The following is a 57,671-nucleotide window of genomic DNA, read 5'->3' as shown; positions in this document are numbered from 1 at the left end:
GCCAGAGTGAACGCGCATCAGGTTCCAGCCGGTGCATTGTTGCTGACCAATTGCGTCATTCAGGCCTTCCTTCTCGTCACCTGGTTTGCAGAATATGCATTCACGCTCGCGCTGAAGATGACGAGTTCGATGACTCTGATTCCGTATTTTTTCGTTGCAGCATACGGCCTGAAGTTGGCGCACCTCGGCGAGACCTATCATGCCGACGAGCGCGTCCGGAGGGTCGACTGGATCCGATCCGCCGTCGCAACAGTGTATGCCGCCGCCATGATCTACGCTGGCGGCCCGAAATTTCTCCTGCTGTCGGCGATCCTCTACGCGCCCGGCACCCTGTTGTTCTTCCTCGCGAAGCGCGAGCGCAAGGAGACGATCTTCAGGCCCCTCGAGGCCGTCGCATTCGGATCAATCCTGATCGCGGCCTTTGCTGGTATCTATGCACTCGCAGTCGGAGCCATCTCGATCTGATCGTCGCATCAGTCAATTGGAGGCGAACATGATGATACGGACTATCTGCCTTGTTCTTGTCCTTGGCGGAATGACGATGACGCAGCCTTCAACTCCGTCTATCGCCCAGCCGAGCGACAAGGCCGCGGCCGAGCCAAAACAAACGGGCGCCGCCGTGTCGGACAGCGCGAGGCCCAACACGAATACCAATCCGACCAAGCACCGCTACTGGCGACATCGCGGCGGCGCCCATCCGCACTATGGCAGCCGACGCGTTCGCACCTGACGCCACATCGCAGCTTTTTCGCCCACGGGACCAGGCTCGATCGATGAATGACGCGCGGACAGCAAACGCCGGACGACCGCGAAGTTCCCTGGCGGTCGGCCTCGCCTTGCTCGCTGCCTGCGTTGGCCTCTTTCTGGTGTGGCAAACCATCTCGAGCCTTCTGATCGTCTTCGCCGCCGTGCTGTTCGCGGCGTTTCTCGATGCCGTCGCGAGAACTCTGGCGCGCGTTCTCCCACTTGGCCGCGCCTGGCTGCTGACGCTGGTGCTTCTGGTGCTCGTCGCCCTGACCGGACTCGGACTCGCTTGGGGCACAGGCAAGTTGCCGGAACAGACACGCCTGCTGCTGAAAGTCATGGATTCGCAACTCGACGTCCTCCAGGAACATCTCATGGCGTACGGCGTGGACCTGCTCGGTCCGGAATGGGGGCGAGATTTCGCGCAATGGCTGTTCTCCGATCAGGGCCGATTTCTCAGTCATGCCCGCCTTGTCCTTGGCGGCGCATCGACCGTACTGACCGGCGCGCTGGTAATCGTGTTCCTCGGAATTCTTTTCGCCTTTGATCCGACCAGCCACCGCGAAAGCATTGTGATGCTGGTGAGGCTGTCATATCGCAACAGAACGCGCGCGGTCATGGACGAGATGGGCAAGGTCTTGCGGTTCTGGTTCGTCGGATTGCTCGTCCGTATCACGCTGATGACGCTGTGCGTGTGGCTCGCGCTCTACCTCATCGGGCTGCCGGGCCCTTTCGTGCTTGGGCTTCAGGCCGGCTTGTCGAATTTCGTTCCCTATCTCGGGCCTATCGTCGCCGCAATTCCGATCGCGCTCGTGGCGATGCCGATCGGCGGTTCATTGATGATCTGGGCCGTCGTCATCTACACCATCATCCAATCGATCGAGGGGTATGTGATCGGGCCCCTGATCCAACGTCAGGCGGTCGAGATCCCGCCCGCCTGGACATTGGTCGCAATCGTCCTCCTCGGCGCGCTGTTCGGCGTCATGGGCATCGCACTCGCGATGCCATTGGTCGCCGTCGGCCGCGTCGCGATCGTCAGGTTCTATATCGAGGACTATTTGGGCGGCAGCCACGTGCAACGCCCGCGAGAGACTGTGTCGCCTGTCGCGACCAACCAATTGGAGGCATGACATCAAATGAAGCAATTTCTAGCGACCCTTGGCGCTTCCATCCTGATCTTGGCCATCGCCTTGCCAGCGCGCGCCGAGACCTTCAGGGCCGGCAGGCTGCTGTGCGCGACCGCACCGCGTGTCGGACTTGTCCTCGGATCGGCGCAGACGCTGCGCTGCGTGTTTCACGCGCGTGGGCAGCCGCCGCGGCAGTACGTGTACGAAGGCAGGATCAGGCGCGTTGGTCTTGACATCGGCGTCACCAGTGCCGGTGTTCTGTCCTGGGCCGTCCTCGCCAGGAACTCGCGCGTCGGCCCTGGCAGCTTGCGAGGAAATTACGTCGGCGCAAGCGGCAACGTCGCATTGGGTCCGGGCCTGGGCGCCAATGTCCTCATCGGTGGCTCGCGTCGGTCCATCATGCTTCAGCCGCTCTCCGTCGAACGGTCCATCGGCCTGAACCTGGCCGCCGGGATCACCAACCTGACGCTTGGCGCGCGCGGAGCGAGATGAGCGTCCGTACCTGACCAGACGAACCTTCGAACATTTCCGCCGGCTCGCTCAGGGTTTCATCCGATACCGACACCGCGGGTTGGCGGCTACCGTTGGAGGCAATCGCGAACCGATCGCTGACCCTCTGTGGGGAGAGCCGTGTAACAAGAGGAGTTCTCATATGAACGCTCCCAGCCGTCGTGCCTTCCTTGGCTTTGGGTCGAAAGCGATTGCTGCCGTCGCGATCGGCGGCCTTGCCGTTCGCTTGATTGATACCGCAGAGGCGCTGCCCGTTGATTCCGGGCTTGGCACAGCCGGACATGACTCCGACCTTGTGACGCAAGCGCAGTGGTGGGGACCACCGCCCGCTCCCGGTTGGGGTCGGCCGCCGCCGCGCCGGCGCCGCCGCTGGGTTTGCTGGTGGCGTCGTGGTCGCCGCCATTGCGGCTGGCGATGGTAATCGGCCGGCGGTTGCAATCGTCCGCGGCCAGGCCTGGGACGCCTTTGCTCGAGTTCTGGAGCATACCATCCGTAACAAAGGTCAATGGCTCCTGCTAGCTGCCTTGGCAGCGCTTCTCATCGTGGTGTTCTGGTATGCCGTAGCGATCTGGCAAGCCACGCCGTCGATGCCGCGCTACGGCAACATTATCCTGGGCGTGGCGATGAGCTTGGCGGTGGTTGTCGGTTGCGGCCTGACGGCGCTGATGTACCACAGCCGGCGCAAGGGATACGACGAACCTGCGCGCACCAAAACGAAGGCGAAAAACGAAGGCAACTCGTTGTGATAAGCCCCACCTCGACACGGCGCGCTTGAGATCAGCAACCGGCACATACGCCAGTCAGTTCTGACAGCGCCGTTGGGGCGAAGCGCCCGGTCGACCGCTTCGCTTTGAAAGCGAATAGCAGTGATGCTCATCTGCCCTTGTTCAGAGGCATTTGTTGCCCGTCTCAAACGAAATTTGGAATGGCCAAGCCGCTCCATTTCGCTTCTCCTGCACATCTTCCCAGATCCGCATGGTGAAGCAGGAGCCATCCGTGACCGAACGCTTTTCTTCGCTCTCCCTTTCCCGACGCCACCTGCTGATCACCACCTCTGCGCTGGCAGCCGCTGCGCTGGTGGCAATGGCGGATATCACTCCGGCTCAAAGCGCCGGTGGTCCACCGAATGGCGGTGACATCACCTTCCTCATTGACTCGCTCGGCAGCACCTGGATCCCGAACAACAGCTCCATCTCCAGCTTTCAGGGCCACGTCTGGGGCCACGTGGCCGACAAGCTCGTCTATGTCGATGCCGACGGCAAGGTCAGTCCGTGGATCGCCGAGAGTTGGGAGCAGAGCAGCGACGCCACACAGTTCACCCTGCACCTCAAGAAGGGTGTGACATTTTCCGATGGCACCGCACTCGACGCATCGGCCGTCGTCGCCAACCTCGACATCTGGTACGCCGGGCGCAAGAATGAAGGCATCAACCCGGTTGGCCTCTTCCCGAAGACTTATGAGCGCGCTGAGGCGGTTGACGCGACCACCGTGAAGGTCTTCTTCAAGGCGCCGACGCTCGGCTTCATCCCGACGCTCGGTTATCACGGTTCGATTCTCATCTCCCCGAAGACTATCGCGCAGCCCGCAACTCAGCAGGCCGACCTCAGCAAGACTGCCGGCAGCGGGCCGTACGTAGTCGTCTCCTGGAAAGAGGGCGACTTCGTCAAGCTGGTCAAGCGCAAGGACTACAATTGGGGCCCGGCGGCCGTCGGTCATACCGGCCCGGCCTATCTCGATTCGATCACCTACAAGATCGTGTCCGAGCCATCGCTGCGGGTCGCCGCCGTCCAGTCCGGTCAAGCCGATGTCGCCTACAGCCCCTCGCCGCAGGAACTGAAATCGCTCAAGGACGCGGGCTTCACCACCGCAACCCCACGCTATCTTGGCTTCGTCAACGGCCTTGCGATCAACACCAAGCTGGAGCCGTACAACGATTTGAAGGTACGCCAGGCGCTCCAGGCCGGGATCGATCGGAAGGAAATCATCGACACGGTCTATACGCCCGACTGGAAGCTGGCGACGTCCTTCATCCAGAGCAATGTGCCCGGTGCGACCGACCACAGCGACCTCCTGGCCTACAATCCCGGCAAGGCCGAGAAGTTGCTCGATGAAGCAGGCTGGACCAAGGGCGCCGGCGGCATCCGCGCCAAGGATGGCAAGCAGCTGACGCTGACACTCTACTCCAACCCTTACCTTGCCACGGCCAAGTCGATCGACGAGCTCATCGCGCAGCAGCTTGGCAAGATCGGCTGGAAGGTGACCATCCGCGCCTACGACGTCGTGACGTTCGGCGAGAAGGTCAGGTTCGGCGGCCCGACCGTGCCAGCCTACGAGGTGACGCGCAGCTTCATTGACGCCGGCACGGTGGCCAGCATCCTCACCGATGCCAACAATGGCGAGAACTGGTTCAACCTCGGCGACAGCGACAAGAGGCTCAACGAACTGCGCGACAGAATCGCCGGCGCCGCCTCGACCGAAATTCGTGATCCGCTGCTCGACCAGTTGCAGACCTACGTCCTGGAGCAGGGCTACTTCATCCCGCGCACGCAGATCGTCCAGCGGATCTACGTGCAGTCCCCGAGGCTCAAGGGCGAGGTCTACAACGGCATCGCCTACGCCAGCTATTACACGGCCACGAAGGGCGAGTGAGGCGCAATGCGAGCGAAGAACGCGACGAGGGAGCCGGTATGAGCCATGCTTACCTTGCCTATGCCGCAAAGCGCCTCGCGCAGGCCTTCGTCGTGATCCTGCTCGCTTACGTCCTTACGTTCGTCGTCGTCAGCATCTTGCCGGGCGATCCCATCACAAACGTCCTGCGTGATCCCCAAAACGGCTTCACCGAGGACGAGATCAAAGCGATCATCGCCGCCCAGGGTCTGGACCAGCCCATTCCGGTTCAGCTCTGGACATCGCTGTCTCATTTCGTCATCGGCGACCTCGGCCTGTCGATGCGGTCCAACCGACCCGTCGCAACCCTGATCGCCGAGGTTCTTCCATCAACGCTGATCCTCGCGTCCGCTGCGTTCGCGATCGCGCTGCTGCTGGCGGTGACGATCGCCTATGGTACGCAATTCGTTCCGAAACGATTGGGACAGGGCTTGCTGCGCGGCTTCCCGTCGTTGTTCCTGTCGGTGCCCAATTTCGTCATCGGCTTGGTGCTGATCCACGTGTTCGGCTTCCAGCTCGGCCTGTTCCGCGTGATCGCACCCAACAGCTTTTGGGCGACCTTCTTCGCCGCGGTCGCGCTGGGCATCCCCGTTTCCGCGCGGATCGCCGAGGTGCTGATCGCGAACCTCGACAAGGAATCTGAGCAGGAATACGCTGCGGTCGCGCGCGGCCGTGGTCTGACGGAGATGCGCCTCTTCGCAAAACATCTGCTCAAACCGTCTTCGCTCCCGGTCGTCACCGTTATCGCACTCGCCATCGGTGAGCTGCTCGGCGGCTCGCTGATCACCGAGACAGTGTTCGGACGCACCGGCATCGGCAGCCTGGTGCAGCGCTCGGTGAGCACGCAGGATTTGCCTGTCCTACAGGCGGTCGTCTCGCTCGCGGCAGTCGTGTTCGTGCTCGTCAATTTGATTGCCGACCTTGTCTATCCGCTGCTCGACCCGCGCATAAGTCTGATCGGCGGTCGTAGGGTCCGCCCAACCGCCGCCGACGATAGTGCCGCGGCAACACCCGCGGCAGTGACATCATGACCCTCGCTTCCTTCTCCTCTGCCTCGCGCGTCACGACGATCAGCCGGCTGACCGCTCTTCGCGTGCCACCGACCGTCGCACTTTCCTTCGCGGTCATCGCGTTTGTGATTGCCTGGTCGCTGGCGCCAGACTTGTTCACGAGTCAGAGCCCGATCGTCGGTGTTCCCGCTGAGAAGCTGCTGAGCCCGAATACGGCGCACTGGTTTGGCACCGATCACCTCGGTCGCGACCTCTATACCCGCGTCGTCTACGGCACGGCGTCTTCGGTGACGAGCGCACTTATCGCGGTCGCCATCGCCGCCGTCATCGGCGGCCTCATCGGCCTGCTCGCAGGCTTCCTCGGCGGCTGGGTGGACATCGTACTCGCCCGCCTGGTCGACGTGCTGCTGGCGATCCCGAACTTCCTGCTGGCCGTGATCGTCGTCACTGCGATCGGTTTCGACACCACGAATGCTGCGATTGCAACCGGCATCTCGGCAGTGGCGGTGTTCGCGCGAGTGATGCGCTCGGAGGTCATCAAAACCCGGCAGGCGGTTTTCGTCGAGGCGGCGTTCCTGATGGGCGGCTCGCGCTGGCACATTCTGCTGCGACACGTGCTGCCGAACGCATCGCGCTCGGTGCTCCCGCTCGCAGTCTTGCAATTCGGCCTTTCGATCCTGGTGATCGCGAGCCTCGCCTTCCTCGGCTACGGCGATCCGCCTCCCGCCTCCGATTGGGGCCTGCTGATCTCGATCGGCAAGGACTACCTCAAATGGCCGTGGTTGGTGTACGCGCCCGCCTTCGTCACGATCGCGACCGTCCTCTCTGTGAACAGGATCAGCCGATGGCTGCGCAAGACAGACTGATCTCCAACAAACCCACGGGTGCCGAGCCAACTACGCCAGTGCCGCTACGCCCAATTCCACTGCTGCGGGTCGACGGCCTGTCGGTCTCCTACGGGCCGCACGAGGTCGTGACCAATGTCGGGTTTGAACTGGGCCGCGGCGAGAGCCTCGCTCTCATCGGGGAGTCCGGCTCGGGCAAGTCGACAATTGCCTGCGCATTGTTGCGGCTGCTCCCGAGCGGCGGGCGCGCCACCGGCCGGGTCGCATTCGAGGGCCAGGAGGTGCTTGGGATATCCGAGCGCGGCTTCCGGCCGCTGCGGGGACGAGCCATCGGATTCGTGCCGCAGGATCCCGCCAACTCACTCAACCCGGTACGGACGGTCGGCGCCCAGGCCCAGGAGGCCGCCGCGCTGCTCGACGAGCCTGACAAGGCGATCCGCAAGCAGCTCATTCTTGAGACGTTCGCCGAGGTCGGCCTCGACAACCCGCAACGCATCTACGACTCCTATCCGCATCAGCTGTCCGGCGGCATGCTTCAGCGCGTGCTGATCGGTCTTGCGATCCTTCCACGGCCGGCATTGCTGATCGCGGACGAGCCAACCTCCGCGCTCGACGTCACGATCCAGAAGCGGATCCTCGATCTGCTGACACGGCTGCAACACGATCTCAAGATCAGCCTGCTGCTCATTACGCATGATCTTGCGATCGCCGCCGAGCGGGCGGACGCGCTCGTCGTGCTCAAGGACGGCGTCATCCAGGAGGCTGGCCGAACCGCGTCTGTCTTCTCCTCGCCGGCGTCGGCCTACGCCAGGAAGCTGCGCGCGGACGTCCCGTCCCTCAACCCCGACCGTTACGCCGCGCTGCGCGACACGCGTTTTGGTACCCTCAAAACCGGCGACGGGACGGCACCGAAGATTGAGGTCAGCGCCGTCACGAAGACCTTCACCGTCGACGGCAAGACGCTGACGGCCGTCGACAATTTGACGTTCGCCGTTCCAGCGGGCACCACGCACGCGCTGGTCGGCGAATCCGGTTCGGGCAAGACGACGGCCGTCCGACTGTTGCTGGGCCTCGAGCAACCCGACAGCGGGACGATCTCGGTCGCCAGCGAGCAAATCACCGGTCGCTCGCCGGAGGCACTGCGCTCGGTGTGGCGCCACCTTCAGCTAGTGTACCAGAACCCGTTCACCTCGCTCGACCCGACCTGGACGATCGAGCGGCTGGTGCGCGAACCGCTCGACCGCTTCAGGATCGGAACGCGCAAGGAGCGCGACGAGCAGGTTCACGAGGCGCTGGCGGATGTCGGACTCGGCGAGTACCTGCTGTCCCGCAAGCCGGCCGCCTTGTCAGGCGGCCAGCGTCAGCGCGTCGCCATCGCCCGGTCGCTGGTGCTCAAGCCTGATGTGATCGTGCTCGACGAACCCACCTCCGCGCTCGACGTCAGCGTCCAGGCCGACATCGTCGAAGTCCTGCTCTCGCTACAGGCCAACCTTGGCCTGACCTATGTGTTCGTCTCTCACGACCTCGCGTTGGTGCGCCAGCTCGCCCACACCGTCTCGGTGATGCACCGGGGACGCATCGTCGAGCATGGGACCGTCACCGAGATATTCGACAATCCCCGGCAGCCCTATACGAGGTCGCTGCTGGCCTCGATCCCGTCAGGTGTCGCCAATGCCGCACAAGCACCGCGCCCTCTGCTGATGGCCGCCGCAGAATGACCGCGGACGGCCCCCGTCCGCTCAGTTCGCGTCATCGAGGGCGAGTACGGCAAAGCTCGCCAGCCAGTGTTCGCCCATGTAGTGACTGGCGAGATGGGGAAGACCCGCGGCCAGATGCTCTTGAGCTACCTCATGGGCAATCACACGCCGCGCGTCGTTTGCCGGCAAGGCATCGCCGAGAGAGCGCCAGCACCAGGCTCGGCTGAGATTGAGCCCGTCGAGATGGGCGATCTTGCCGTCAGTGCGATCGGTGACCGTCGCAGGGCGGAACAGCGTTGCCGGCTGCTTCTCGACGAGGCGCGGCAGAAACCCGTCGAACCACGGCAAGAACTCGTTCGGCGACAACAGCCGTCGCATGCACTCGGCCTCGATCAGGGCTGAGGATTGGAAATCGTCGCCGCTGGGCTCACCCCAGGCCGGGCAGTCGCGATCCTCGCCATACCAACGCAGCCCTGTTTCACGCAGCAGCTTGGCGAGCGCTTCATCCTTCCTGAGACCGGCGTAGTCTGCCGCCATGCGCAAACCGAACGCTGTGTTGAAGTGCGTACCGACGCGTACGGGATAAGTCGCGCGCGGCAGGAAATCACGAAAGCGCTGCGCGACGACCTCTGCCAGCGGTGCAAGGCTGCGCGCCCAGCGATCGTCGGACTGGAGCTCGAGCTCGGTCGCCAATCTCAGCAGCCAGGCCCAGCCATAGGGCCGCTTGAAGCCGCGGGCAGTCGGACGGGCAAAATAGGCGCACTCGGCGGCGACCTTCTCGGGAACGAATTGCGCGTCGAACAATGCGCGAATGTCGGGTGCCGATGCGAGGTCGGGAAAGCGGCGCAGCAGTCGCGCCAGCATCCAGTAGCTGTGGACGCAGGAGTGCCAGTCATAACTACCGTAGAAGATCGGATGCAGCTGACTCGGCGTGCGCGCATCCGCAGGCTCAGCCAGCGCATGATCGACATTGTTGGGATATTCGCGCCCGACATGGCCGAGGGCGATGCCGGCGAACTGGGCTGCGTGTTCGCGGGTGAGACGGGATGTGGTCATGCCCTGGCCTTTCGTTTGTCACGGCCGATCAGGGTCTCGATCAGGCGCGGCAGGATGTAGATCGGAAACTGGGTCGCGGCGAAGTATAGCGCCATGCGTGGCGAGGCGGCAGTGCCAAGCGCCGACCAGACCAGCCCGACATTGCGATTGCCAAGAATGAGCCCGACCGTCAGGCGCTCAGGCAGCATTCCCGGCAGCAACACGGCCCCCGCAATTTGAAGGGCCACATTGCAGGCGAACGCAAGGGCAACGCAGAGCATTGCCGCCGGCACATCCGCGGCGATCTGCGCGCGAATGCCGGCCATGGTCGCCACCGCAAAGACCAGAAGCGCGGCGATGATGATCCCGTCGACCACATCGCCATGAGCGGCCAGAACCGGCGCCGCATGCCGGCGGAGCAGGAAGGCAAGGCCCTCGGCGCTGCCGATCAACAGCGCCAGGCGCATCGCGAGCTCAAACGCGCTGATCTCGAGCCCGCCGAACCAACCGGCGAGAAGTGGGATCGTGACCGGCGCCAGCACCATGGACAACACCGTCACCACGAGCGGCACCGCGCCGTCGAGCTCGAGCATGCGTGCCACCGCGGCGGTCCCGCTCGACGGCGGAGCCGAGACGGCGAGCACGATCGCGAGCGCGAGTTCCGGAGCAAGGCCGACGCCACGACCGGTCGCGCCGATCATCAGCGGGCAGCCGACCATGACAATTGCCGGCAAGAGCACGGACAGCGACGGCCGGCGCAACGCCGCGATGACGGCCCCGCCATCGATCCGCAGCAGTGTCCCGAGCACGATCAGGAAGATTGTGGCGGGCATCAGCGGGCGTGCCAGATCCGCGAGCGCCGGACACACCAGCCCTAGCAGGACGCCGAGGGCCAATAATGTCGGTCCGCGCGGGATAACGAGCAGGAGGGAGGATCGCATACGCCTCGCCCAATCAGGTCTTCCACGCCAATAGACCACTCTCCGCGGCATTCTTGAAATCGATTTTAGATATGCTTACCATTGCTCAAATGAATTTAGCTTCCGTCGATCTCAATCTCCTGGTTGCCTTCGAGGCGCTGATGGAGGAGCGCAATGTGACCCGCGCCGGCGCCCGCGTTGGCCTCGCCCAGCCGTCCATGAGCAGCGTGCTGACCCGCCTGCGGGCGCTGTTCGGCGACGATCTGTTCGTGCGCTCGGCCTCGGGCATGCGGCCGACGGCCAAGGCGCTGTCGCTGGGCCGGCCGATCAGCGAAGCACTCGGACAAATCAGAGGCGTGCTGGCGCCTGAATCAGCCTTCGACCCCGCGGCCGCCCGCCGTCGCATGTCCATTGCGGTGACCGACTATGGCGACCTCATCGTTGTGCCGCCGCTGGTCGCGGCACTGCGACGGGAAGCGCCTGGAATCGATCTCGTGGTGCGTCCCATCATCGACACGGCTTTGAGCGTCGCAAGCCTCGAGCATGGCGATATCGACGCGCTGATCGGCGGCCATCTTCCCGCTTCCACGCGCATCACCCGGACGACGCTGTTCGAGGAGCATTTCGTCTGCATTCGCGATGCGAAGCGCGCCAGGCAGAAGGCCCGGCTCACCAAAGACGACTACACCCGCCTTCCGCATGTCCTGTTCTCATCGGCCGGCGGCGACGGGCTTCCGGGCGCGATCGACACCATGCTGGCCCGGCACGGACACAAACGGCGCACGGCGGTCACGCTCGCCCATGTCGTGGTCGTGCCGTTTGCGGTTGCCGGCACCGATCTCGTGGCAACCATGGCCGAGCGCATCGCCCGACGCTTCGCCTCATCGGCAGGCGTGTCCGTCGTTCCGCTCCCCTACGATGTCGACGCCTTCACCATCGACCTCGTCCACACCCGCCGCGCCATGACTGACCCGGCACTGCGCTGGTTCATCGAACTGGTCAATCGTGTTTGCAGGAAGCTCTGACGAACCAACGGGCCGGCAACGGGCCGCTATTTCGGCGCAATCACCTGAGCGATCTCCCAGACATGACCTGAAGGGTCGGCAAAGGACGCAGTTCGCCGTCCCCAGGGGCGATCGATCGGGCCATTAAGCAGATCGACGCCGATCGCCCGCAGCGCTGAGCAGACCTGATCGACGTCGACGACCCTGATCGTCAGGAGTGCGCGCGCCCCTGCGGAGGACTGCGCGACACGCAGCGGCTCGACAAGCGGAGGCGCCCGAGACACGTCGAGCAGATTGATCAGGAGCCCACCAAATCTCAGCACGGATGAGACCGCATCTTCCCAGACCGTCTCGGACGCGAACACTTTCGCGTAGAAGGCTTTCGCCGAAGCAATGTCATCGACGAACAACGTAATGACTTCGACTTCGCTTGGCAGACCAATGGTCATGTCGCACTGCTCCTCACCGTTGCAGGATCGGCCTGCGTGAACGAGACAAGCCGCGCACCGTGATATCTCACGATGTCGCGGCCTGACGCAATTCCGGCGAACCGGGCAACTGCCCGGCCTGGAAGCCGTGGTCCTAGTTGAACAGGTCGGGTTCCGCCTCGGTGATCCAGTCCCAGAGCGGCTGGAAGCTGAAATAGCCGCCCTTGTGGGTGCCGACCTGCCGCGAGGTCAGGCTGGCGATCTCGTGCGGGATCGTCTTTGGCGTGCCGGCGGCCTCGGCAAGCAACTGGGCGCGCGCGGCATTGTCCATCGCGATGTACCACCACGCCGCAGCCTCGATGGTTGGTCCGACCGTGAGCAGGCCGTGGTTCTGCAAGATGGCGGCCTTCTTCGATCCCAACGCTTGCGCAATCTTGCGGCCCTCTTCCGCCTCCAGCACGACGCCGGAGAAGGGATCGAACAGCACGTGATCCTCGTAGAAGGCGCAAGAATCCTGCGTCAGCGGATCGAGTAGACGGCCGAGCGCCGACCAGGCCTTGCCGTAGGTCGAATGGGTGTGGGCCGCCGCGATCACCTCCGGATGCGCTGCATGGATCGCCGAATGAATCACGAAGCCGGCCTGGTTGATCGGCTTGTCGCCGATCAGGATGTTACCGTCGTGATCAACGAGCTGAAGATCGGACACCTTGATCTGGCTGAAATGCTTCGACAGCGGGTTGATCCAGAACCGCTCGGGAAACTCCGGATCGCGCACGGTGACATGGCCCGCGAGCCCCTGATCGAAACCGTAGCGCGAGAACAGGCGGAACGTGGCGGCAAGCCGCTGCTTGCGGTGCAGCCGCTCTTCCTCGAACGACGCCGCCGGCGTGCGCTCGACCAGGGAATATTTCTTCGGCTTGTCGACGACCTTGTTCATGGTTGCGGCTCCTTCTCTAGTATTCGAGATTCCTGTCGAAGACATCGGCCAGCGGGACGCCATGCGCATAGGCATCGAGGTTGACCAGCGTCTTGTCGGCCAGTCGTTTGGTGTCCTCTCCACCCGTCCACGACACGTGAGGGGTCAGGACGACCTTGGGGTGGGTATAGATCGGATCGCCCTCTGGTGGCGGCTCGGGGTCGGTGACATCGAGCGTCGCGCCGGCGATCCGCCCCTCGTCGAGCGCTTGCAACAGCGCGCCCTGATCGACGATCCGCCCACGCGCGACATTGATCAGGTGCAGAGATGTTTTGGCCCGCGCCAATACGTCAGCGTTGATCAGACGATTCGTCTTGGTCGTCGCCGGCAGGGCAAGGACGAGATGATCGGAGACCTCGACCAGTTGCTCGATGCTTTCGACGGGCTCTATGCCCGGAACACCATATGGCCAGGCCGAGCGTCGCAAAACCCTGATGTTGACGCCGAACGGCTTGACGCGCTCGACGACGGCGCGGCCGATGGCGCCGAAGCCCGCGATTCCGACCGTCTTGCCGCTGAGCGAGCCCAGCGGGGTGATCTTCCATTCGGCGCGGCTGCGTGGCCGGATGTCGTGGATACGCTTTTCGAAGCCGAGGATCGCCGCAAGGACATATTCCGCGATTGGATCGGCCGAGATGCCGCGGCCGACCGTGACGACGGGACCGTCGAGCAGCCACGCCGGAAAGAAATCGACTCCTGTCGATGCGGTCTGGATCCAGCGCAGGCCGAACGGCCAGCCCGCTGGCTTGTCCGCAGGCGCCTTGTGCCAGCCCGCCAGTGGCCGCGTCAGCAACACGTCCGCCTCCGGCGCAACCTCCCATGGTGCGAGATCGGCAGGGTGATCGATGATCAGCGGGCGCGACCAGTGATCGGCCAGCGCGGCTCGAATGTCCGCGCCGAGCTGATTGACGATGATCGGTGATCGCACGCTGGTGGATGCGGATCTACTTTCGACGCGGGGAGTGTTCATGTCAGCTCACGATGGTAACGATCAGGACATGCTAGGCGCTCGACGCAAGATAGTCATTTCAAAAATGGTGGGTGTCTTGTAACAGGAGGACAACACGCCTCGGCAAGGCAAACGAATTCGTCTCTGTGTAGCCGACTGAGGCTATTTCCTCTCGATGACGTCAAGCGGCGCCCCTTTCGGCTGCGCCGCAGCCTCACCAGCGCGACGAAATACGGTTTCCATCAGCCACTGCTCGTTCGGAAAGCGATCGGCCCATTCGTCCCAGCCGGAATGCTTCCGGTATTGGCCGAGACGACCGGAGGCCACCACCTCCTCCACATTCACATCGACGCGGCGATCGCAATCCGGCGCGACATAGATCGCATCCGCCTGGCAATAGAGCTCGCACAAGAAACAGGTCTGGCAGTCTTCAACGCGCGCGAGAACCGGCAGGCCGGCTTGCCCGGGATCGATCACGTTGGCCGGACAGACTTCGATGCATGTCCCGCAATCCGTACAGCGGTCCGCGAGGATGAGTTCGATCATGATGCCGCCTCGAGTTGACCCGTTCCGGTCGTCGCGGACGGACCATCGGCGGCCACCCAGACCTGATCCAAGCCGCCGCTCAGCAATCGGTTTGCAGATCGGGGATCCAGTGAAGGAAAATCCTCGCGGCGGTGCAGGCCCCTGCTCTCGTTGCGTGTTGCCGCCGTGGCGACCGACCAGCGCGCGGTTGCCAGCAGCGCCGCGGTCTCGCGCGAAGCGATCGTGCCCGTGTGGTCGTGATCCGCCAATTCGGTCCACAAGCCTTCAAGCGCACGCGCGGATGCTGCAAGTCCCTTTCCGGTGCGAAACAGATTCTTGTCGAACGGATGCATTTCGGCACGCACGCTGGCTCGAATCGCAGTGAGATCGACGGTCTGCACGCGCCTGCGCGGCTCGCGCCCGAGACCAAGTAGCCGAAAACGGCTCGTGCCCGTCTTCACGCCGCGTGCCACGCGCGCGGCGGCCCGTCCGGCGAACACACCCGATGAAAGCGCCCAGGCCGAATTGACATTGCCGCCGCCGGAGATCGCGCCCGCAACCTTCTCGCGTGAAGCATTGTCACCGGCCACGAACAGGCCTGGAACCGATGTCGTGCCATCCACATCGTGCACCCGCACTCCTCCGATGCCCCGAATGGTGCCGTCATTGTGCAAAGTGATCTCGAACCGGTCGCGGTATGGATCGATGCCCCAGCGATCGAACACCAGCGGCACGTTCGGCGAGATCGTATGCAGCCGCGCCTTGATGTTATCAGGCAGACGATGCAGCGAGCAGTAGACCGGGCCGCGCTGGAGCGCGCGCGCAAGACGGATAGTCTGGTCGGGGCCGAACGGAAGATCGAGCTCGTGCCCGTCGGCGTCGTAATAGGTCGCAAACGCATAGGCCATGGTTCGCGTCATCGTCGAATGCGCCGGCGCAATGGTGTAGGCCGCAGTGAACTCCATGCCGGACATCTCTGCACCTGCCTCGGCCGCCATGAGATAGCCATCCCCCGTGTTGGTCCACGATCCCAGAAGATGGGACAGGAAGCTGGTCCCGCCGGCTGCGAGCACCACCGCTCCCGCCTCGATCTGGTACGCCCGCCCGCCATCCTGCCGGCGCTGGCCACGGACACCGCCAATCGAGCCATCGGATCGCGCCAAAAGTTCGAGGACCGGCGAATGATCGAGGATGGTGACGCCGTGGCTCAGCACCTGCTGGCGCAAGGCGCGCATGTATTCGGGCCCCCGCACAGCGCGGTAATTCACCCGTCCCTCGTCATCGACCCCGAATTTGTAGTAGCGGGCCAGCGTCGGCAACGTGCGCCAGGTCTGGTCGAGGATGCGATACATCCACTCCGCTTCGCCAAGACCAAGGCCGCTCGCAACACGATTGGCCACGGCCGCATCGCGCGCCGCCGGAGGATCGGGCGGGACCCACCAATGACCCGGCCCAGCCGCGGCCGTAACGCCACTGGTGCCGCAATAGCCCTTGTCGGCCAGAACGACTTTCGCCCCGGCCTGTGCAGCGGATGTCGCCGCCCAGGCGCCCGCCATCCCGCCGCCGACGATCAGCACGTCGGCATTTATCGACAACTCTTCGGGTGGCGATGACGCCATGCTCTCACGCTGCTTTGCGCGCACCGGCGCCGGCGTCGGCGGCTGTCAGCGCCTGGCTGAGATCCGCCAGGATATCGTCGGGGTGCTCGATCCCGACCGACAGGCGCACATAGCCAGGCGTGACACCGGCGGCGAGTTGCTCGGCCGCGGTGAGTTGTTGATGCGTCGTCGACGCCGGATGAATGGCCAGCGACCGCGCGTCACCAATATTGGCGACGTGATAGAACAGTTTTAGCGCATCGATGAAGCGCCGGCCGACCTCGACGCCGCCTTTCAGCTCGAAGCCGACGAGGCCGCCATAGCCGCCTTTCAGATAGGCGTCCGCCCTGCGCCGGTTCTCGCCGCTTTGCAGGCCGGGAAAGATCACGTTCGAGATCAAGACGTGCCTGGCAAGGAAGTTCGCGACCTTGATGCCATTCTCGTTGTGCTGACGGATGCGCAGCGGCAAGGTTTCGAGCCCCTGGATGAACTGGAACGCGTTTTGCGGCGCGATCGATGCACCGAGATCGCGCAGCAGCCTGACGCGCGCCCGCAGGATGTAGGCGATCGGGCCGAGCGGCTTCGCGGCCTCGGTCCAGATCGCGCCGTGGTAGGCGTCGTCGGGCTTGTTCAGAAGCGGAAAGCGATCGGCGTGCGCCGCCCAGTCGAAATTGCCGCCATCAACGATGGCGCCGCCGATCGCAGTGCCGTGGCCGCCGATATACTTGGTCGTGGAGTAGACCACCACCGCAGCGCCGTGCTCGAATGGACGTGCAATCAGGGGCGACGCCGTATTGTCGAGAATGAGGGGAACGCCGAGCGATCGGCCGATGTCGGCGACCTCCTTGATCGGAAAGACGTTGAGCTTGGGATTGGGAAGCGTCTCGCCGAAATAGGCCCGCGTCCCGGCGTCCGTTGCGCGGCGGAAGTTCTCGGGATCCGCTGGATCGACGAACCGGACCTCGATGCCGAACTGTTTCAACGTTTGCGAAAGCAACGTCCAGGTCCCGCCGTAAAGATCGGTCGAGGAGACGACATTGTCGCCAGCCTGCGCGATGTTGAGAATCGAAAATGCGGTGGCGGTCTGCCCCGACGCTACGGCAAGCGCAGCCGCTCCGCCCTCCAACGCAGCAAGCCGCGTTTCAAACGCGTCCTGCGTCGGGTTGCCGATGCGGGTGTAGATCGGGCCGAGCTGCTCGAGCGCGAACAGGCGCGAGGCGTGATCGGTGTTCTCGAACTGGAACGACGTGGTCTGGTAGATCGGAACCGCCACGGCGCCGGTGGCCGGATCGGCGCGATACGATCCGCCGTGCAATGCCAGCGTCTCGAAGTTCCGGGTCTCCAAAGCCATCTGCAACTCCTTCGCTCTCAAGGGCTCGCGCGGCGCTCGGTCCGCCTCGCCTGTCGATCGAAGGATGCGTTTGGATTTCTGCGCTGTCGAGCGGGTAGGGAAAATAGCGATGCGCGTGCTGCCTGATCGCGGTTTCGGAATTCGTTTGTTCCTGATCGTTCGCCGAATTGGAAACAAACTCACTCGCACAAAAGAGTCCCAGAGTGGGCAAAGGGCGCTTGCTCAAAAACAAAAATCTGAAAAACAACCCCATGCACAGTAGAACCGCCACCGGCCGGTTGCCGGGGGTGGGGCGGCTTAAGCCCAGGTCAGGCTTGGTTGAATCGACACGCGGGCGCAGAATGCGACGCAGCTCTCCGTGGCGAGGGCAAACCACCAAGCAAGCCTGATTTCATCAAGCTCAGGCCCTTTGACTCGTCGGGCAAAACAGCGGCAAGATCGGATCGTGGAAATCAGGCTCGCGAATGATATTCTCGCCCAGCCACACTCCAGCGCAGCCTTTCCCTACCGAGAGCGACCACCGCACAGCGAACGTTGCGAATTCGCGCATACGACAGTTTTGCGCTTCATTCGACGGTCGCGGCACGATATCTGCGTCTATCGCAAAGCCACCGACGGAACGTGCTATGCTGCCACGCCAATTGCACCTGAACGTCAACCTGCTTCACTCCGGCGTCTATCCGTCGGCATGGCGGCTGCCGGACAGCGATCCGCGCGCCTTCTTCGATCTCGGCCATTACGTGCGTGTGGCGCAGATTGCAGAGCGCGGTAAATTCGATGCGATCTTTCTGGCGGACTCGCCGGCCGTGAACGACCGCATCGACTATCGGTCGTTCACGTCGCTGGAACCGACGATCGTGCTGGCGACTGTCGCGGCCGCGACCAGACATGTTGGGCTGATTGGAACGGTGTCCACAACTTATAACGAGCCCTACAACATCGCCCGCCGCTTCGTGACGCTCGACCATGCCAGCGGCGGACGCTCGGGATGGAACGCGGTCACGACGGCCGACGCTGCTTCGGGCCGGAATTTCGGCCTCTCGTCCGTGACCGAGCACAAAGCGCGCTACAAACGCGCCAAGGAATTCACCGAAGTCATCCACGCGCTGTTCGATAGCTGGGAGGACGACGCTTTCGTCGGCGACAAGGCCAGCGCTCGCTTCGTTGATACCTCGAAAGTGCACCCGATCGCCCATCGCGGCCCGCATTATTCGGTGGCGGGTCCCTTGAACGTCCCACGATCGCCGCAGGGACGCCCGGTCACCGTGCAAGCGGGCGGGTCGAACGACGGCCGCGATTTCGCGGCCGCCTACGCCGAAGCCGTGTTCACGTTGGCACAGAGCATTGAGGAAGGCGTCAGCTATGCCCGCGATCTGCGCGCACGGGCCGCCACCTACGGCCGTTCCGGAGATTCCATCGTCATCCTGCCGGGACTTGCCACCGTCATCGGCAGCACCGAAGCGGAGGCCAGGCGGCGGCAGGACGAACTCTGGGAATTGGTACCGATCGAATACAGCCTGGCGCGGCTTGCCGGCACGCTCCAGATCGACCCTGCACTGCTCGAGCTCGACAAGCCCCTGCCCGATCCGTTGCCGTTGCCGGTCAACGCCAATCACACCATGTTCCAGGGCACCGTGAATCTCGCCCGGCGCGGCAATCTGACGGTACGGCAGCTTATCCGCGCGCTCGGCGGCGGCGTCGGGCATCGCATCATCGTCGGCACGCCGGAGCAGATCGCCGATGATATCGAGGCCTGGTTCAAGGCCGGCGCCGCGGACGGCTTCAACCTGATGCCGGATGTGCTGCCGTCCGGGCTGGAGACCTTTGTCGATACCGTCGTGCCGATCCTTCAGAAGCGCGGGCTGTTCCGGACCGAATACACGGGATCGACGCTCCGCGATCATTTTGGCCTGCCGCGACCGGAGAGCCGCTTCGCGAAGCAGACGCCGGAGGTGGCATCGGCCTAGCCGCTTCCACGATCTATCCCCGCGACTGGACCAGCCCCTCGGCAAGTCCCGCCGACTGCCTCGCCCGCACGCGCGGGATCACCTCGTGTGCAAACCGACGCATCTCGGCCTCGAACGGCTGGAATTGCAGCATGAAGAGTTCGATACCGGCTGCATGGAACGCCTCGATGCGCGCCGCAACCTCGTCATAGCTCCCGACCAGTCCCGCTGCGGTGCCGCCATTGCTGCCGACGCGCGGCGTCTTCTGCATGGTCTGCATCATCACGACCTTGGGGTCGGTATTCTGCTTCTGGATCGCCTTCATCGGCGCGTCCTTTGCGGCCAGGCTAAGCAGCCGCGCGTGGGCGGCCTGCGCCTGCTCCCGGGTTTCGCGGGCGACGACAAAGGCAGAAAGGCCGAAACGCAATGGCGGCGTTGCACCGCGCGGACGCGCCGCGACATCGGCGATCAGGCCGGCCACATCTTCCAGAGGCTGACCGTTGATGAACCAGACGTCGCCGTGGCCGGCAACCAGATCGCGCGCCGGCTCGGATTCACCGCCGACATAGATGGCCGGGCGCTTGCGGTACAGGCTGGTCGGGCGCAGCGCGTAATCGGTGACGTTGAAATGCTCCCCGCTGAAGTTGAGACGCTCACCCTCCATCAGGCGGGTGACGACAGATATCCACTCCCTGCCGTAAGCATAACGGGCATCGTGCTCCGGAAAACCGATCCCCGCCTTCTCCAGTTCCGGGCGGTTCCAGGCATTGACGAGATTGAGCGCAAACCGGCCACGGCTGATGTTCTCGATCCCGAGCGCGAGCTTTGCCAGCACAACGGGGTGATAGAGATACGGCTTGATCGCAGCGATGATCTCGATGCGCTTCGTCAGCGCCGCAATCGCCGCCGCCGCACTCCAGGCCTCGAGTTGATCGAGGTCTTCCTGATGCGGATTGATGGTGTGTTGCGCGATCAACGTTGAATCATAACCGAGCTCTTCAGCCGCGAGCACGAGATCCCGATTGCGTTCCCAGGACGCATCATAAGGCTCTTCCGGATCCTGATGCGCGGCCCGCGGGCCATGCACCAGCGCCCAGATCCCGAAGCGAAGAGGTGAGCTCGCCATCGTACTCTCCCGTGACTTTCCCGGCTCATGTTAGCAATCGTTACTCGTTCTCGCCAATGGCCGGCGCGAGATCAAGCATATCCGCCATCAAAAGATGTTCTTTGTCGCAGACCTGCGCCGTGACGACAGCAGATCACTCCGGAGCGGACGACAATTGAAATAGCGCTCTATTTCTGCCGGCGTGATTTCGTGGGACATTTTGCGCTGAACGAGGTCTCAAATCTTGAGCAATATCGAACTGAGCCAAATCGAACGCACGGTGATCGGTGCGGATGGCGGCCTGCCGTCGCAAAGCAGCGACACATCGCTCGCATCGGCAAGCAGGCTTGGCGCTCGCGGCCTTCTGCTTCTGTCCTGGCTTGCACCCGTGTTGCTGGTCATCGTCTGGGAAGCGCTTGCGCAAGCGGGATGGCTCTCGCCGCAGGTGCTGCCCGCACCCAGCAAGGTCATCCGCACCGCGTTCAAGCTGGTGACCACCGGAACCTTGCTGAACGATCTCGGTGTGAGCTTGCTGCGCGCCGCGGCGGGCTTCGCGCTGGGTGCGGCGGTCGGCGCCGCATTCGGAATTCTGGTCGGCTTCTCGCGGATTGCGGAGGCTACGATCGATCGCAGCGTGCAGATGATCAGGGCCATCCCCTTCCTCGCCTCGCTGCCTTTGGTCATTGTCTGGCTCGGCGTCGGTGAAGCGGAGAAGATCTTCCTTGTGGCGCTTGGCGTCACGTTTCCGATCTACATCAACACCGTGCTTGGCATCCGGCAGGTCGACCCCAAGCTGCTCGAGCTCGGCCGGGTCCAGGGCCTGAGCTCGATCCAACTGATCAGCCGCATCATCCTTCCCGGCGCGTTGCCGTCGATCCTGACCGGGGTTCGCTATGCTCTGGCCACGGCATGGCTTGCACTGGTCGTGGCCGAAACCATCGGCGCGCAGTCGGGTATCGGCTTTCTCGCGATGGACGCACGCGAATTTCTGCGCACCGACGTGATCATCCTGACCATCGTGATCTATGCGCTGATCGGCATCGCGGCCGACGCCATCGCCCGATTGCTCGAAAGGCGCCTGCTCGCCTGGCATCCGAATTACGGAGCGGCGCGATGAACGTTCATGTCGCTCCGCGTTACGCAGCGCCTTCCGAGTCAGGACCGGCCGTCATTGTCAGCAATCTCGTCCGCCGCTACGGCAGCCGCGTCGTCATCGAGAAGCTGAACCTGCGCATCGAGCGCGGCGAGTTCGTCGCCCTGCTGGGCGAGAGCGGTTGCGGCAAGACCACGCTGTTGCGGGCCCTTGCCGGCCTCGATCCCGTCCAGGGCGGACGCATCGTGGCGCCCCGCCGGCCGGCAGTGGTGTTTCAGGAACATCGGCTGCTGCCCTGGGACAACCTCTGGCGCAACGTCGCGCTCGGCTTGCAGGCCCAAGACGCGCGCGAACGCGCCGCCGAAGCGCTCACCGAGGTCGGCCTCGGTGACAGGCTCGACGACTGGCCGCGCAACCTCTCCGGCGGACAGGCGCAGCGCGTGGCGCTCGCTCGGGCGCTGGTGCAGCAGCCCGAGCTCCTGCTGCTCGACGAGCCGTTTGCCGCACTCGATGCGCTGACCCGAATTCGCATGCATGAGCTCGTCCGCGAACTGGTCACCAATCATCAGCCAGGCGTCCTGCTGGTCACCCACGACGTCGACGAGGCGATCGCCCTCGCCGACCGCATCCTGGTGATGCGTGATGGCGCAATCGCCTTTGAGCATCGCGCGGCGCGCGACGGTTCGGCATCCATCTCGCGCGCGGAGCTGCTCGGCGAGCTTGGCGTGATCTCTCATTCTCCCAACTAGGTTCTCCGGAAGGCCAACATGTCCGATTCCTCCATCGCCAAACCCTCCCGGCGCAGCTTCCTCGGCTCCGCAGCCTTCGGCATTGGCGCGCTCGCCGGCATGAACATCTCTGAGCTCGCGCAGGCCGCGCCCGGCCGCACCACGGACACGGTCCGCCTGACCTGGGGTCTGGGCGGCCTCAACCTGATCGCCAGGGAGCGCGGCGAGTTCGAGAAGCAGCTCGCCAGGGACGGGATCAAGGTCGAATGGCTTGGGCCCTTCCCGAACCACGCGCCGACCTTGCAGGCTGTCACCGGCGGCAGCGCCGACTTCAGCTTCGGTGGCAGCACCACGCCTGCGCTGGCCGCCATCATTGCCGGTTCACCGCTGGTGTTCACGCAGTTCGTGGTCTACGAGCCCCGCACCACGGCAATCATCGCCAAGGACGGCTCCGGCATCGACAGGATCGAGGATCTCGTCGGCAAGTCGGTCGCGGTCAATCGCTCGGGCCTCGGCGAATTCCTGCTGGTTGCAGCACTCGAGAAGCACAAGGTCGACCGCTCCGCGGTGAAATTCGTCTATCTCAATCCGCCGGATGCCGCGCCGGCACTTGCCGCCGGCAAGGTCGACGCCTGGTCGATGTGGAGCCCCGGCGTCGACATCGCCCGACTCGAATACAAGGCGCACGACATCTTCCTGGAAGGCCGCGACCTCGAATTCCAGATCGACTACACGTCCTACCTGACCACCCGCAAATTCGCGACCGACAACCCTGCACTGGTCCGCGCGGTGACCGACGCGTTCCGCGCCGAAGGCAAGTGGGTCTCGGAGAACAGCAAGGACGCCGAGTACATCGCGCAGAAAGCCGGGAAATACAGCGACGAGGTTCGCGACCGGTTCATCGCAATGAAGCGGCAGTATCGCTACTTCGCGGTCAACGACGAGCAATTCATAGGCGAGCTGCAAAAGGCCGCCGACTGGCTCGTCGCCCGCAAGGTTCTGCCCGAACCGGTCAAGGTGACCGATCACCTCGCCCAGCTCTAAGTCCGTTCCAACAGGCCGAGGCAATGAACAAGACCGTATCCACGCCCTCTCTGACGCCGTCCGAACCGCTCAAGACCGGCTCATCGGAACTGGAGGCCTTGCTCAACCACATCGCCGAAGGCGCAAGCGATCGCGAGCGCGACCGCGTGCTGCCGTTCGACGTGATCGATCTCATTCGCCACGCCCGTCTCGGCGCGCTGCGGCTCCCGGTAGGCGCCGGCGGCGCCGGCAGCACGATCCGTGATCTCATCGCATTCGTCATCCGGCTCGGCGAGGCCGACGCCAATGTGGCGCATATCCTGCGCAACCATTTCAGCGTGGTCGAGCGGCTGGTACGCACTCCCAAGGATGAACAGAGCCGGCAATGGCAGAAGGCGGTCGCCGAGGGAGCCATCATCGGGCTTGCAACGACCGAGCTCGAAAGCCCCCTCGTCGGCAATGTGACGCCGGGTACGACGTTCACACCCGATGGGAACGACGATTATTTGCTGAACGGCACCAAATATTACAGCACCGGGACATTGTACTCGGATTATGTCCTGGTCCGCGCTGCCGATCCGTCCGGCGCGACCGGCACCACGATCGTGCCGATCAAGCGCGACGGGATCGAGCTGGTCGACGACTGGGACGGGCTCGGGCAGCGTCTTACGGCCACCGGCACGACCCATTTCCGCAACGTCAGCGTCAAGCGCGAGGAAGTGGTGTTCGATGCGCCTGATACCGGCTACGGCGTGCCCTACTCCAATACGTTCGCCCAGCTGTTCCTGACGGCGGTCGTTGCGGGCATTGCGCGCGCGACGCTGCGAGATGCGACAACGCTGGTGCGCTCGCGCAAGCGCACGTTCTATTACGCGCCGACTGAAATCCCGACCGAAGACCCGCTTCTCCAGCAGACGGTCGGCCAGATCGCCAGCGGCGCTTTTGCGGCCGAGACGGTCGTGCTCGCGGCGGCCGAAGCGCTGGACGTCGCGACCGACGCCTTCGACACCGGTGCCTCCAACGCGGCAGAGGCAGCTCACGCGGCGGCCCTGCTCTCGGCCAAGGCAAAAATCATCGCGGACGATTTCGCCATCCGCGGCGGCAGCCTGCTGTTCGATGTCGGCGGCGCGTCGGCCACCAAGAAGGTCACCAACTTCGATCGACACTGGCGCAACGCACGGACGCTGTCGTCGCACAATCCGACGACCTACAAGGCGCGTTCGATCGGTGAACACGAGATCAACGGCACGCCGTTGCCGGCGAAGGGCTTCTTCTAGGGAAGCCGATGCCGGCATGCGACGGTCCGACGCAAGGAGAGACTGACATGGGAAGGTCGGACATCCATCTCGTCACCGACGGCAACGAGATCGAACATCAGTTCCGCGCGGTGATGCGCCGCCTCGCTGGCGGCGTCAGTATCATCACGGCCGGGCATGACGAGGACATCAACGGCATGACCGTCACGTCCCTGACATCGCTGAGCGCGAGTCCGCCGCGCGTGCTGGTCAGCGTCAACCGGCAGGCGTCATCCTTCGCGCTGATCGAGCGCTTCGGCGTATTCGGCGTCAACATCCTGGGCTCCGACCAGCAGGAGCTGGCGAGCCGGTTCAGCAACGGTCGTCTCAAGGGCCCGCAACGTTTCGAAGGCGTTCCGTGGTCTGCGGGGACGTCGGGCGTGCCGCTGCTTGGCAACTCGCTGGCGACCGTCGAATGCCGGGTCGAAGAGATCATCGAGCGCTACTCGCACGGGATCATCGTTGGAAGTCTCTTGAGCTTCGAGCTGTCATCCCAGCTGTCCGGACTGGTCTACTGGAACGGGCAATACATCGAGATCAATCACGATGTCGACCTCGATCTGCTTGCCGAGATCAGTATTCCCCTGGCCCATGTCAGGTGACATTATCATCCGACACCACCCCGATGGGACTGAGGCGGTATGAAGCACGAAATCCCCCACGAACCATCCGACGACGAGGCGCGCGCCCCCGATAGCCCGACGCAGCGGCGGTGGCAGCTCGAACGGGTCGTCGCCGCGCTCCGCGTCTCCCGGGAGGAGACCCACAGCATCCGCCGGGATGGCGAGGCCCGCCGCGCCCCCTCGCGCGAGGCGCTTCAGGCGATCCTGGACGGCCTGACCGAAGCGCTGTTCCCGCGTCACTATGGCCAGTTCGATCTCGACGGCGAGAATATCGACTACTTCGTCGGCAACCGTCTCAGCATCGCGCTCGACGGACTTTGCGACCAGATTCACCGTGCTGCGCTCTTCATCGGCGACGAGCTCACGCCCGGATTCCGGCGCGACGACACGGTCGAGCTGACGCGCAAATTCGCTTCCCAGCTACCCGACGTGCGCGGGCTGATCATCAGCGATCTCCGCGCCGCCTTCGTCGGCGATCCCGCGGCGAGAAACTTTCCGGAGATCCTGATCGGCTATCCCGGGATGACCGCGATCATCCACCACCGCCTGGCCCACATCCTCCATCAGCTCGGCGCGCGGCTGATTGCGCGGTTGGTGGCGGAGATCGCGCACACCCGGACCGGGATCGACATTCATCCCGGCGCCAGCATCGGCTCCGGCTTCTTCATCGACCACGGCACCGGTGTCGTCATCGGGGAGACCGCCATCATCGGCGACAATGTGCGCATCTATCAGGCGGTCACGCTGGGCGCCCGTCACTTTCCAACCGACGACGAGGGCCATCTGATCAAGGGCGACGCGCGGCATCCGATCGTCGAAGACGACGTCGTGATCTATGCCGGCGCGACGATCCTTGGCCGCATCGTCATTGGCCGCGGCTCAACGATCGGCGGCAATGTCTAGGTGACCAGGGATGTGCCGGCCAACAGCGTGGTGACACAGGCCACGGCCGGAACACGATCGGCCTAGACGCCCGCCAGCTCTCAACACCCTAACGCGGCATCATCTCCGTCTCGCGGCATTGCCGCTAGATTCATGCTCGCTTCGCATTCAACAACGCAAATCCATTTCATCGACATTGCTCTCGCTGACGCCATAGAGTTCGGTCCAATCGTGCCGCATTGACGGCCTGCATCCGGACATCCGAACCATGAGCAACCAACGGCAGCTTGTCCTCAATCTCTTCATCTACCCCGGCGGTCACCACGAAGCCGCGTGGCGCTACAAGGGATCGGCGTCGGATCGCATTCTCGACATCACCTATTACCAGGAGCTGGCGCAGCGCGCCGAGGCGAGCAAGTTCGACGCCATCTTCTTTGCAGACGGACCGGCACTGGCCGATAACGTCCGCTACGCCCAGCGCTTTCGCTTCGAGCCGATCACGTGGTTGGCGGCGATCGCGGCCGTCACCAGCCGCATCGGCCTGATCGCGACGGCATCGACGACCTATACCGAGCCGTACAATCTGGCACGGCTGTTCGCGTCACTCGACCATCTGAGCCGCGGCCGGGCCGGCTGGAACATCGTCACCACCAGCGCGCCACAGGCGGCGCAGAACTTTGGCCTGCCCGAGCATCCCCCGCACCACGAGCGCTACGAGCGTGCCCGCGAATATCTCGACGTGATCTCGCGGCTCTGGGACAGCTGGGAGGATGACGCGCTCGTCAACGACCCCGCCTCGGGCATCTTCGCCGACACCAGCAAGATCCACACGCTCGACCATGTCGGCAAGCATTTTCGCGTGCGCGGTCCGCTGAACATCTCTCGCACCCCCCAGGGCCGGCCGGTCTATGTGCAGGCTGGCGCCTCCGACGACGGCCGCGCCTTCGCCGCCCGTTACGCAGAGGCGATTTTCACGGCTCACCAAACGCTGGAGTCGGCCAGAGCCTTTTATGCGGACATCAAGCGCCAAGCCCGCACCTTCGACCGCGGCCCCGATGAGATCAAGATCCTGCCCGGCATCAGCCCCTTTATCGGCAGCACGCAGGCCGAGGCGGATCGCCTTCAGGACGAGTTCAACGAGCTGATCCAGCCCGAATATTCCCTGACCCAGTTGCGCCAGATGATCGGCGTCGATCTCACCGGATATGATCTCGACGGTCCCGTCCCCCGGCATCTGATCGACACCGCGAGCGCGCGCGGCGTCGCCAGCCGCTTCAAGCTCGTGGTCGACATCGTCGACCGCGAAAAGCCGACGATCCGCCAGCTGGTGCAGCGCCTCGCCGGTGCGCGCGGCCACTGGGTCATCGCCGGAACGCCGGAAAAGATCGCAGACAATATCCAGACCTGGTTCGAAGGCGGCGCGGCCGACGGTTTCAACGTGATGCCGCCCTGGCTGCCCGGCGGCATCGATGCCTTCACCGAGCACGTCGTCCCGATCCTGCGCAAGCGCGGCCTGTTCCGCGAGGAATACACCGGCACGACCTTGCGCGAGCATTACGGCCTCGTACGGCCGGCGAGCGTCTACTCCAACGCGATCAAGGCGATCGCCTGAGACCGCACCCGCACTCACCTTCAAACTCGAGATCAGTCAACAGACATGAAGACAGCGTTGTTTCTCCTCTCCGGCCTTTTGGCTCTCTCCCCCTTCGCCGCCGTAGACTCTCTGGCCCAGCAGCCCGCGAAACCCGAGCTGAGGGTCGGCTTCGTGCCGGGGCCGTATATCGATGAGTTCAAGATCGGGGTTGAGCCCGAGCTGAAGAAGAAGGGCTACAAGATCCGCTATGTCGAATTCTCGACCGGCCTTGAAGCCAACAACGCCGTGTTCAAATCCGAGATCGATGCCAATGTAATGCAGCACACGATCTTCCTCGATTCCTACAACGAGCGGCAGAAGACCGATCTCGTCGGCATCGTTCACGTCCCGACACCACCGATGGGTCTCTATTCGAAGAAGCACCCGCTGGGTTCGCCGATCAAGCCGGGTTCCAGCGTCGCGGTGCCGAACGATCCCGTCAATCTGCAGCGCGCGCTGTGGGTGCTGCGCGACCTCGGCCTGATCGAGATCCGCGATAGCAAGCCGGTCGAGGTCTCCGAGCTCGATGTCATCAAGAATCCCGGCGGCATCAAAATCGTTCCGCTCGAGGCCGCGCAGGCGCCGCGCGCGCTCGACGATGTGGATTATGCCGCCGTCCAGGGCAATTTCGCGATCTTCAGCGGATTGAAGCTGACCAACGCCTTTGCACTGGAGAAGATGACGACGCCCTACATCAACGTGCTTGCGGTGAAGAAGGCCAACGCCAATTCCGAATGGGCCCAGGACATCGTCGCCGGCTACAAATCGCCGACGTTCAAGGTCGCGATCCAGGCCGACCGGTTCTATGACGGGTTCACTTTGCCTGATTACATGAAGTGAGCGGAACGCATGTTCGAATTCACGCTTGAATGGGCCAACCGCCGTTTCGTTGCGGAGCTAGTACCGTGCCGATCGTTGTGCTGACGACAGCGAGCGGCGCGATATGCCCTCAACCAAGGGCCTGGCTTGCCAGCGCGTAGGTTACGGGCATCTCTTCAGAACGCTCGTTGGGATCGCGGAAGTGTCCTCCCAACGACATCGTCGTAACGGTGTCGAAGACAGCCAGGCCCGACCGAGCGACGAAGGAGGAGAATTCCCCGTCAGCAAGGTGCGTATCAAGCCTCAGAAACTCTCCATCATGGGCAGTCACATGCGGCGCCACCACAGCAATCGCGTCTCTGTCGTTCGAAGCCACCACAGGACCGATGACATGCCCTCGCCCAAACGGACGGCAGAGCGCAAAGGCCTCGAGGCGGCCACGCCGGTAGAGGCCAAAGCCAACGGATTGCTGCAGGAGAGCTGCGAGCAGCTCGAGGCGACATGCACCAAATCCTTGCGCATCAAGTTCAGCGACACCCGCAAGATCGGCTTGATCCAGACGACGCAGTTCGGCTCCTTCGGGAGGGCGCGGCATCTCATCGGGTCGCCGCGCCTCGGCTTGACGCTGGAAAACCGTTCTCTCAAGGCGGAAGCCGAGCGACAGATAGAGCTTGCGCGCTGCACGCGTGGCATTGAGGCGCAGATTGCGTCCCTTGCATTCGGACAGAACGCGCTTCATCAGCCACTGCGCGGTGCCGAGGGCCTGAAGACGCGGAGAGGTGATGACCATGGCAACGGTGGCGAAGTCTGAGCCATGGGGAAACCACATGGCCGATCCGAGTACCCGTCCGATTTCGTCGTGAGCCACGATGCCGTGGCCAACCTCACGCAGAAACTGCCAGTCCTCGGCGCGATGCGGCCAGCCGACGCCAATTGACAGCGCATGGAGCCAGTCAAGCTCGACCGTATCGATATCGGCCGCATGTGCCTCAAAAGTATCGACTGTAAACGAACTGGAGATGCGCTTTTCCATGGCTCCCTCTCGATGAGCCCAATATCGATCGAATGATCTCACTCCGGGCGCACTCGAGCGGCCCAGGCGAGATCAGCATAAGCCATACGCCGCCGCAGAATGCATTTCAAAATGACCGCGGCGCGAAACAATCCACCAAATCGCAATCGCATTCGGCATGGAAACGAGCCCTCGTCCGCTTATGTTCCCTCCATCCGGCGAGTTCGCCATCTTCTGCCCCTGCAAAATCGACCAATGGCTTTTCTGTTCAATTCCGACGCCGAACGTGGAGCCGTTTTTCGCAACGCCTTCGCTCGCGAGCTCCCCGACCTGCCCTTCGCAATCGATTCCGCCACGATCGATCCCGATCAGGTTCGCTACGTGATCAGCTGGACGGTGCCCCATGGGCTCGAACGCTATCGCAATCTCGAACTGCTGTTTTCAGTTGGGGCCGGCATCGACCAATTTCCGCTAACATCGATACCATCCGAGGTGAAGGTGGTCCGGATGGTGGAAGACGGCATCATCCGGATGATGCAGGAATATGTCACACTCGCGGTGCTGGCGCTCCACCGCAACCTCCCGGCCTATCTCGATTTGCAGCGGCAACGCCAGTGGCGGCCTCTGCCGCAGAAGCAGGCTACCGACCGGCGGGTTGGGCTGCTCGGACTTGGCGTGCTCGGCCGCGCCGTGCTGGAGAGTCTGAAGCCCTTCGGCTTTCCTTTGAGCGGCTGGAGCCGATCAGCCAAGACGATAGAGGGCGTTGCGACATATTGCGGCCACGCTGGCCTCAGCCAAATGCTCGGCGAGACCGACATCCTCGTCTGCCTGCTTCCTCTCACGGCAGACACCCACGGGATCTTGGATCGCAGTGTGTTTGCGCGGCTGCCGAAAGGCGCGGCGCTGATTCATGCGGGACGCGGCGCGCAGCTCGATCACCTCGCGCTGCTGGCCGCTCTGGACGACGGTCAGCTCGCCGGCGCCGTCATCGACGTCACTGAGCCGGAGCCGCTGCCCTCCGATCATGCGTTCTGGACTCATCCGAAGGTGCTGCTCACCCCGCATGTGGCAAGTGCGACTCAGGCCGAGACCGCTGCGCGCGCGGTCATCGACAACATCAAGCGATACAAGGCGGGCCTCGATCTGATCGGGCTCGTGGATCGAACTCGTGGTTACTGAAAGGAGCCCAATTTGCTACTGAAATCGATTGATCCCAACCCGGCCTTCGCTCCAAAGGAGTCCGGTCCAACGCCAGAGCGGCTCATTGCCGGCACACCGCACTACAAGACCTGGGCACAAGACGCGGCCAAGGGCGAACTCGTCCATACCGGCGTATGGGAAGCGACGCCCGGCGAAACGCGTTCCATCAAGGGCGAGACCTTCGAGTTCTGTCACATCATCTCCGGCACCATCGAGATCACCCCGGACGGCGGCGATCCCGTGACCTTCACAGCCGGCGACAGCTTCGTCATGAAGCCCGGATTTACGGGCGTGTGGAAGACCATCGAGACCGTCCGCAAGATCTACGTCACGGTGGCGTGATGCCTTTCGGCTGATCCCAGGAGAAGGATGAGACATGCGGCAACTCAACGACAAGAACCTCTTCCGCCAGCAGGGTTTGATCGGCGGCCATTGGGTCGGGGCGCTCTCGGGCAAGACGATCGACGTGATCGAGCCGGCGACGCAGACTGCTCTTGGTAGCGTACCAGACATGGGGCGAGATGAGACTCGCGCCGCCGTTGCCGCTGCGGCCGAGGCGTACCCCGCCTGGCGCGCCAAGACGAGCGCCGAGCGTGCCGCGCTTCTGGAAGCCTGGCATGGGCTCATGATCACGCATCTCGATGACCTGGCGCGCATTCTGACGCTCGAACAGGGCAAGCCATTGGAAGAGTCCAGGGGCGAGATCCGCTACGGTGCCTCCTTCGTCAAATGGTTTGCGGAGGAAGCCCGGCGGATCGGCGGCACGACAATCCCGTCACCAACGCCCGACCGGCGCATCGTTGTTCTCAAGGAACCGGTTGGCGTATGCGCAATCATCACGCCCTGGAATTTTCCGAACGCGATGATCACGCGCAAGGTGGCCCCCGCGCTCGCGGCGGGATGCACAGTCGTGATCAAGCCATCGGACTTCACGCCCTATTCGGCGCTGGCTCTCGGGGTATTGGCCGAGCGCGCCGGAATTCCCGCCGGCGTCATCAACATCGTCACCGGCCTGCCGAGCGAGATCGGCGCGGAGATCATGGCCAACGAAAAGGTGCGCAAGATCTCGTTCACAGGCTCGACCCGCGTCGGCTCACTGCTGATGCGCGGTGCCGCGGACAGCATCAAGCGCGTGAGCCTCGAGCTCGGCGGAAATGCACCCTTCATCGTTTTTGACGATGCCGATCTCGAACTCGTGGTCGAGGGCGCAATCATGTCGAAGTTCCGCAATGGCGGACAGACCTGCGTTTGCGCCAATCGGATCCTTGTGCAGGCCGGCGTTTACGACGCCTTCGCGGACAAGCTCGTCGCCCGCGTCAAGGCCATGAAGGTGGGATCTGGCCTCGAGCCGGGCGTGGCTATCGGACCGATGATCAACGAGGCGGCGATCAGCAAGATCAACCGCCATGTCGCCGATGCGCTGTCCAAGGGCGCCCGTATCGCCGCTCAACCCGCGACCTTGCCCAAGGGTCCGCAATTTGCCGCGCCGATCGTCCTGACCGAGGCCACCACCGACATGGTGCTGGCGCATGAAGAAACATTTGGTCCCGTCGCGCCTCTCTTCCGCTTCGAGACCGACGAGGAGGCGATTGCCATCGCAAACGCTACACCCTACGGTCTTGCCGCCTATTTCTACACCCGAGACCTCAAGCGGTCCTGGCACGTTGCGGAAGCGCTGGAAGCAGGCATGGTCGGCCTCAACACCGGTATGGTGTCGACGGAGGTGGCCCCGTTCGGCGGTGTCAAGCAATCCGGCCTGGGGCGCGAGGGCGCGCAGGTCGGGATCGAGGAATACCTCGAGATGAAGACCTTCCACATCGGTGGATTGGGCTAAGCGGCCACGGAGCGGAGAAGGCGCACATCCGCGCCCTCCCCGCTATCCCGGCAAACGCTCAAGACAGATCGGCCCTCTGCGAGCGCGCGCATTTGTCCCCGTCAGGCTACTGAATGCGATCAAGCATCTTGTAGTACATTCCCACCAGCGGCAGGAACCACGGCTTGCCAAAGTGGCCGGGCACCGCAGGCCAGTCGAGGTCCTTCATCGGATTCCGGTCTTCGCGTCCAAGCATCGCATCGGCGATGATCATGCCGAGATGGGTCGACAGCTGCGCGCCATGGCCAGCATAACCCATCGCATACCACAGCCCGTCCTGATAGCCCGCGCGCGGGAAGCGGTCGCCGGTCATGTCGACGAGGCCACCCCAGCAATAGTCGATCTCTATGCCGGCGAGTTGCGGAAAGATTCGCGTGAGACCGTCAACGAGAATGGCGCCGCTCTTTGCGTCGGAGCGCTGGTCCGATGTCGCCGAGAAGCGCGCCCGTCCGCCGAATATCAGACGATTGTCGGATGCCAGGCGAAAATAATTGCCGACATTCATCGACGTGACGCAGGTGCGATTGCCGGGCATGACGGCCGCGATTTCGGCCGCGTCCAGCGGCCGGGTCGCTATGATGAAGCTGCCGACGGCGACGAGGCGTCGCCGGAAGTAACCGAAATTGGGCGTGGTATAGGCGCCCGTCGCAAGCAGCACCTGATCGGCGGTGACGCTGCCGCGAGGCGTCGTCAGGCGATGCCGCGATCCTTCGCGCGCCTGCGCCGTGACCGGTGCCTGCTCGAAGACGATCGCGCCGCGGCGCTTGGCGGCCTCGGCCAGTCCGACGCCATAGCGACCCATATGCATCATCGCGCTCTTCTTCGAGAGCATTCCGCCAAAGAAGGGCGAGCCGATCTCCGCGCCGAGATCCCGGGCGGACAGCAATGCTGTGTCCGGATCAACCTCGCGATGGACCACTTCGAAATTGCGCGCGATGGCATCGAAATGCTTCGGCTTGGAGGCGAGCTTCAGCTTGCCGGCGCGGCGAAAATCGCACGCGATGCCCTCCTCCGCGATCAACGCTTCGAGCGTGTCGATCGAGGCGTCGAGCGCGCGGTAAAGCGCGATGGCTCGCTCCTTGCCCAATTCAGTCTTGGCAGCGAGATAGCTGTGGGCCAGACCATTGTTGAGATGCCCGCCGTTCCGGCCCGATGCGCCGCCGATCACCCGGTCCGCTTCGAGAACGACAACCTTCGTACCCGCCTTCGCGAACTGGCGCGCAGCTCCCAGACCCGTGAAGCCACCGCCGATCACCGCAACGTCGTAGTGCCCCTCGACGGGACCTTCGGCGCCGCCGGAGAAGCGTGGTGCGGTATCGTGCCAGTAGGAGACGTATTTCACGACAGATCCCGCCGGCTCAGAGCCCGAACACACCTGGCAGACCGCCGATGTCCTTGATCTCGACATAGCCATAATAGGGGTTGGCGGGCTCGTGCCCCCGATTGACCCACAGCTTGTTCTTGATGCCGAGGTCGTGAGCCGTCATCAGGTCATAGCGGAAGGACGAGGAGCAGTGCACCACGTCCTCAGGCCCGCAGCCCAGCGTATCGAACATGAACTCGAAGCCCTTCATGCGAGGCTTGTAGGATTGTGCCTGTTCGGCCGTGAACGCGGCGTGAAACGGCGCTCCTAGCTTCGCCACGTTGGACGGCAGTTGCGCATTCATGGCGTTGGAGAGGATGACGAGCGGAATCTCCTTGGCGACCTTGGCAAGGCCGGCGGGAACGTCGGGATGCGGCCCCCAGCTCGGCACCCGGTCGTAGACTATCCGTGCATGCTCGGCCTTGAAAGCAACGTCATTGCGCTTGCAGGCGCGCTCCAGCGCGTTGTGGATCACGTCGGCATAGGGTTTCCAGTCGCCGAGAATCTCGTCGAGCCGATACGCCGCGAAATCCCGCACGAGCGCAGCCATCTGCGGTTCAGGGAGATGCGCGCAATAGAGATCCTGCGCCGCTTCCGCCATCTGGAAATTCGTCAGCGTGCCGTAGCAGTCGAAGGTCACGTATTTCGGGCGAAACTGGCTCATCATTCCTGTCCTGGTGCGCTCGCACGATGTCAGGACCGCAACAATAGAGCGCCAGCGCGGCATAAGATGCGGCTTTTTCGCCGGCTGCGGTGGAAGATGTCGTTCGTGCGGCGGCCTTCAGACGATCTGCGTATCGCCAAAATACGAGACTGGTGCCGGACAGGAAAACCGGTCGATGATCCCGAGCACCATATCGCTCAGCGCCTTCCGCCCCGAACATCTCGAAGGTGCGTTGCGCCTTTCGCGTCAAGCCGGCTGGCCGCACCGCCTCGAGGACTGGCAAATGGCACTCGATCTGAGCGCGGGATTCGTCGCAATGGCGGCGAATGCTTCAACCGTGCTCGGGACGGTTCTGATGACGCCCTACAAGAGGGATGTCGCAACCATCAACATGGTCATCGTCGATGAAGCCGCCCGCGGGCGCGGATTGGGCCGTCAGCTCATGAAGGCCGTCACCACGCTGGCGGGTTCGCGCGCGCTGAGGCTCATTGCAACGGGCGAGGGCCTGCCACTCTATCAAAAGCTCGGCTTTTGCCGGGCCGGAACCATCGTCCAGCATCAAGGACAGGTCCTGCATGTCGCCCCGCCCACTAAAGCCCGGCCGGCCGAGTCGCGCGATATCTTCGGGATCCTCGAGCTCGACAGAAGCGCGTACGGCGCAGACCGGAGAGATCTGCTTCGTACGCTCGCGAAGGTCGGCCAACTCGCTGTGCTCTGCAACGGCCAGGGGCTTACCGGATTTGCGGCGCTGCGCCGATTCGGCAGAGGCGAGGTGATCGGTCCCGTCGTGGCCACGAACGCGGACGATGGGAAGGCTCTGCTCGCCTATTTCATGGCCGAGCGGGAAGGACGCTTCGTTCGCGTGGATACTGCCGAGTCCTCTCAATTAGGGGCCTGGCTCGCAGACAGGGGACTCGTCCGGGTGGACGAGGGCATTGCCATGCAGCGCCCTGTCGTTGCGCGATCCAGCTGCGCGCCATTGACCACATTCGCCCTCGCCAGTCAGGCTTTCGGATAAGCTGAGACTTTGATGCTCAGCAATTCGCTCATCGAGTTTGATCGAGCACATCTCGTCCACCCGGTTGCATCGCTGGCCTATGCTGAAGTTTGCGCCGCGCTGCAATATTAATAGGCATGCACAAGGAGTCAGCTGCACGCAGGCTCGAAATACTAGAAAGCGAGGCATCTTCGCAATTTTGTGCCGCGGCCCACGGTTTTTTCGACCGAAGCCGCGGGACTATCCTGCGAGACTTCGATCGCGGGAAGGAATGCACTCCTGAGTGGAGACGCGGCATGGTCGTTTTGACGGGACCGCGCCGGCGTCCACCCCAATTGCGCGACAGAACAATCTGCCGCTCACCGCAGCATGAGCCGTAGCCTTCCAGCGACGAGGGATTAACATGAGCGACACGACGACGAACTGGTCTTGTTCAGACGATGCCATGGTCGAGAGCGCTATTCGTCGCGGGGCTTCGCGCCGCGACCTTCTGAAGTTGATGCTCGCCAATGGTGTGGCTCTGGCTGCCGCCAGCGCTGTCTTCGGCCGCGCGTCGGAAGCGGTGGCGGCGACGCCCGTGAAGGGCGGCGCCATGAAAGCGGCGGCCTGGTCCTCCTCGACCGCCGACACGCTCGACCCGGCCAAAGCCTCGCTCTCGACCGACTATGTGCGTTGCTGCTCCTTCTACAACCGCCTGACATTTCTCGACCAGACCGGCGTGCCCCAGATGGAGCTCGCCGAGTCGATCGAAAGCGGCGATGCCAAGACCTGGACGATCAAGCTGAAGAAGGGCGTCACCTTCCACAGCGGCAAGGACCTCAGCGCCGACGACGTCATCTTTTCGCTGAAGCGCCATCTGGACAAGGCGACCGGTTCGAAGGTCGCGGCGATCGCTTCCCAGATGACCGACTTCAAGGCCGTCGACAAGAACACCGTCGAGGTCACGCTGGCGAGCCCCAACTCTGATCTGCCGACGATCCTGTCGATGCATCACTTCATGATCGTGGCCGACGGCACCACCGATTTCTCCTCGGGTAACGGGACCGGCGCCTTCACGTGCAAGCAGTTCACCCCCGGCGAGCGCTCGGTCGGCATGCGGAATCCGAACTATTTCAAAGGCGGCCCGAACGTCGATTCATTCGAGTTCTTCGCCATCCCCGATGAAAACGCCCGGATCAATGCGCTGCTGTCCGGCGATATTCATCTCGCGGCCTCGATCAACCCGCGATCGGTGCGCCTCCTCGACGGCCAGAGCGGCTTCGTGCTGTCCACCAGCACGTCGGGGACCTACACCGACCTGAACATGCGCATGGACATGGCGCCCGGCAACAACCGCGATTTCGTAGAGGGCATGAAATACGTGGTCAACCGCGAACAGATCGTCAAATCGGCCCTGCGCGGCTTCGGTGTCGTTGGCAACGACCAGCCCGTATCGCCCGCCAACGTCTACCACAATGCGACTCTCAAGCCGAAATCGTTCGACCTGGACAAGGCCAAATTCCATTTCCAGAAGGCCGGCGTCCTCGGTCAGACCATCGAGATCATCACCTCCGAGGCGGCCGGTTCGGCGATCGACATGGCGATGATTGTCCAGGCAACCGCCGCCCAGATCGGTATGAAGCTCGACGTGAAGCGCGTGCCCTCCGATGGCTACTGGAGCAACTACTGGCTGAAAGCGCCGATCCATTTCGGCAATATCAACCCGCGTCCGACGCCCGACATCCTGTTCTCCCTGCTCTACAAGTCGGATGCGCCATGGAATGAGAGCCGGTTCAGCTCGGAACAATTCGACAAGATGCTGCTCGAAGCTCGCGGCTCGCTCGATCAGGCCAAGCGTCGCGAGATGTACAATGAGATGCAGGTCCTGGTATCGGAACAAGCCGGCACCATCATTCCGGCCTACATCTCCAACGTGGATGCCATCACTGCCAAGCTGAAGGGACTGGAGCCCAACCCGCTCGGCGGCATGATGGGCTACGCTTTCGCCGAGTACGTCTGGCTTACCGCCTGATCGGCGTCGGCGAGGTCACGGCTCCGGCCATGGGAACCGGGGCTGAAGCAAATGACGAGCGTGGTGCGGGAGCGCGAATGTGAGAAGACAGGTTTCGTCGCTTGTGGTGAGGCGGCTTCTCATCGCCTTGATTACCCTCGTGATCGTTTCCTTCGCCGTCTTCTCTGCGACCGCGCTCCTGCCCGGTGATACAGCTACGATCCTGCTCGGGCAATCCGCGACGCCGGAAGCCGTCGAGGGCCTGCGCAAGGCGATGCATCTCAACGATCCCGCGATCATTCGATTCCTGAGATGGATGGCCGGCCTCTTTCAGGGTGATTTCGGCACGTCCTATGCGAACAATGTGCCGGTCGCCACCCTGATACGCGGACGGTTTGTCAATACGCTGAAGCTCGCCGGATTGACCGCCGCGATTGCCGTGCCGCTCGCGCTGACACTTGGTATCACCTCTGCGATGTGGCGCGGCACGCTGTACGACCGCATCGTGACCATCGGGACCATCGGCATCATCTCGGTGCCGGAGTTCATGATTGCGACGCTCGCGGTGCTGCTCTTCGCAGTCTATCTCAAATGGCTGCCGGCCCTTTCCCTCACCAACGAGGTCAAGTCGTTCTATGATCTGATGCGAATCTACGCCATGCCGGTCGCAACACTCACGATCGGCGTTTCCGCGCAGATGATCCGCATGACGCGCGCCGCCGTGGTCGAGACGTTGAACACGCCCTATGTGGAGATGGCGCTCCTCAAGGGCGCCTCGCGGCCCCGGCTGGTGCTGAGACATGCATTGCCCAATGCGCTTGGCCCTATCGTCAATTCGATTGCGCTCTCCCTGTCCTATTTGCTCGGCGGCGTGATTATCGTGGAGACCATCTTCAACTATCCAGGCATCGCCAAGCTGATGGTCGATGCCGTTTCGACCCGCGACCTGCCGCTGATCCAAACATGCGCAATGATCTTCTGCCTGGGTTATCTGGCATTGATCACGGCGGCCGACATCATCGCAGTCCTGTCCAATCCGAGGCTCCGATGAAGCAACCGAGCTTGTTCGGCCGGCTCGGCATGCGATTGGGCTATCGCTTCAATCTCATAGGCCTGTCGGCGCTGGGCATACTCCTTCTCTGGGCCGGCATCGCCCTTTTCGCTCCGCGCATTATCCCGCATTCCGTCGGCGAGATCGTCGACACCGATTATTTCGGACCTGTCAGTCGAGACCTGTGGTTTGGCTCCGACTATCTCGGCCGCGACATCTTTTCGCGCGTCCTGATGGGCGCGCGCTACACGCTCGGCATCTCGCTCGCCGCCGTCTCGATCGCCTGTTTCAGCGGCGTCGCACTCGGCATGACGGCGGCAGTTGCCGGAGGATGGCTCGACACCGTCCTGAGCCGATTTCTCGATGCGCTCAACTCGATTCCCAGCAAGCTGTTCGGCCTCGTCGTGGTCGCCGCGGTCGGCTCGTCGATCCCTGCGCTGATTGCGACGCTCTCGGTCATCTACACCCCGGGCGCCTATCGCTTCGCCCGCGCGCTCGCCGTCAATGTCAACACGATGGACTTCGTGGTGGTCGCCCGCATTCGCGGCGAAGGCCTGCCCTATCTCATCGCCTCCGAGATCCTTCCCAACATACTCGGTCCCGTGCTTGCCGATCTCGGCTTGCGCTTCGTCTTCATCGTGCTGCTGCTCTCCGGCCTCTCCTTCCTCGGACTCGGCGTGCAACCACCCTATGCCGACTGGGGGGCGCTGGTTCGTGAAAACATCGGCGGCCTGCCCTTTGGCGCACCGGCAGTGATCTTCCCTTCGCTCGCCATCGCGAGTCTGACCATCAGCGTCAATCTTCTGATCGACAACCTGCCGAGCAGGATCCGCGACCGGAGCGCCGAATGACGGGAAACCTCGTCGAGATCCGCAATCTCAGGGTTGAGGCAACGACCGACGCCGGCAGACGGGTCGAGATCATCAAGGGTGTCAGCCTCGACATCGCCGAAGGCGAGATCCTCGCCCTTATCGGCGAAAGCGGCTCAGGCAAGACCACGATTGCCATGACGCTCATGGGCTACACAAGGCCAGGCTGCGCAATCACCGGCGGCGAGGTGCGCCTGGCCGGCGTTGACATGATGAAGCTTTCGGAAGCGGAACGCGCCGGCATTCGCGGCACGAGCGTCGCCTACGTGCCACAGAGCGCTGCGGCCGCCTTCAACCCCGCGCTCACCATCATGGATCAAGTTGTCGAGGTGGCGCGGATCCACCGGCTCATGTCGCCTGCCGAGGCGCAAGCAAAAGCGCTTTCACTGTTCAAGGCACTGTCGCTGCCGGACCCGGACACAATCGGCAACCGCTATCCGCACCAGGTCTCGGGCGGTCAGTTGCAGCGCCTTGCCGCCGCGATGGCTCTGATCGGCCAGCCGAAGGTCGTCATCTTCGACGAGCCCACCACGGCGCTCGACGTCACGACGCAGGTTGAGGTGCTGCGGGCCTTCAAGGCTGTCACGGCGCAGCACAACATTGCCGGCATCTACGTCTCACACGATCTGGCCGTGGTGGCCCAGATCGCCGACAGGATCGTCGTGCTCAAGGACGGCACTGTCCAGGAAATGGGGACGACCAATGATATCCTCGAAGAGGCCCAGCACCCCTATACAAGGCAGCTGCTGGCCGCGTTCAGGCCGAAGACTCAGCAGCGGGAGCCTGAAGACGAGGGCACGACGAAGCGCCCGCTACTTCAGGTCGACAATCTGACGGTCGGCTACGGACCCCGCTCGCGCGATGGACAGCCGCTGATCAATGCCGTCCAGGCGGTCAGCCTCAGGCTGGATCGGGGGCGAAATCTCGGCATCATCGGGGAGTCCGGTTGCGGCAAGTCAACGCTGGCCCGGGCGATTGCCGGGATCCTGCCCGCTCATGCCGGCGACATCATCTTCAACGGTCGCGAATTGGGGAAGGCCGGCCGCAATCGCACCCGCAACGAACTCCGCCAGATTCAAATCGTGTTCCAGCATGCCGACACCGCACTCAACCCGGCGAAGTCGGTGGAGGACATCCTGAGGCGTCCCCTCACCTTCTACCACAGCATGCGGGGCAAGGCGCGCGATGCGCGCGTCAGCGAGCTTCTCGATCTGGTCCGTCTCCCCAAATCCGTGCGCCATCGATTGCCAGGAGAACTTTCAGGCGGCCAAAAGCAGCGGGTGAATTTTGCGCGAGCACTTGCGGCCGAACCGACGCTGATCCTGTGCGACGAAATCACGTCGGCGCTCGACACGGTCGTGGCGGCTGCGGTGGTTGAACTGCTGAAGGAGTTGCAGCGCGAACTCGGCATTTCCTATGTCTTCATCAGCCACGACCTGTCGGTCGTCGAAGCGATCTGCGACGAGATCGTCGTGATGTATCGCGGCCAGAAGGTCGAGCAGATCGCGTCGACCGGACTGGCGACCCCGCAGCACCCTTATACGCGGCTGCTGTTCTCTTCGGTGCCCAAGCTCGATCCTGGCTGGCTCGACAATCTGGAACAGAATCCCGAAGAGGTACGCGCCTATAGTCATCAGTAGAAGCGGCTGGTGCCGCTGGCGATCAGGCCGAAAACAGGCTGGTCAGCGGCATCTGCGAGCGTACGATGGGCGACTTGAGGACGACGAAGCTGAAATACTTGTCGATGCCGATATCCATGTCCGTCAGGCGCTCCATGATCGTCTGGTACTCGCCGATGCTGGCGGTCACAAACTTCATCATGTAGTCGTAACCTCCCGAGACGAGATGGCATTCGATCAGCTGGTCGACCTTGTCGACCGCCGCCAGGAAACGAGCAAAGTCGATTTGTCTATGGTTCTTCAACGTTACTTCGGTGAACACGGTCAACGTCTGTCCCAGCTTGCGCACGTTGATCAGCGCCGCGTAGCCCTCGATGTAGCCCTCGGTCTGCAATCTCTTCACACGCATGAGACATGGACTGGGTGACAGATTGACCAGCTCGGCGAGCTCGACATTGGTGATGCGGCCGTTCTTCTGGAGCTCGTGGAGGATCTTGATGTCGATCCGATCCAGCTTCATTGGTGTCTCTCCGTTGAGCACGCGCCAAGAGGCACAGCAGAAAATTTGGCACAACGAGCCGAAAGCTCACTCACCCCGCATCCATCGTCTTATCGCTGACATCGTATCTTCCAGCCAGGACGCTGTTTTGTGGCACAGCGAGCATACAGCATAAAATGCTGGGCTACCATCGAATCCAGCGCCGCCCGCGGCGATGCACGACTTATGCTGCGACGACCGAAATCCAGGAAGCCAGGATGCCCGCGCCACTCAGCCATATCGAGACCTCGCCGGATCTTCCCTCCAGCGCCGATGTGGTGGTCATCGGGGGCGGCATCATCGGGGTGTTCGCGGCCTACTATCTCACCCTGCGAGGCCTCAGCGTCGCTCTCGTGGAGAAGGGACGGATCGGAGCCGAGCAGTCCAGCCGAAACTGGGGCTGGTGCCGCCAGCAAAACCGCGATGCTCGAGAGTTGCCGATAGCGACCAAGAGCCTGGACTTGTGGGAGAGCTTTGGCGCTGAGAGCGGCGAGAGCACGGGTTTCTCCCGCTGCGGCCTTCTGTATCTCAGCAACGACGAGGCCGAGCTCGCTGGCTGGGCACGCTGGCGCGAGTTCGCGCGAACGGTCGGCGTCACCACGCACATGCTCGATGCGACCGCGGCAACGCAGCGCGGCGCCGCGACGGGGCGCGCCTGGAAGGGCGGGGTCTTCTCGCCAACCGACGGCATCGCCGATCCCGCCAATGCTGCGCCGGCGGTGGCGCGGACCATCCTCAGGCATGGAAGCACCGTGCACCAGATGTGCGCGGCGCGCGGGCTAGAGACCGAGGGCGGCCGCGTGAGCGCGGTCGTGACAGAGCGCGGCACAATTCGCACGCGTGTCGCCATATTGGCGGGCGGCGCGTGGTCCTCGTCGTTCTGCCAGCAGGCCGGTATCCGGCTTCCGCTCGCCTCGATCCGCTCGTCCATTCTGTCCGTCTCCGGCGGTACGAAGGGCCTGCCCGACGCGCTCCACACCGCGGCCATTTCGGTTACGAAACGCGGCGATGGCGGTTATACACTCGCCATCAGCGGCCGGGGCCGCATCGATCCGACTGCCCAGCAGCTCCGCTTTGCTCCGCAATTCCTGCCGATGTTCTTGCGACGCCGGCGCAGTCTGCTCCCCGGTGGTCTCGAAGGCGCGCGGTCGGGACATGAAACGCTACGCCGTTGGCACATCAATGGTCCGACACCGATGGAGCGCGTTCGTATTCTCGATCCGGCGCCTGATCGAAGCACAATCGAACTCACTCATCGACGCGCCCTCGAGCTGCTACCCGCACTGAGGGACACGAAGATCACTGCTGCATGGGCGGGCTACATCGATTCGACGCCTGATGGCGTGCCAGTCATTGGCGAGGTATCGCGTTTGCCTGGTTTGATATTGGCTGCGGGCTTCAGCGGCCACGGCTTTGGCATCGGTCCTGGGGCGGGCCATCTGATCGCCGACATTGCGACCGGCGCGGCGCCAATCGTGGATCCAAGGCCCTACCGGCCAGATCGCTTTGCTGGACTCAGCGTCGGAAAGGTCTCGGATTTCTAGGAATCGACGCTGAGAGGCGCGTTGCGGCGAAGTCCGATCCAGACTCGGAATTTCATCTTCAAGCAATCACTCGGTGGCCGGCGGCACTGCCTCTTACCTCGCCCCTTTCAACCGATCCGCCATGCACTCAGCAATGGCGACCGTGGTCAAATGGGTGTTGGCGCGCGGGACCTCCGGCATGATCGAGGCGTCGATCACACGCAACCCCGTGCATCCGATCACTCGGCATTCGTGATCGACGACCGAGCGCGCATCGTCCGGTGCGCCCATGCGGCATGTGCCGCTCGCATGCTGCGCGTCGCTGCACTCGGCGAACAGCCAGTCATCCAGCTCTGTGTCGCTAAGCGGCTCGTCCATCGGGCGACCGCTGGCGCCATAATCAACGCGGTGAGCAATATCGGTCACACCAGGTTGCAGGCAGATATCGCGCAGGCGGCGAACGCCGTCGCGCAGGCGCACCAGATCGCGGGGGTCAGACAGCATGCGCTCCTCGACCTCCGGATCGACGTCGGGGTCGGTCGTGGTGATACGGACATAGCCCTGGCTGAAGGCCTGATAGACGGAGACGGCGATGCGTCCCAGCGCCACATCAGCCATCGATTGCCGGGAGCGTGCGAGATTGCCGGCGATCATGATCATGTCGTTGTCGCCGGCGCCTGCGAGGCCAGACGAGTAGCGCAGGCAGCAATTGGTGTGCCGGTGCATCAGCGTGCTCACTTGGCTGCCTTCGCGCAAATGCAGCAGTGCGTTCACGATCGGATGGTCGAGCAAGTTCTCACCCACCGGTAAGTCCGCGCGGATCGGGATGCCGAGCGTCTCCAACAGGGCGACAGGCCCGATGCCGGAGCGTTGCAGGATGGCCGGCGAATGGATGGCGCCAGCGCAGAGGATCACCTCACGCGCCGCGCGGGGCGTATAGGATTGGCCGTTCACGCGGACCCGGACGCCGCTGGCGTGCAGCCGGTTGCCTTCGAAGGTGATGGTGTCGACCAGGGCATGACCGACGATGTCGAGGTTGGCGCGGCCGCGCGCCGGCTCCAGATAGCCGTCATTGGTGGAGATCCGCAGTCCGGCGTCGCTATTGATGGCATAGGGCGAGACGCCGGTGCCGGTCGGCGCGTTGTGGTCCTCACACCAGCCATAGCCGAGGGCAAGCGCGGACGAACGCAACGCCCGGTCGACATTGCCCCAATCGGGGATCGGAGCTCGATACACCGGGATCGGACCACGATCGCCGTGATAGGACGCGTCGGGGAAATTCTTGTCGGTCTCGAGCTTGCAGAAATAGGGCAGGATCTCGTCCCACGACCAGCCCGTGCAGCCCGCGGCCGCCCAGCGGTCGAGATCGTCGGGCACGGCGCGGATCGCGATCTGGCCGTTGATTGTGGAGCTGCCGCCCATGGCACGGCCGCGCCAGAGCAGCAGCGGCGGCTGCCGCTCGGTGCGTCGCGCCAGGAGCCTCGGCCAGCGGAAGTCGTCATCGCCGATGGCGTGCATCGGGTTCGGAATGCGGATGTGTTCCGGCGTGGTCGCGGTGCGCAGATCTTGCCCGGCCTCGAGCAGCAGCACGCGATGCGTCGGGTCTTCGCTAAGGCGCGCGGCCAGCGTCGCTCCAGCTGAGCCTCCGCCGACGATGATCGTGTCGTATTCCTGTTCAATCACGTCGGGTCACTTCCGCTGCCTGCGCTCGTTCCAGGGAGAAAATCGTAGCATGAGAGTGATACCGAATTCAGCTCCAACCAATACACCCCTCTAGGTTGCTGAATTTCCGGAAGCAGACTTTTGCATGTAGAATTGGCAATCCGCTCTTGCGACGGGGCAAGTTGACGAAATTGAGACAAGTGATACGTTTTAAATGCGTTTTCCATAAGCTGATTGAATCGAATGCCGGGGTACGGGCGTGAGGGCCGGCCAGTTGTGCCGCTCGTCACGCGTTCGCCCTGCCTCTTATGACCGGCGCGAGCGAATAGAGAGATTTGCTGACGTCGCATTGCTGCAGCGCGGCGACTTCAGGGGGCTAGTGTGGAGCAACCGGGCGAGCCGTTCGGCTCGGGATCGGAGTTCGGCCGCGCATGGTTTACCGACATGAACCTTTCATCGTTTTTGGGCGCAGGCTGGGTCCACGGTCAGCAGGTCCTGTGTGACGACGAAGGAATTCTGTTGTGCCGCGCCTGCCGTGAAAACAGCGACGGCGAGCGAAATATCGTACTGGCCGTGCTCCCGGCAGCGGAGCATCCAAGTCCACAGAGCCTTGATCGTCTTGCGCACGAGTTCGGATTGAAGGACGAACTGGACGGCGCCTGGGCAGCGAAGCCGCTGGAGCTTCTGCACGATCGCGCCCGAACCATTCTCGTGCTCGAAGACTTCGGCGGCGAGCCACTCACGTGGCTAATGGACGCACCCATGGAGATGGGAGACTTCCTGCGCCTCGCCATCCAAATCGCAGGAGCGTTGGGCAAAGTCCATCAGTGCGGTCTGGTGCACAAGGACGTCAAACCGGCCAACATCCTGGTGAATCGCACCGAAACAAGCGTGCGGCTTACCGGCTTCGGCTTTGCGTCGCGCCGGCCGCGAGAACGACAGTCCCTGGCGCCCCTCGAATCGATCGCCGGCACACTCGCCTATATGGCGCCCGAGCAGACCGGGCGCATGAACCGCTCAATCGATTCCCGCAGCGACCTGTATTCGTTCGGTGTCACGCTCTACCAAATGCTCACCCGCGCGCTTCCCTTCACCGCGACCGATCCGATGGAGTGGGTGCACTGCCATATCGCCAGAAAGCCAGCACCGCCAAGCGACCGCTTGGAGAATGTGCCACCTGCGGTGTCCCGGATCATCATGAAGCTGCTCGCCAAGATGGCCGAGGAGCGTTACCAGACTGCGGCCGGCGCCGAGAGGGACCTGCGGCGATGTCTTGCCGAATGGGAGGCTCAGCACCGCATCGACGAATTCCCGCTTGGCCAGCACGACACGCCGGATCGGCTGCTGATCCCCGAGAAGCTGTACGGGAGGGCGCGCGAGGTCGAGAGTTTGCTCGCCTCCTTCAGCCGCATCGTCAGGAGCGGCGTGCCGGAATTGGTGTTGGTTTCGGGATATTCCGGTATCGGCAAATCCTCGGTCGTCAATGAACTGCACAAGGTTCAGGTACCGTCGCGCGGGCTCTTCGCATCGGGCAAATTCGATCTCCACAAACGCGATGTCCCGTACTCGACGCTCGCACAGGCATTCCAGAGCCTGGTTCGGCCGCTTCTCGGCAAAAGTGATACGGAGCTGAGCGCGTGGCACCGCGACTTTCTGGAGGCGCTGGGCCCAAATGGACAGCTGATCGTCGACCTGATCCCCGAACTCAGGCTCATCATCGGCGAACAACAGCCGGTTCCGCAGCTTCCGCCGCAGCAGGCGCAAACCCGCTTTCAGGGAGTGTTGAAGCGGTTCATGGGCGTCTTCGCCCGCCCCGAACATCCGCTTGTGCTGTTTCTCGACGATCTCCAATGGCTCGACGCAGCAACGCTCGACCTGCTCGAGGATCTGTTGACGCGGTCGGATCTGAACCACCTGATGCTGATCGGCGCCTACCGCGACAACGAGGTCGATGCCGCTCATCCCCTGATGCGCATGCTCGACGTCATCAAGGCCGCGGGCGGAACGGTCACGGAGATCACGCTTGCGCCGCTCGGCCGGAAGCATCTCGGGCAGTTGCTTGCGGATGCGCTTCGCTGCGAGCCGGAGCAGGCGGCGCCGTTCACGCAGATGGTGCTCGACAAGACCGGCGGCAATCCGTTCTTTGCCATTCAGTTCATGTTCTCGCTTGCCGATGAGGGACTGCTGGCCTTCGACCACGACGCAGCATGCTGGTCCTGGGACCTCGATCGCATTCACGCCAAGCGATACACCGATAACGTCGTGGACCTCATGCTCGGGAAGATCACCCGACTGCCGGCTGCGACGCAGGCCGCCCTACAGCAGATGGCCTGCCTCGGAAACATCGCGGAGACCGCGATGCTTTCGATCGTGCTTGGAATTTCAGAGGAGCAGGTGCATGCAGCCCTGTGGCGGGCCGTCCGCCAGGAATTGGTCGAGCCCCAGGCGGGCGCATATCGATTTGTCCACGATCGCTTCCAGGAAGCGGCTTACGTGATGATCCCCGAAGACGACCGACCCGCGACCCATCTGCGGATCGGCCGATTGCTCGCGGCGCGCACGGCAGAAGAAGCAATCGAGGCAAACGTCTTTGAAATCGTGAGCCAGCTCAATCGCGGCGCGGCGTTGATCAGCGCAACGGAGGAGCGGGATAGACTGGCCGAGCTGAACCTGTTGGCCGGCCGGCGCGCCAAGGTGGCGACGGCCTTTGCCATGGCGCTCGCCCACTTCAGCTCCGGCGAGGCGATGCTGACGGATGACCGCTGGGAGCGGCAATATGCGCTCAGCTTCGCGCTGGCGATGCAACGTGCGGAGTGCGAATTCCTGACCGGCGAGCACGAGGCTGCGAAAGCGCGCCTCGCCGAGTTGGCGGGCCGTGCAGCCACTCTTCCCGACCTCGCCGCCGTCACGCGACTGCAAATGGAGCCAAAAGACCGCGACGTCGAAATTGGCCTCGCCTATCTACGCCGCGTCGGCATCGTGTGGCCGGCGCAGCCGACGTCGGAGGAGGTCGAGCAGGAATACCAGCGGATGTGGCGGCATATCGGTGAGCGCCCGGTCGAGGCGCTGCTGGAGCTGCCCCGGATGACCGATCCGGTCGCACGCGGCACCATGGACGTCCTCACCGTGTTGGTGTCGCCCGCCTGGTTCATCGACGAGAACCTGCGCCGCCTCATCATCGCGCGCATGACAAATCTGAGCCTGGAATTCGGCAACTCCGACGCATCGTGCCTTGCTTATATCGTACTCGGCACCGTGCTTGGGCCTGACTTTGGCGACTACGAGGCGGGCTATCGCTTCGCCCAGCTCGGCCTTGACTTGGTAGAAAGGCACGGATTGGGCCGCTTCAAGGCGCGCGTCTATCTGGGCTTCGGTAGCTGGACGCGGCATGTCCGGACGGGGCGGCCGCTGTTGCGGCGGGCCTTCGACGCGGCGCAGCAGGACGGCGACTTCAACTATGCGAGCTTTACCCGTCATCACCTCCTGACGCATCTTCTCGCCTGCGGCGATCCGCTTGTGGAGGTGCAGCGGGAGGCCGAAGCCGGTATCGACTTCGCGCGCCGGGCACGGGTTGACCTCGCGGTCGACAGGATCACCGGGCAGTTGCAGCTGATCCGCACGCTGCGCGGCCTGACGCCCAAGTTTGGCAGCTTCGACGATGCCGATTTCAGCGAGGAGCAGTTCGAGCGCCGTCTGGAGGCGGATCCGCAGCTGGTGCACGCTGCTTACTGGTATTGGATCCGCAAGCTTCAGGCGCGCGTCCTTGCTGACGATCCGACCGCCATTGCCGTGACGTCGAAGGCCGAAGAGCTGCTGTGGACATCGAAGGCGCTGTTCGATCGGGCGGAGTTGCACTTTTACGCTGCGCTGGCGCACGCCGCTCTCGACGATGCGGCTACCGCCGCGGAGCGCACCCTGCGTCTTGAGACCATAGCCGTCCACCATCGTCAACTTCAGCAATGGGCCGACATCAACCCGGAGGATTTTGCGGACCGCGCCGCGCTCGTCGAGGCGGAGATCGCGCGCATCGAAGGCCGCGAGCTCGATGCGATGCATTGCTACGATCGAGCGATCGGCGCGGCGCGCGCGAGCGGCTTTGTCCATAACGAGGCGATCGCCAACGAATTGGCCGGGCGTTTCTATGCAGCGCGCGGTTTCGAGAAGATCGCCCAAGCTTATCTGCGCGACGCTCGCTATGGCTATCGCCGTTGGGGCGCCGATGCCAAAGTGAAGCAGCTCGAGCGTCTTTACCCGCGGCTGCATGTGGCGGAAGACGGTGGCGCTGCCGGGAAGGCAAGCGAGTCGGTTCCGCAACTGGACGTCACCTCGGTGGTCAAGGCGTCGCAGGCCGTATCCAGCGAAATTGAGCTGCCGCGGCTCATCGAGACATTGATGAAAATCGCGCTGCAAAACGCCGGCGCGGATCGCGGCCTGTTGATCCTGTCACGTCACGATGACTTCCGGATCGAAGCGGAGGGACAGTCTAACGGCGACGAGTTCGCAGTCGCGATGCGCCAGGCGCCCGTTTCGGGTCCCGATTGTCCGGAGCCGCTGCTGCGCTATGTCATTCGCACGCAAAAGACCCTCATCCTCGATGACACGTCGCGGCCCGATCCGCTGTGCGATGCAGACTATGTAAATCGTCGGCGTCCCAGATCGATCCTCTGCCTGCCGCTGATGAAGCAGGCCAAGCTGACCGGGTTGCTCTATTTCGAGAACACCCTGGCCACGCACGCCTTCACACCGGACCGGGTCGCGGTGCTGGAGATGTTGGCAGCTCAGGCCGCGATTTCGCTCGAGAACACCCTACTCTACCGCGATCTCCAGGAACGCGAGGCCCGCATCCGACGCCTCGTCGATTCCAACATCATCGGAATCCTGTTCTGGGATGCAGACGGCAACATCAGCTATGCCAACGACGCCTTCCTGAGCATGACCGGTTACTCCAGGCAGGAGCTGGTGTCCGGAGCGGTCAGCTGGAAGGAGATGACGCCGGCGAAACACGAAACTCTCGACGTCGAACGGATTGATCAACTCCGCTTGACGGGAGAGGTTGCGCCCCGCGAGAAGGAGTTCTTCAGAAAGGACGGCAGCCGGATTCCCGTGCTGATCGGCTCGGCCTCGGTGGCGGGATCGCCCAATCAAAGCATCTCTTTCGTGCTCGATCTGACCGCGCGAAAGCAGGCGGAAGAGAAGTATGGGTTGCTTATGGAGCAGGCCCATGACGCGATCCTGGTGCTTGATCAAGGCGGCATGGTGATCGAAGCGAACCGCATGGCCGAGGCCATGCTCGAACGATCCCGTGAAGACATTATCGGGCGCTCGTTCCGGTCTGTTGTGGCCCCCGCGGGAGCAAACCAGCTCGACAGTTTGCTCACGCCCGGTTCGACCGGATTGATTCAGCTGCGCCTGGCCGGCACCAAGGGTGTCGACACGGAGATGTCGGCGGCCCACGTATCGACCGGCGGGCAGGAGCTGATCATCGTCATCGGGCGCGACATCACTCATCGTCTTCGCCTCGAGCAGCAGCTGCGTCAATCGCAGAAGATGGACGCGATCGGCCAGCTCACCGGCGGAGTGGCGCACGACTTCAATAACCTCCTCACCGTGATCACGGGGACTATCGGAATCCTGATCGATCATCTTTCCGACGAGCCTGAGCTTGCTTCCATCGGCCGCATGATCGACGAGGCCGCGAGCCGCGGCGCCGATCTGACCAGACAGCTTCTGGCGTTCGCTCGTAAGCAGCCCTTGCAACCGCGCGATACCGACATCAACAACCTCATCGATGATACGGCGAGGCTGCTGCGACCGACGCTCGGCGAACAGGTCGCGATCAATTCGACGCTGCAAACCGATTGCTGGCACGCCTTGATCGATCCAAGCCAGCTGTCAACTGCCCTGATAAATCTCGCCGTCAATGCCCGCGACGCGATGCCTGCCGGCGGCAAGATCGTGTTCAGCAGCGCCAATGTGAGCTTTGAACCGTCGGTTTTCGATACCAGTCCAGAAGGGATGCTCGGGGATTACATCATGGTCACTGTGAGCGACACCGGCGCTGGCATTCCGGCAGCGATCCGCGACAAGGTGTTCGAGCCGTTCTTCACGACCAAGGAACTTGGTAGGGGGACAGGGCTCGGATTGAGCATGGTTTATGGTTTCGTCAAGCAGTCCGGCGGCCACATCAAAATCGACAGCGAGGAAGGGCGCGGAACGACGATCACACTATATCTGCCACGCGGCGTCGCAAGAGCCGCGCTCCCGAGTGTAGCCGCGACAGCCGGGCCGCAAGGCGGCAGCGAGACCATCTTGATCGTCGAGGACGATGAGCTGGTGCGTGGGTATGTGGTGGCGCAACTCAAGAACCTCGGCTATCGCACGATGACCGCAGCCAATGGTCCCGATGCGCTGGCTCTGTTGAACGAGCATGTGACGTTTGATCTGCTGTTCACCGACGTCATCATGCCCGGCGGCATGAACGGACGCGAGCTTGCTGACGCCGTCACGCGGCAGCGGCCCGGCGTGGCGGTGCTCTATATGTCCGGATATCCGGATGCTGCCATGACGCATGATGGCCGCCTCGACCCTGACATCACCTTGCTGAGCAAGCCTTACCGGCCCGCGGAGCTGGCGCGGCTGATCCGCAAAGTCCTTGATCAGCGGAACGTTCGAGACGGTTTGAACTGATCTCGCGCGGCGATCGACCGGCAAATCCTGCCTGTAATTTTACTGGGCCGACAAGTGGACTACATTCCATGACGCCGGCTTCAGCGTCGCTCGCATTCGCGTGCCGTCGATGGCGACGCCCTGCAACGGCTCCGGCTTCACCCGCCCCGCCGCGTCCCTGGTGTTGGTCGCCTGGAGATCGTCGTGACACAATTCGAGCGCCTCACTCACGATGAGTCGGCCAAAGCTCCGGGCCTCAAGGCTCACCTCCATCTCCTGCTTCAGATCGCGATTGAGCATGAAGAGCGAAAGACCGCCCGCTTCCCCCGCGACCGCCGCGATCTTGAGATAGGCCACGTTCGACACCGGAAAGGTGAATTCCTGGATGCCGCGCGGATCGAAATATGACGAATCGTAGGTGTCCGACTCGACCTGGGTGCGCAGAACCTTGCCACGTCCGAGGCGACTCATATGCGCAAACGGAAAGAAAATGGTCTGGCGCCATGCGCTGCCACCGGTCTCGGTCATGATCGGTGCGATCGCGTTGACGAGCTGCGCAAGACAGGCCGTTCTCACCCGATCGGCGTGATTGAGCAGCGAAATGCAGGCGCCACCGAAGGCGAGCGCGTCCTCCATGGTGTAGATTTCTTCCAGGATCGACGGCGCCACCGGCCAGCCCTCCTTGACCCGATCGGCTCGGTTGCGGCGGGTCCGATACCAGACATTCCATTCATCGAAGCTCAGCATCATGCGCTTGCTGGAGCGCCGCTTGGCCGCCACCGCGTCCGCCAGCGCGACAACCTCGTCGATGAAGTTGTCCATCAGGTCGGAGCTGGCGAGGAAGGATGCAGCGTCCTGCTTGTAATTGTTGAGATAGGTATGAAGCGAGATGTACTCGGCATGATCGAACGTGTGCTCGATCACGGCGTCTTCCCACTGGCCGAATGTCGGCATGTTTCGCCCAGACGAGCCGCACGCCGCAAGCTCTATGGTCGGATCCACCCACCGCATCATCTTGGCCGCTTCGCGCGCGATCGTGCCGTAGGCGTCGGCGCTCTTGTGCTCCATCTGCCATGGACCGTCCATTTCGTTGCCCAGACACCAGAACCTGACATTGTGCGGCTTCTCCCATCCGTGAGCGCGGCGCAGATCCGACCACGCCGACCCGCCCGGATGGTTGCAGTATTCGACCAGATTGCGGGCGGCATCCCCGCCCCTGGTGCCGAGATTGACCGCCATCATCGGCTCGACCTCGGCGGCCTTGCACCAGTCGATGAACTCATTGGTGCCGAATTTATTGGGCTCGGTGCTAAACCACGCGAGGTCGAGACGCGCCGGACGCCTGTCCACCGGGCCGACGCCGTCCTCCCAATTATATCCAGAAACGAAATTGCCGCCGGGATACCTGATGATGGTCGGGCCGAGCTCCCTGACCAACGCCAGCACATCGCCGCGAAAGCCGCTTTTGTCCGCAGTTGGATGACCGGGCTCGTAGATGCCGCCATAGACGCAGCGCCCAAGGTGCTCGACGAAGGCGCCGAACAAACGCGGGTCCGTGTGCCCGATGGCAAAATCGCGATCCATCAGAACATTTGCTTTTCTCATGTTCGCCTCTCGGATGGCCTGGGGCTGGTGAGATAGGTTATGTCGGCAGGAAGGGCCGCCGCAATTTCAGGCAATAACGCAGCTTCGCGCAACTGACGCGAATAGGGATGCTGTGGTGCCATCAACACCGTTCTCGCGTCGCCGCTTTCGACGACGCTGCCCTGCCGCATGATCATGATGCGGTCGCTGATGTAATAGGCGGTCGCCAGATCATGGGTGACATAGATGATGGAGATGCCGAGATCGTCACGCAGCGTCTTGAACAGGTTGACGATGGATATGCGCAGTGACGCATCGACCATCGACACCGGCTCGTCAGCCACGATCAGCTTCGGATTGGCCAGCAGCGCGCGGGCGATCGCTACCCGCTGAAGCTGCCCGCCGGAAAGCTCGTGTGGGTATCGACCGCGCACCTCCCTCAGCGACAGTCCAACCTTGTGCAGCGCCTCGTCGACGGCCATCTCGGGCGGGATCTGCCGGCCCGCCGCGATGAAACGGCGCTGCGTCATGAACAAATAGCGCTCGATCCGCTTCAGCGGGTTGAAAGACTCGAACGGATTCTGGAAGACCGGCTGCACCTTGTGCATGAAGGCACGGCGATGGGCACCGGTGCGGATGGTCGCAAGGTCGACGCCATCGAACAACAGTTTGCCGCTGGTGGGCGCCTCGATATTCAGGATCATCCGCGAGAGCGTGGTCTTGCCGCTGCCGGATTCGCCAATGATGGCAAAGATCTCGGGCCGCCCTGCGTCGAGTTGGAAGCTCACGTCCTTGACCGCCGCAATTCGCTGGCCTGACAAGAGTCCTCCCCGGGTGAAGGTCTTGCTGACCTGGCACACATCGAGCAGCAGCTCGCTCATGCCTCCTCGCTCCGGTTGACGGCAAAGCAGGCGACGCGGTGCCCGGGCGCAGTCTCCAGCATTGCGGGGACCTCGCACTTGCAGATCTCCATCGCGAGCGGGCATCGCGGGTGGAAGCGGCACCCCGGAGGCGGATCGGCGAGATTTGGCGGTGCGCCGACAAGTCCCTCGCGGGAGACGTCATCGCCGATCCGAGGCAGGCTGGTAATGAGATGCCGCGTGTAAGGATGCAGCGGGTTGCGGAATATCTCCACCTTCGCGGCCTCCTCGATCAGGCGGCCGGCATACATGATGCCAAGGCGATCACTCACATGCGCGTGCACGCCCAGATCATGGGTCACCAACAGCACCGACGAGCCGATCTCGCGCCTGATACTGCTGATCATACCAAGCACCTCCTTCTGCACCACGACGTCGAGCGCGGTCGTGGGCTCGTCGGCAAGGATAACATCAGGACGGCAGATGGTGGCGAGCGCGATGGTGGCGCGTTGACGCATGCCGCCAGACAGCTCGTGCGGGTAGGCCGCCAGCACCGAAGCGTCGAGCTTGAGGCGCGCCAGATGGGCGACCACCTCCCGCTCGAATTGCCGGCGGCTGCCGCCAATATGCGGATAGGCGAAGTCAACGAAGGCTGATCGGAGCCGACGCACCGGGTTCAGCACATTCATCGAGCCCTGCATAATATAGGATAAATGCCGCCATCGAATCCGCGCCACCTCAGCCGGTGGCGCGCGGTGCAAGCCGCCGTAGCCGGCCAGGAATGCGAAATCCACCTGGCCGCCGACCACCTCTAACGGCGGCCTGACTGCCCCGACGATTGCCTTGAGCAGCGTGGTCTTGCCGGAGCTGGATTCACCGGCTAGCCCATAGATCTCGCCGCGGCGAACCGCGAAGCTGATGCCGTCGACCGCCTTGACGACGCGCTTGATGCCGAATCGATCGGTCCGGAAATGAGCCTTCAGGTCGCGGACCCACAGGACCGGCTGCGCCTCTTCGGGCGGCTCTGCTTGCGTCGCCTCCGCCAGCATCAAGATACCTCTCCGAAGCTGCGGAGACGGCTGCGCGGATCGATATAGTCGTTCATCGATACCGCCAGCAGGAACAGCCCGATGAAGGTCATGATCACAGCGATGGTCGGAAAGGCGATCCACCACCAGACTCCCGCTACCATCGCGGTGTGCTGGTTGGCCCAGTAGATCATGCCGCCGATCGTCGGCGTGTTGATGTCGGTGAAGCCGAGCACTGCCAGTGTCACCTCCAACCCGATCGACCATACCATGTTGTTCATCGTCGTCGAGAAGACGATCGGCATCACATAGGGCAAGTGCTCCTGAACCAGGATCTCGCGCGTGCTCATGCCGGAGAACAGGCTGCTCTGCGTGAATTCGCGCGCCTTCAGACTCATGGCCACCGCGCGGATCAGCCGCGCGTCATAGGCCCAGCCGAGGCAGGCCATGATCAGCGCCAACAGCAGCCAGGACATGCGATCGCGCATCACGAAATAGAACAGCACCAGGATCGGCAGCAGAGGGATGACGATGAAGGTGTCATTCACCGACATCAGCACCCGATCGATCCAGCCTCCCTTGTAGCCGCTGACCAGCCCGACCACGAGCGCCAGCAGACGGCTGATCAATGCCACGGTGCAGCCAAACAGCAGGGTATTGCGGATAGCAAAGGTCAACTGCCAGAACACGTCCTGGCCGCGCGACGTGGTGCCGAACCAGTAGGTCAGCGACGGCGGCACATCCGGCGGCACCACATAGACATCCTGCGGCGGATAAGGCGAGAAGCTCGCCAGCACCGACAACAGCAGCACGACGGAGATCAGGGCGGCACCGATCCGGAATTCGGCGTTGTAGCGCAGCAGGTCGCGCAGGATTGCAGCCATCAGCTGACCTTTATCCTGGGATCGAGCAGTGGATACAGGAGATCGATCACGAGCACGCCGATCGAGACGCCGAGGATAGAGACAGTGGTCACACCGAGCACGAGCCCATAGTCCCCCGCATAGACGGCGTCGACCAGCAGCGAGCCGACACCGGGATAGCCAAACACCTTTTCGGTGATCACCGCACCGTTGAAGATGCCGCCGAGCGAGATGGCGAGCCCGGTCAGCTGCGGCGGCAGCGCATTGCGCATCACATACGATGACAACACACGCCAGGGCCGGACGCCCGCCAGTTCGGCATAGACGACATAATCTTCGGTCACGACATTGGACACCAGCGCGCGCATACCAAGGAACCAGCTGCCCACGCCGATCAGGATCAGCGAGAGCGCGGGCAGGATGGCGTGCTGCAAAACGCTGATGACGAAATCAAACGTCAAGGTCTGCGGCAGGTTCATCGCGGATCCGCCGCTGATCGGAAGTACCGGCCAGATGAAGCCGAACACGATCAGCAGCACGAGCGCGAGGATGTAGTAAGGGATCGGGTGCAGCCCCATGGCGATCACGCCCATCAGCTTCAGCCCGCGGCTGTTCCGGTAATAGCCGGCAAGTCCGCCAAGCAGGCTTCCGAGTCCCCAGGCGACGATGGTCGAGACCACGAGCAGCCCGGCGGTCCAGGGCAGCGCACGGCCGATCAAGGTGGAGACGGGCGTTGGGAACGCCGACATCGAGGGACCGAAATCGACGCCCAGGATCCTCTTCCAGAACACCAGATATTGCGCGACGGGCGAGCCGCCCAGTCCGTAGAGCTCGCGCAGCGAGGTGCGCATCTGCTCAATCGCCTCCGGAGCCGTGTTGCCATAGGAGGTGACCGCCGAGATCGACTGCTCGACGGGATCGATCGGCGAGGCATGGGTTATGACATAAGCGAGGTTGATGCCGATGAAAACCACGAGCACGAACTGCGCAAGCCGCCGGCCCACATAGGCGAGATATCCGATCATCGGCGCTCCCAGGACGCCGGACCGCAGCGTTCGGACAGACACGACCGGCCGTCCGAGAGATGCCATCGCCGCTTCCTCATCACGTCCTAGCCGGCCGGCTTGAGCTTGACGAGCATATAGCGCGAATTGCCCCAGTTCGGCACCGGATTGGCGTAAGGATTTTCCGACGTCGGAAATCCCGTCCAGTAAGTCTGGTCCATCGCGGTGAAGACATTGTAAGCCATCAGCGGGATAGTCGGCATCTCTTTCACTGCGAGCTTGATGTAGTCCTTGCCGAGCTCGATCGATTTCGGATCGTCGAAGCCCACCGTGCGGATGCTCTCGATGATCTTGTCCAGCGCGGGGCTCGACCAGCGCTGCCAGTTGCGCAGCGGCTGGGATTTGCCGGGCTCGGCGACGAACTGCGAGTGCCAGCTGTCGAGAAAGTAGGACAAGTCCGGGTGGCCGCCCCAGGTCTCGACGCTCCAGCCGATGAACGTATCGAAATCGCCGGCCGCCCGTCGCGTCGGCAGCGTTCCTTGGGCGACATCGATCCTTGCGTCGATGCCCGCCTGCTTCCAGAGCTGCACGATCATGGTGCCGGCGCGCGTCATCACCGGGCGCAGGTCGCCTTCGACCATGACACGGACGATGAAGGGTTTGCCGTCCGGCGTGGTCCAGGCGCCGCCGCGCTTGGCGAAACCGGCCTTCTCCAAAAGCTCCTGCGCGGCCTGCGGATCGACCTTCCACCAACCCATGCCGAAGGCACGGG

General features: G+C 63.2%; 48 protein-coding genes (2 of these 48 cut by a window edge). 28 read left to right on the top strand and 20 right to left on the bottom strand.

Annotation, left to right across the window (positions count from 1 at the left end):
* The 8 genes from UB31_RS29680 to UB31_RS29640 form a co-directional block, all read left to right on the top strand.
* Nucleotides 1-465 carry the 3' end of a basic amino acid/polyamine antiporter gene (locus UB31_RS29680; protein ID WP_045008853.1) on the top strand. The gene continues 975 nt to the left of window position 1, outside the view, so only the last 465 of its 1,440 coding nucleotides appear in the window; the start codon falls outside the window, past its left edge; its stop codon occupies nucleotides 463-465.
* A gap of 308 nt (nucleotides 466-773) precedes the next feature.
* Nucleotides 774-1,874 (top strand): AI-2E family transporter, encoded by a 1,101-nt coding sequence (locus tag UB31_RS29670; RefSeq protein WP_045013424.1) that lies wholly within the window; start codon nucleotides 774-776, stop codon nucleotides 1,872-1,874.
* Between the two features lie 6 nt (nucleotides 1,875-1,880).
* The gene (locus UB31_RS29665; protein WP_045013423.1) at nucleotides 1,881-2,363 is read left to right on the top strand and encodes a DUF992 domain-containing protein; all 483 of its coding nucleotides are present in this window, start codon (nucleotides 1,881-1,883) and stop codon (nucleotides 2,361-2,363) included.
* 407 nt (nucleotides 2,364-2,770) lie between these two features.
* A complete protein-coding gene (locus tag UB31_RS29660) occupies nucleotides 2,771-3,127 on the top strand; it encodes a hypothetical protein (RefSeq protein WP_245306099.1) in 357 nt (118 codons plus the stop codon).
* 250 nt (nucleotides 3,128-3,377) lie between these two features.
* Nucleotides 3,378-5,030, top strand: coding sequence for an ABC transporter substrate-binding protein (locus tag UB31_RS29655; protein ID WP_045013522.1), 1,653 nt, complete (start codon nucleotides 3,378-3,380; stop codon nucleotides 5,028-5,030).
* A gap of 38 nt (nucleotides 5,031-5,068) precedes the next feature.
* The gene (locus tag UB31_RS29650) at nucleotides 5,069-6,079 is read left to right on the top strand and encodes an ABC transporter permease (protein WP_045013422.1); all 1,011 of its coding nucleotides are present in this window, start codon (nucleotides 5,069-5,071) and stop codon (nucleotides 6,077-6,079) included.
* On the top strand, nucleotides 6,076-6,924 hold the full coding sequence (locus UB31_RS29645) for an ABC transporter permease (RefSeq protein WP_045008582.1): 849 nt from the start codon (nucleotides 6,076-6,078) through the stop codon (nucleotides 6,922-6,924). The genes UB31_RS29650 and UB31_RS29645 overlap by 4 nt, the downstream gene beginning before the upstream one ends.
* Nucleotides 6,903-8,621 carry a dipeptide ABC transporter ATP-binding protein gene (locus UB31_RS29640; RefSeq protein WP_045008583.1) on the top strand — a complete coding sequence of 573 codons (1,719 nt, stop codon included), beginning with the start codon at nucleotides 6,903-6,905 and terminating at the stop codon, nucleotides 8,619-8,621. Before UB31_RS29645 ends, UB31_RS29640 begins: the two co-directional genes overlap by 22 nt.
* Before the next feature lie 21 nt (nucleotides 8,622-8,642).
* Here the strand turns inward: UB31_RS29640 and UB31_RS29635 are convergent, their stop codons facing one another.
* The gene (locus tag UB31_RS29635; RefSeq protein WP_045008584.1) at nucleotides 8,643-9,656 is read right to left on the bottom strand and encodes a DUF2891 domain-containing protein; all 1,014 of its coding nucleotides are present in this window, start codon (nucleotides 9,654-9,656) and stop codon (nucleotides 8,643-8,645) included.
* On the bottom strand, nucleotides 9,653-10,576 hold the full coding sequence (locus UB31_RS29630) for a membrane protein (protein WP_045008585.1): 924 nt from the start codon (nucleotides 10,574-10,576) through the stop codon (nucleotides 9,653-9,655). The genes UB31_RS29635 and UB31_RS29630 overlap by 4 nt, the downstream gene beginning before the upstream one ends.
* 89 nt (nucleotides 10,577-10,665) lie before the next feature.
* Here UB31_RS29630 and UB31_RS29625 point away from each other — a divergent pair, with 89 nt between their 5' ends.
* Nucleotides 10,666-11,580 (top strand): LysR family transcriptional regulator, encoded by a 915-nt coding sequence (locus tag UB31_RS29625; RefSeq protein WP_045008586.1) that lies wholly within the window; start codon nucleotides 10,666-10,668, stop codon nucleotides 11,578-11,580.
* A gap of 26 nt (nucleotides 11,581-11,606) precedes the next feature.
* Here the strand turns inward: UB31_RS29625 and UB31_RS29620 are convergent, their stop codons facing one another.
* From UB31_RS29620 to UB31_RS29595, 6 genes are all read right to left on the bottom strand, one after another.
* Nucleotides 11,607-12,008, bottom strand: a complete 402-nt coding sequence (locus tag UB31_RS29620) for a VOC family protein (protein WP_045008587.1) — start codon at nucleotides 12,006-12,008, stop codon at nucleotides 11,607-11,609.
* 133 nt (nucleotides 12,009-12,141) lie between these two features.
* Nucleotides 12,142-12,924, bottom strand: a complete 783-nt coding sequence (locus UB31_RS29615; RefSeq protein ID WP_045008588.1) for a class II aldolase/adducin family protein — start codon at nucleotides 12,922-12,924, stop codon at nucleotides 12,142-12,144.
* A gap of 16 nt (nucleotides 12,925-12,940) precedes the next feature.
* Nucleotides 12,941-13,933 (bottom strand): NAD(P)-dependent oxidoreductase, encoded by a 993-nt coding sequence (locus UB31_RS29610; protein WP_045008589.1) that lies wholly within the window; start codon nucleotides 13,931-13,933, stop codon nucleotides 12,941-12,943.
* Nucleotides 13,934-14,074: 141 nt separating this feature from the next.
* Entirely contained in the window at nucleotides 14,075-14,458 is a 384-nt protein-coding gene (locus UB31_RS29605; RefSeq protein WP_045008590.1) for a 4Fe-4S dicluster domain-containing protein, read from the bottom strand.
* A complete protein-coding gene (locus UB31_RS29600) occupies nucleotides 14,455-16,056 on the bottom strand; it encodes an FAD-dependent oxidoreductase (protein WP_045013421.1) in 1,602 nt (533 codons plus the stop codon). Before UB31_RS29600 ends, UB31_RS29605 begins: the two co-directional genes overlap by 4 nt.
* A gap of 4 nt (nucleotides 16,057-16,060) precedes the next feature.
* Nucleotides 16,061-17,386 (bottom strand): O-acetylhomoserine aminocarboxypropyltransferase/cysteine synthase family protein, encoded by a 1,326-nt coding sequence (locus UB31_RS29595; protein WP_045008592.1) that lies wholly within the window; start codon nucleotides 17,384-17,386, stop codon nucleotides 16,061-16,063.
* 626 nt (nucleotides 17,387-18,012) lie between these two features.
* Between UB31_RS29595 and UB31_RS29590 the strand changes: the two genes are divergently transcribed.
* The gene (locus UB31_RS29590) at nucleotides 18,013-19,353 is read left to right on the top strand and encodes an LLM class flavin-dependent oxidoreductase (RefSeq protein ID WP_045008593.1); all 1,341 of its coding nucleotides are present in this window, start codon (nucleotides 18,013-18,015) and stop codon (nucleotides 19,351-19,353) included.
* A 13-nt stretch (nucleotides 19,354-19,366) separates the two neighbouring features.
* Here UB31_RS29590 and UB31_RS29585 read toward each other — a convergent pair whose 3' ends face one another.
* Nucleotides 19,367-20,458: an LLM class flavin-dependent oxidoreductase gene (locus UB31_RS29585; RefSeq protein WP_045013420.1), complete on the bottom strand. Its 1,092-nt coding sequence runs from the start codon at nucleotides 20,456-20,458 to the stop codon at nucleotides 19,367-19,369.
* Between the two features lie 280 nt (nucleotides 20,459-20,738).
* On the opposite strand from UB31_RS29585, the gene UB31_RS29580 reads away from it, so the two are divergent.
* The 8 genes from UB31_RS29580 to UB31_RS29545 all read left to right on the top strand — a co-directional run bounded on the left by UB31_RS29580 (nucleotide 20,739) and on the right by UB31_RS29545 (nucleotide 28,554).
* On the top strand, nucleotides 20,739-21,554 hold the full coding sequence (locus UB31_RS29580) for an ABC transporter permease subunit (RefSeq protein ID WP_045008857.1): 816 nt from the start codon (nucleotides 20,739-20,741) through the stop codon (nucleotides 21,552-21,554).
* Nucleotides 21,551-22,279, top strand: a complete 729-nt coding sequence (locus UB31_RS29575; RefSeq protein WP_045008595.1) for an ABC transporter ATP-binding protein — start codon at nucleotides 21,551-21,553, stop codon at nucleotides 22,277-22,279. Before UB31_RS29580 ends, UB31_RS29575 begins: the two co-directional genes overlap by 4 nt.
* Before the next feature lie 18 nt (nucleotides 22,280-22,297).
* Nucleotides 22,298-23,302 (top strand): NrtA/SsuA/CpmA family ABC transporter substrate-binding protein, encoded by a 1,005-nt coding sequence (locus UB31_RS29570; RefSeq protein ID WP_045008596.1) that lies wholly within the window; start codon nucleotides 22,298-22,300, stop codon nucleotides 23,300-23,302.
* Nucleotides 23,303-23,325: 23 nt separating this feature from the next.
* Nucleotides 23,326-24,558, top strand: coding sequence for an acyl-CoA dehydrogenase family protein (locus UB31_RS29565; protein ID WP_045013419.1), 1,233 nt, complete (start codon nucleotides 23,326-23,328; stop codon nucleotides 24,556-24,558).
* Nucleotides 24,559-24,605: 47 nt separating this feature from the next.
* A complete protein-coding gene (locus UB31_RS29560) occupies nucleotides 24,606-25,178 on the top strand; it encodes a flavin reductase family protein (RefSeq protein WP_045008598.1) in 573 nt (190 codons plus the stop codon).
* A 39-nt stretch (nucleotides 25,179-25,217) separates the two neighbouring features.
* Nucleotides 25,218-26,102: a serine O-acetyltransferase gene (locus UB31_RS29555; RefSeq protein WP_045013418.1), complete on the top strand. Its 885-nt coding sequence runs from the start codon at nucleotides 25,218-25,220 to the stop codon at nucleotides 26,100-26,102.
* A 247-nt stretch (nucleotides 26,103-26,349) separates the two neighbouring features.
* Nucleotides 26,350-27,693 carry an LLM class flavin-dependent oxidoreductase gene (locus UB31_RS29550; RefSeq protein WP_045013417.1) on the top strand — a complete coding sequence of 448 codons (1,344 nt, stop codon included), beginning with the start codon at nucleotides 26,350-26,352 and terminating at the stop codon, nucleotides 27,691-27,693.
* A gap of 45 nt (nucleotides 27,694-27,738) precedes the next feature.
* Nucleotides 27,739-28,554 carry a MetQ/NlpA family ABC transporter substrate-binding protein gene (locus UB31_RS29545; protein WP_045008601.1) on the top strand — a complete coding sequence of 272 codons (816 nt, stop codon included), beginning with the start codon at nucleotides 27,739-27,741 and terminating at the stop codon, nucleotides 28,552-28,554.
* 109 nt (nucleotides 28,555-28,663) lie between these two features.
* On the opposite strand, the gene UB31_RS29540 is transcribed toward UB31_RS29545, so the two are convergent.
* Nucleotides 28,664-29,566, bottom strand: coding sequence for a GNAT family N-acetyltransferase (locus UB31_RS29540; RefSeq protein ID WP_045008602.1), 903 nt, complete (start codon nucleotides 29,564-29,566; stop codon nucleotides 28,664-28,666).
* 234 nt (nucleotides 29,567-29,800) lie between these two features.
* Here UB31_RS29540 and UB31_RS29535 point away from each other — a divergent pair, with 234 nt between their 5' ends.
* Genes UB31_RS29535 through UB31_RS29525 form a run of 3 tightly spaced genes read left to right on the top strand, consistent with a single transcriptional unit; the run spans nucleotide 29,801 to nucleotide 32,579 of the window.
* Nucleotides 29,801-30,724, top strand: coding sequence for a 2-hydroxyacid dehydrogenase (locus tag UB31_RS29535; protein ID WP_045008603.1), 924 nt, complete (start codon nucleotides 29,801-29,803; stop codon nucleotides 30,722-30,724).
* Nucleotides 30,725-30,736: 12 nt separating this feature from the next.
* Nucleotides 30,737-31,087 (top strand): cupin domain-containing protein, encoded by a 351-nt coding sequence (locus tag UB31_RS29530; protein WP_045008604.1) that lies wholly within the window; start codon nucleotides 30,737-30,739, stop codon nucleotides 31,085-31,087.
* Between the two features lie 34 nt (nucleotides 31,088-31,121).
* Nucleotides 31,122-32,579 (top strand): NAD-dependent succinate-semialdehyde dehydrogenase, encoded by a 1,458-nt coding sequence (locus UB31_RS29525; protein ID WP_045008605.1) that lies wholly within the window; start codon nucleotides 31,122-31,124, stop codon nucleotides 32,577-32,579.
* 106 nt (nucleotides 32,580-32,685) lie between these two features.
* Here UB31_RS29525 and UB31_RS29520 read toward each other — a convergent pair whose 3' ends face one another.
* Both UB31_RS29520 and UB31_RS29515 read right to left on the bottom strand, forming a co-directional pair.
* Nucleotides 32,686-33,960 carry an NAD(P)/FAD-dependent oxidoreductase gene (locus tag UB31_RS29520; protein WP_045008606.1) on the bottom strand — a complete coding sequence of 425 codons (1,275 nt, stop codon included), beginning with the start codon at nucleotides 33,958-33,960 and terminating at the stop codon, nucleotides 32,686-32,688.
* Nucleotides 33,961-33,976: 16 nt separating this feature from the next.
* Nucleotides 33,977-34,645 carry a haloacid dehalogenase type II gene (locus tag UB31_RS29515; protein WP_045013416.1) on the bottom strand — a complete coding sequence of 223 codons (669 nt, stop codon included), beginning with the start codon at nucleotides 34,643-34,645 and terminating at the stop codon, nucleotides 33,977-33,979.
* Between the two features lie 175 nt (nucleotides 34,646-34,820).
* Here UB31_RS29515 and UB31_RS29510 point away from each other — a divergent pair, with 175 nt between their 5' ends.
* From UB31_RS29510 to UB31_RS29490, 5 genes are all read left to right on the top strand, one after another.
* The gene (locus UB31_RS29510; RefSeq protein ID WP_045008607.1) at nucleotides 34,821-35,663 is read left to right on the top strand and encodes a GNAT family N-acetyltransferase; all 843 of its coding nucleotides are present in this window, start codon (nucleotides 34,821-34,823) and stop codon (nucleotides 35,661-35,663) included.
* Nucleotides 35,664-36,045: 382 nt separating this feature from the next.
* A complete protein-coding gene (locus UB31_RS29505; RefSeq protein WP_045008608.1) occupies nucleotides 36,046-37,653 on the top strand; it encodes an ABC transporter substrate-binding protein in 1,608 nt (535 codons plus the stop codon).
* 79 nt (nucleotides 37,654-37,732) lie between these two features.
* On the top strand, nucleotides 37,733-38,683 hold the full coding sequence (locus UB31_RS29500; protein ID WP_045008609.1) for an ABC transporter permease: 951 nt from the start codon (nucleotides 37,733-37,735) through the stop codon (nucleotides 38,681-38,683).
* A complete protein-coding gene (locus tag UB31_RS29495) occupies nucleotides 38,680-39,534 on the top strand; it encodes an ABC transporter permease (RefSeq protein ID WP_045008610.1) in 855 nt (284 codons plus the stop codon). The genes UB31_RS29500 and UB31_RS29495 overlap by 4 nt, the downstream gene beginning before the upstream one ends.
* Nucleotides 39,531-41,192, top strand: a complete 1,662-nt coding sequence (locus tag UB31_RS29490; RefSeq protein ID WP_045008611.1) for an ABC transporter ATP-binding protein — start codon at nucleotides 39,531-39,533, stop codon at nucleotides 41,190-41,192. The genes UB31_RS29495 and UB31_RS29490 overlap by 4 nt, the downstream gene beginning before the upstream one ends.
* 22 nt (nucleotides 41,193-41,214) lie before the next feature.
* On the opposite strand, the gene UB31_RS29485 is transcribed toward UB31_RS29490, so the two are convergent.
* Nucleotides 41,215-41,691: an Lrp/AsnC family transcriptional regulator gene (locus UB31_RS29485; protein ID WP_045008859.1), complete on the bottom strand. Its 477-nt coding sequence runs from the start codon at nucleotides 41,689-41,691 to the stop codon at nucleotides 41,215-41,217.
* A 236-nt stretch (nucleotides 41,692-41,927) separates the two neighbouring features.
* Here UB31_RS29485 and UB31_RS29480 point away from each other — a divergent pair, with 236 nt between their 5' ends.
* The gene (locus tag UB31_RS29480; protein WP_045008612.1) at nucleotides 41,928-43,253 is read left to right on the top strand and encodes an NAD(P)/FAD-dependent oxidoreductase; all 1,326 of its coding nucleotides are present in this window, start codon (nucleotides 41,928-41,930) and stop codon (nucleotides 43,251-43,253) included.
* 93 nt (nucleotides 43,254-43,346) lie between these two features.
* On the opposite strand, the gene UB31_RS29475 is transcribed toward UB31_RS29480, so the two are convergent.
* Nucleotides 43,347-44,915, bottom strand: coding sequence for a GMC family oxidoreductase (locus UB31_RS29475; RefSeq protein WP_045008613.1), 1,569 nt, complete (start codon nucleotides 44,913-44,915; stop codon nucleotides 43,347-43,349).
* Nucleotides 44,916-45,338: 423 nt separating this feature from the next.
* Between UB31_RS29475 and UB31_RS29470 the strand changes: the two genes are divergently transcribed.
* Nucleotides 45,339-51,581, top strand: coding sequence for an AAA family ATPase (locus UB31_RS29470; protein ID WP_045013521.1), 6,243 nt, complete (start codon nucleotides 45,339-45,341; stop codon nucleotides 51,579-51,581).
* Between the two features lie 39 nt (nucleotides 51,582-51,620).
* On the opposite strand, the gene arfA is transcribed toward UB31_RS29470, so the two are convergent.
* From arfA to UB31_RS29440, 6 genes are all read right to left on the bottom strand, one after another.
* Nucleotides 51,621-53,165, bottom strand: a complete 1,545-nt coding sequence (gene arfA / locus UB31_RS29465; protein ID WP_045008614.1) for an arabinosylfuranosidase ArfA — start codon at nucleotides 53,163-53,165, stop codon at nucleotides 51,621-51,623.
* Nucleotides 53,162-54,025, bottom strand: a complete 864-nt coding sequence (locus tag UB31_RS29460) for an ABC transporter ATP-binding protein (RefSeq protein ID WP_045013415.1) — start codon at nucleotides 54,023-54,025, stop codon at nucleotides 53,162-53,164. The genes arfA and UB31_RS29460 overlap by 4 nt, the downstream gene beginning before the upstream one ends.
* The gene (locus UB31_RS29455) at nucleotides 54,022-55,053 is read right to left on the bottom strand and encodes an ABC transporter ATP-binding protein (protein WP_045008616.1); all 1,032 of its coding nucleotides are present in this window, start codon (nucleotides 55,051-55,053) and stop codon (nucleotides 54,022-54,024) included. Before UB31_RS29455 ends, UB31_RS29460 begins: the two co-directional genes overlap by 4 nt.
* The gene (locus UB31_RS29450) at nucleotides 55,053-55,916 is read right to left on the bottom strand and encodes an ABC transporter permease (RefSeq protein ID WP_045008617.1); all 864 of its coding nucleotides are present in this window, start codon (nucleotides 55,914-55,916) and stop codon (nucleotides 55,053-55,055) included. The genes UB31_RS29455 and UB31_RS29450 overlap by 1 nt, the downstream gene beginning before the upstream one ends.
* Nucleotides 55,916-56,920: an ABC transporter permease gene (locus tag UB31_RS29445; RefSeq protein WP_045008618.1), complete on the bottom strand. Its 1,005-nt coding sequence runs from the start codon at nucleotides 56,918-56,920 to the stop codon at nucleotides 55,916-55,918. The genes UB31_RS29450 and UB31_RS29445 overlap by 1 nt, the downstream gene beginning before the upstream one ends.
* A gap of 86 nt (nucleotides 56,921-57,006) precedes the next feature.
* On the bottom strand, nucleotides 57,007-57,671 hold the 3' portion of the coding sequence (locus UB31_RS29440) for an ABC transporter substrate-binding protein (protein ID WP_050044879.1). It continues 1,237 nt past the right edge of the window; 665 of the gene's 1,902 nt are visible here — the last part of the coding sequence; its start codon lies off the right edge, out of view — the gene reads right to left on this strand; it ends in the stop codon at nucleotides 57,007-57,009.

It is taken from the genome of Bradyrhizobium sp. LTSP849, assembly GCF_000938255.1.
Taxonomy (GTDB): Bacteria; Pseudomonadota; Alphaproteobacteria; order Rhizobiales; family Xanthobacteraceae; genus Bradyrhizobium.
Note: the sequence above shows the minus strand (reverse complement) of the source record. Positions and strands in the feature narration are given on the sequence as shown.

Excerpts from the sequence above, each read along its gene's own strand:
- UB31_RS29480 (WP_045008612.1), top strand. The coding sequence starts at position 41,928 with ATGCCCGCGCCACTCAGCCATATCGAGACCTCGCCGGATCTTCCCTCC.
- UB31_RS29550 (WP_045013417.1), top strand. The coding sequence starts at position 26,350 with ATGAGCAACCAACGGCAGCTTGTCCTCAATCTCTTCATCTACCCCGGC.
- UB31_RS29515 (WP_045013416.1), bottom strand. The coding sequence starts at position 34,645 with ATGAGCCAGTTTCGCCCGAAATACGTGACCTTCGACTGCTACGGCACG.
- UB31_RS29595 (WP_045008592.1), bottom strand. The coding sequence starts at position 17,386 with ATGGCTTTGGAGACCCGGAACTTCGAGACGCTGGCATTGCACGGCGGA.
- UB31_RS29490 (WP_045008611.1), top strand. The coding sequence starts at position 39,531 with ATGACGGGAAACCTCGTCGAGATCCGCAATCTCAGGGTTGAGGCAACG.
- UB31_RS29600 (WP_045013421.1), bottom strand. The coding sequence starts at position 16,056 with ATGGCGTCATCGCCACCCGAAGAGTTGTCGATAAATGCCGACGTGCTG.
- UB31_RS29560 (WP_045008598.1), top strand. The coding sequence starts at position 24,606 with ATGGGAAGGTCGGACATCCATCTCGTCACCGACGGCAACGAGATCGAA.
- UB31_RS29650 (WP_045013422.1), top strand. The coding sequence starts at position 5,069 with ATGAGCCATGCTTACCTTGCCTATGCCGCAAAGCGCCTCGCGCAGGCC.
- UB31_RS29585 (WP_045013420.1), bottom strand. The coding sequence starts at position 20,458 with ATGGCGAGCTCACCTCTTCGCTTCGGGATCTGGGCGCTGGTGCATGGC.
- UB31_RS29505 (WP_045008608.1), top strand. The coding sequence starts at position 36,046 with ATGAGCGACACGACGACGAACTGGTCTTGTTCAGACGATGCCATGGTC.
- UB31_RS29620 (WP_045008587.1), bottom strand. The coding sequence starts at position 12,008 with ATGACCATTGGTCTGCCAAGCGAAGTCGAAGTCATTACGTTGTTCGTC.
- UB31_RS29460 (WP_045013415.1), bottom strand. The coding sequence starts at position 54,025 with ATGAGCGAGCTGCTGCTCGATGTGTGCCAGGTCAGCAAGACCTTCACC.
- UB31_RS29525 (WP_045008605.1), top strand. The coding sequence starts at position 31,122 with ATGCGGCAACTCAACGACAAGAACCTCTTCCGCCAGCAGGGTTTGATC.
- UB31_RS29565 (WP_045013419.1), top strand. The coding sequence starts at position 23,326 with ATGAACAAGACCGTATCCACGCCCTCTCTGACGCCGTCCGAACCGCTC.
- UB31_RS29590 (WP_045008593.1), top strand. The coding sequence starts at position 18,013 with ATGCTGCCACGCCAATTGCACCTGAACGTCAACCTGCTTCACTCCGGC.
- UB31_RS29665 (WP_045013423.1), top strand. The coding sequence starts at position 1,881 with ATGAAGCAATTTCTAGCGACCCTTGGCGCTTCCATCCTGATCTTGGCC.
- UB31_RS29645 (WP_045008582.1), top strand. The coding sequence starts at position 6,076 with ATGACCCTCGCTTCCTTCTCCTCTGCCTCGCGCGTCACGACGATCAGC.
- UB31_RS29555 (WP_045013418.1), top strand. The coding sequence starts at position 25,218 with ATGAAGCACGAAATCCCCCACGAACCATCCGACGACGAGGCGCGCGCC.
- UB31_RS29570 (WP_045008596.1), top strand. The coding sequence starts at position 22,298 with ATGTCCGATTCCTCCATCGCCAAACCCTCCCGGCGCAGCTTCCTCGGC.
- UB31_RS29545 (WP_045008601.1), top strand. The coding sequence starts at position 27,739 with ATGAAGACAGCGTTGTTTCTCCTCTCCGGCCTTTTGGCTCTCTCCCCC.
- UB31_RS29640 (WP_045008583.1), top strand. The coding sequence starts at position 6,903 with ATGGCTGCGCAAGACAGACTGATCTCCAACAAACCCACGGGTGCCGAG.
- UB31_RS29540 (WP_045008602.1), bottom strand. The coding sequence starts at position 29,566 with ATGGAAAAGCGCATCTCCAGTTCGTTTACAGTCGATACTTTTGAGGCA.
- UB31_RS29495 (WP_045008610.1), top strand. The coding sequence starts at position 38,680 with ATGAAGCAACCGAGCTTGTTCGGCCGGCTCGGCATGCGATTGGGCTAT.
- UB31_RS29535 (WP_045008603.1), top strand. The coding sequence starts at position 29,801 with ATGGCTTTTCTGTTCAATTCCGACGCCGAACGTGGAGCCGTTTTTCGC.
- UB31_RS29610 (WP_045008589.1), bottom strand. The coding sequence starts at position 13,933 with ATGAACACTCCCCGCGTCGAAAGTAGATCCGCATCCACCAGCGTGCGA.
- UB31_RS29485 (WP_045008859.1), bottom strand. The coding sequence starts at position 41,691 with ATGAAGCTGGATCGGATCGACATCAAGATCCTCCACGAGCTCCAGAAG.
- UB31_RS29605 (WP_045008590.1), bottom strand. The coding sequence starts at position 14,458 with ATGATCGAACTCATCCTCGCGGACCGCTGTACGGATTGCGGGACATGC.
- UB31_RS29630 (WP_045008585.1), bottom strand. The coding sequence starts at position 10,576 with ATGCGATCCTCCCTCCTGCTCGTTATCCCGCGCGGACCGACATTATTG.
- UB31_RS29670 (WP_045013424.1), top strand. The coding sequence starts at position 774 with ATGAATGACGCGCGGACAGCAAACGCCGGACGACCGCGAAGTTCCCTG.
- UB31_RS29625 (WP_045008586.1), top strand. The coding sequence starts at position 10,666 with ATGAATTTAGCTTCCGTCGATCTCAATCTCCTGGTTGCCTTCGAGGCG.
- UB31_RS29445 (WP_045008618.1), bottom strand. The coding sequence starts at position 56,920 with ATGATCGGATATCTCGCCTATGTGGGCCGGCGGCTTGCGCAGTTCGTG.
- UB31_RS29575 (WP_045008595.1), top strand. The coding sequence starts at position 21,551 with ATGAACGTTCATGTCGCTCCGCGTTACGCAGCGCCTTCCGAGTCAGGA.
- UB31_RS29470 (WP_045013521.1), top strand. The coding sequence starts at position 45,339 with ATGAACCTTTCATCGTTTTTGGGCGCAGGCTGGGTCCACGGTCAGCAG.
- UB31_RS29510 (WP_045008607.1), top strand. The coding sequence starts at position 34,821 with ATGATCCCGAGCACCATATCGCTCAGCGCCTTCCGCCCCGAACATCTC.
- UB31_RS29455 (WP_045008616.1), bottom strand. The coding sequence starts at position 55,053 with ATGCTGGCGGAGGCGACGCAAGCAGAGCCGCCCGAAGAGGCGCAGCCG.
- UB31_RS29635 (WP_045008584.1), bottom strand. The coding sequence starts at position 9,656 with ATGACCACATCCCGTCTCACCCGCGAACACGCAGCCCAGTTCGCCGGC.
- UB31_RS29450 (WP_045008617.1), bottom strand. The coding sequence starts at position 55,916 with ATGGCTGCAATCCTGCGCGACCTGCTGCGCTACAACGCCGAATTCCGG.
- arfA (WP_045008614.1), bottom strand. The coding sequence starts at position 53,165 with ATGAGAAAAGCAAATGTTCTGATGGATCGCGATTTTGCCATCGGGCAC.
- UB31_RS29615 (WP_045008588.1), bottom strand. The coding sequence starts at position 12,924 with ATGAACAAGGTCGTCGACAAGCCGAAGAAATATTCCCTGGTCGAGCGC.